Here is a 57,671-nt window from a genome sequence, read left to right on the forward strand (position 1 = left end):
CCCACCCAGTCCCGGCGGAGAGTTGCGTGCGGGTGGAGCAACTGGCGGGTGACGACTGGAGGAAGGTCTGCGCCTGGAAGTCGGGGCGCTGACCAGTGACCCAAGGCGGGCCCAGTCAGGGACCAGGCTTGTTGCAGGGTCAGAGTTGCGGCGGACCCTGGCTGTGCATGTGCCGGTCGAGCCGGTTCGGCCAGCGCAGCTTCCACTGCGCGCGAACGCCTCGTTGACGACGGATCGAAGGATGTCCGGCGTGGATTCACCAGGGCGGCAATGCCTGGCAGCATCCCAGGACCGCCTCGTCGAAGGCGGGGCGTCCGACGTCGGACATCGCCGGAACGGTTGTCAGTCGATGGATGGGCCAGGAAGCTCCCGCCATAGGGCGCGCCACTCGCGTGGCGTCGCCCCGTAGCGTTCGCGGAAGCGCCGGCTGAAGTGGGTGGCGTCGGCGAAGCCGTAGCGATGCGCGACCGACGTGATGGCCTCTCGGCCAACTGCCAGCTGGCGGCTGGCGCGTTCCAGACGTTGGCTCATGACCCACTCTGCGAGGCCCTGGTCGCTGTGGGCGGACCACAAGTAGTACAGCTGTCGCACGGAGATGTAGTGAGCGGCCGCGACCTGTGTGGCCGACAACGAAGGATCGCCGAGGTGCTCCAGCACGTATTGCTCGACGCGCATCGGAATAGAGCTGTGAAGTGTGTCGACGGCTTCCGGAGCCGTCCCTCCGGCCGTGGCGACCAGAGTCCGGGTCAGATCGACGGTGACCTCGCGGAGGGCCTGCGCTGCGGGCGTGTCCTCGAGTGACGGCAGGGCGGCACAGCAGCGGACGATGTGTCGGAGCAGGAGCTCGTAGATCGGGCTTGCCTGCGGATTTCGTACCGCTCGCCGGATCACCTTGCTCGGGAGGCCGAGGTCGCGCTGATCGATCATGAAGCCGAAGATGTTGTGGCCGTCAGGCTGGGCTTGGCTGTGCGGCTCGGTCGTGTCGTACAGCAGCAGGGCGCCCGGGTGACAACGAAACTCGTCTTCCCGGCGCGTGAACGTGGTGACGCCGTGGGCGGCGTAGGCAATCACAAGGTGGGCGTCGGGGGTGGCGTCGACTTCGTGCGCACCCCGGACGCCGCGTATCGCTGAGCCTTGCGCCTGCAGCACCTTGAGTCCGCCCAGCGACCAGGACGCCGTCCACGTCTGCATGTCTGCAACCGGACGGCTGAGATCGAACTTCATCGGCGTCGACACGCCCTCGAGGAACACCGACATCGCCTGGCAACGCTGGAGTGCGGTCATTCTCGTCGTGTCGAGGAGCACCGCCACAGTGGTCCCTCTCGGTTGTCGGTGCAGGGAGCACCGTTGTGGCCGTTGGGATGCACCACGAGGTCCGGCGTCCATGGGAGCCGGGCACCGCTGGATGGCGCGAGGGTAGTGAATTCGGCGTCCCGTGCGTACCGGATCGTTGCGCACGATGTCTTGCTCATCGTGCAGTTGTCGGGTCTGACGCAACGGCGCCGTGGCGAACGACCGCGGGCGGCGAGCACGTTGGCTCAGGCGACCGCCGGCGCAAACGTCGGTACGGGGGCGGAGGTGTCGTGCAGGGCCGCCTGCAGAACCGCATTGGCCTGAGCGACCGCGGCCCTGGCCGCATTGGTCTCGTGCAGGGCGTTGAGCATGACGAAGTCGTGAATGATCCCGGCGTAGCGGACTGCTGTTGTCGGCACCCCGGCGGCGCGCAACCTGGCCGCGTATGCCTCGCCCTCGTCGCGCAGAACGTCGGCCTCGGCGGTTATCACCAGCGCCGGGGGCAGCCCGGCCAGCTGCCCGAGGGTTGCCCGTAGCGGGGACGCAGTGATCTGGGCGCGCTCATCCGGGTCGGTCGTGTACTGATTCCAGAACCACTTCATGCCGTCACGGGCGAGGAAGTAGCCTTCGGCGAACTGCTCGTAGGAGCCGGTGTCGAACGCGGCGTCCGTCACCGGGTAGAAGAGCACCTGCTGCACGAAGGAGACGTCACCCCGTTCCTTGGCCAGCAGCGTCAGCGCAGCCGCCATGTTGCCGCCGACCGAGTCACCGGCGACCGCGATCCGGGCGGGGTCCAACGAGCGCTCCGCGCCCGCCTGTGCCAGCCATGCGGCGACGGCGTAGCACTGTTCGATGGCAACCGGGTACCGAGCCTCGGGTGAGCGGTCGTACTCCGGGAAGACGACGGCAGCGTGCGCGCCCAGGGCGAGATCGCGGACGAGCCGGTCGTGGGTGTGCGCGTCCCCGAAGACCCACCCGGCGCCGTGGACGTAGACGATGACCGGCAGCACATCATCGGTACCGGGCGGTCGGACGATGCGCGCCCGGACCGATCCGGTGGGCCCGCCCGCGACGGAGATCCACTCTTCGGCGACTGCCGGCTTGAAGATCTCGCTGCTCTGCACCCCGTCGACGGTCGTGCGGCCGTCTTCCGGAGCCAACTGGTAAAGGTACGGGGGAGCCGCCGTTGCCTCGACGAAAGCCTGGGCGGCGGGCTCGAGGGACAGTTGGTGCGGGTTGGCGGGCATGACGGACCTCTGTCGTGTCGGTGGACATGGCGATGCGGACCGGGCCGGTCGGCCGATGTGGCCGACCGTGCCTGCTTGGTCGGGCGCTGGCGGTCAGACGGCTTCCGGCATGCGGCTGTGCGCCTTCACGAAGTTCAGGGCGGTGTCGGCCACCTCGCGCCAGCCCGAGTCGATGGTCAGCGAGTGGCCGCGGTTGGGCAGCTCCACGAATTCGGTGATGGCGGTGTTGTGCTTCTGGTGCTTGTAGGCGCCATGGCTGAGGGCGCGGGGCACCTGGTGGTCCTTCTCGCCGGAGATGATCAGCAGCGGCCCGCGGTCGGCGGCGTGCGTGTTCACCTTGATCTCTGTGAACGGGTTCAGGTTCGCCGCGACCGCCTGGAAGATCGGGACGCCCGAACCGGCGACGTGGAACTCCTCGTAGAGCCGCCGTGCCTCCTCCTCCGACAGCGCGTTACCCCAGCCGTAGGTGAACTGTTCGAAGGTCAGCGCGATCGCGCGTCCGCGGTTGGCCGGGTTGCTGAGCACCGCGGCCGAGGCCTTGATGGTCGACGTCGGCACGGGCAGCACTCCGCGGAAGGGAGACGGGTCGATCGCCACCGTCGTCACCGAGAGTCCCTCGGCTGCGAGCATCTGCGCGAACAGGCCGCCGAAGGAGTGCCCGACGACGGCCGGCTTGCGGTCCAGGCGCCCGATGGCCTCGGCGTAGTGGTCCGTGACCTGATGCACCATCTTGCGCGCGAACACGTCCGGGTTCGCGCGGGCCTCCTGCACGGTCTCCGGGTCGTCCGGCCAGCCCGGCGCCACGGTTGTGAAGCCTGCCGACTCGAACACATGGCGCCAACGGTCCCAGCTGCTGGCCAGCAACCACAGGCCGTGTACGAACAACACCGGCCGTCTTCCGCTGGCGTTCGCGTCGTCGATCTCGTGCAGCTCCCTGCTGGTGAGGGTGTCCGGCATGTCTCCTCCTCCGGCGCGGACCCCGGCGGGGTCTGATGACGCCCGACGCTAGGAGGCACGTGTGGTGCGGTCTGGTACTTGAGCGCAGAGTTCCATGCTCAACCGGCAGACTCGTATCGCCTCAGAGCCCTCCGATTACGTGGCCGACGGCTACGAGGCGGGGCGCACGGAGAGCGGCCGGCGTCGCTTCTGGGGCCAGGCAACAGGACCCCGCGACGGCGGGATCGACGCGGGCCGGTCAGTCCGGCATGGAGGTCAGCGGTGCGACGGCTGCCAGCGCGGGGAGAATCTCGCGACCGAGCCGCCGGATGGTGGCGATCCCCTCGTCGGCGCTCATGGTGGGCCACTGCGGACGGAAGAGGAGAGGGTCGACCGGCAGCGTGGTGACGATGTCGGTCAGCGCGGCGATGACCTCGTCCGGAGTGCCGAGGACGGCGTGGTCGGACACCGCCTGCTCGAAGTCGCCCCGCAGGTCGGCGTCCTTCAGCACGTCCAGCCCGCGGTCCCGGTAGGTCAGGTACCGCGCCTGCGTCACCTTCGCGTAGCCCTCGACCGCCGCCTCGTGCGTGTCGGCGACGAAGATGTTGCGGCGCAGGGGCTGCGGACCGAAGGGCTTGCCACGGGCCGCGAAACCGGCTCGGACGATCTCGAAGCGTTCGCGCACCTGGGCGACGGTCGTCTCGGGAGGCACCGTGAAGGCGTCGCCGAACCGCCCGGCCCGGCGGGCACCCGCATCGCTGTGCGCGCCGATCCAGATCGGCGGGTGTGGCTGCTGCACCGGCAGGAGATGCGGCCGAACCCCCTCCAGGTTCCAGAACCGCCCGTGGTGGGTGACCTCCTCCTCCGTCCAGAGCCGGACCATGATGTCGAGGATCTCGTCGGTGCGCGGCGCACGTTCCCGGAACGGGATCTCGAAGTCGCGGAACTCGTCGGGCCGGTACCCGATGCCCGCCCCGACGACCAGTCGCCCCTCCGTCACGACGTCGAGGGTCGCCAGCTCCTCGGCGAGCATCACCGGGTGGTACAGCGGCGTGATGAGCACGCTGGTCACCAGGCGGACGTGCGGGTCCACGTGCGCCGCGAGCCGGGCGAGCAACGGCACCGGCTGCAGGTAGCTGAGGTCGCCGTAGAGGAAGTGCTGGCCGAAGGTGATGTGGGTGAAGCCGGCCTCCTGTGCCGCGTCGACGACGCGCAGCGTGTCCTCGAACTGCTGCCGCGGGCTGACGGTCTTGGGGATGTCGGTCATGAGGAGACCTACGTGCACCATGCTTGCCGCTCCCTGACGCTGGTCGTCTCGATGGCTGTCACGTGCGGGGGTTCGTGCTGGCGATGATCACGCTGCGGGTCGCGTCCCCGAGGAGAGTGGCCACCTCGGCGGCCGCTCGGGCTCGGAGGTCAGCCGACAGGACCTCGACGGAGATCGGTGCCTGCACGCCCATACCCCGGAGCAGGCGCAGGAAGGACGTCAGGTCGAAGTCGCCTTCGCCGGGTGGCAGCCGGTTCAGCACGGTGTCGGTGATGAAGTCGGGGTCCTGCGGGGAGCGGGGTCCGTCGTCAAGCTGGATCATGATCACCCGGTCGGGATCCATCGCGCGGAGCAGGTCGTCGTCCGCGCGGCCCCGGAAGTGGTGCCAGCTGTCGACGCACAACCCGCCGTTGGGGCGGCCGGCTGCCGCCACGACGCGTTGGGCGACGCCGGCGTCCGGGACGTTCGTGGTGGGAACGAACTCCAGGGCCACCAGCAGGCCGGATTCCGCTGCGCGATCACAGAGCCCCGCGAACCTCTCCGCCGCATCCTCCTCGAGAACGTCGGTGCCGAAGGTGCCGACGGCCTGCAGATGGCGGGCACCGAAAGCCTCGGCCATCTCGAAGAAGGTCGCTTCCGTCTGCCGGTCCGTATAGCGGAGGTGGGGGGTCGGCGCGGTCCCGACCAGCGCGTCGGGCGCCGAGAAGCCCGTGAAGACGGTCAGCTCGGCCAGGCGTAAGCCATGGCGGTCCAGCGCCTCGCGCATCTGGGAGACCGCGTACCCCTCATCGCGCAGGCGCAGGTACTCCGCCACCGACAGGCCGATCCCGTCGAAGCCTCCGGCCACTGCCGCACCTAGCCGCTCCTCGAACGGCACCGGGCCGAGCGAGCCGCCGGCCAGGATCAGGGCTCCTGCTCCCAACGGAGCCACGGAGGATGGGGCTGAGTTCATCGGCGCGCCGCCCTAGCTCGTCCACGTGGGGCTCGAGCATAGGTAGGGGCCTCGATCCAACGACAACGCGACGGATGCCCTCGGCGGCTTGTCGCGCGCCCACGCCGGGGATCTTCGAGTCGGCCGGCACGTGCGCCGTTGCCGCTCCTGCCCGAACGACGCCCGCGAGAACCACCGCTCGCGCTGACTCCGGGGGGAGCGGGGCCTAGCGTCCGAGGTGGACAGCGCCTGCCGACACCACAGCGAGGACGTCGATGGACTATTCAGTCAGCCGCATGCGTCGGGCTCCCGAGGGATACGCCTGGAGCCGCTTCGGTGAGCCCGAATACACCGATTGGCTGGACGAGAGCCTGTCGTGGAAGCAGACCTGCTACATCGGGGACTGGTCGTTCCTCTGGCAGCACCGCTTCACCGGGCCGGACGTCCTGGCGTTGCTGAGCGAGATCACGGTCAACAGCTTCGCGAGGTTCGACATCGGCCAGTCCAAGCACGCGATCCACACCAACCGGAACGGCAAGGTCATCCACGAAGGCGTTCTCACCCGGTTCGGGCCCGAGGAGTTCATGCTCCACGGACGCGGAGGGTTCTGGGCCAGCCACCACCTCGCCTCCACCGACTACGACGTGCAGGTGGAGAGGGACGACTGGTTCATCCTCCAGGTGTCCGGTCCGCAGTCGGTCAACGTGCTGGACAAGATCGCCGGAAGCGGGCTGCGCGACACCGGCTTCATGTACGTCAACACCATCACCGTCGCCGGCCACGAGGTCTACGCCCTCCGTCAGGGCATGGCGGGCGAGATCGGCTTCGAACTCCAGGGGCCTGTCGAGCACAAGCAGGAGGTGTACGACGCCGTCCTCGAGGCGGGCCAGGAGTTCGGAATCCGCAAGCTCGGCGGCCGGACGGCACCGATCAACCACCTCGAGGCGTGCTTCCCCACCATCGCGACGGACTACATCCCGGCGATCTTCGAGCCGGAGACCGCGGACTACCTGGAGCTGTTCACCGCGTCGATGCCCGCGTTCGCCCAGCCCGCCTACATCGCAGGCTCCTACGACGGGCAGGACATCTCCGAGTACTACCGCAGCCCGGTCGAGCTCGGCTGGGGCCGCAACATCAAGTTCGACCACGACTTCCTCGGTCGAGAGGCACTCGAGGCGGAGAAGGCCAATCCCCGTCGGACGATCCGCACCCTCGTGTGGAACGCCGACGACGTCCTCGACGTGCACGCGTCGCTCTTCCGGCCCGGGGAGAACTACCCGTTCATGGACATGCCGCGTGACCAGCGCGGGTTCATGTGGGCGGACAGGGTCACGCGGGACGGCGAGCACGTCGGGGTGGCGACCTCCCGCGGCTACAGCTACTACTTCCGGGAGATGCTCTCGCTCGGCACCCTCGACGTCGCCCACGCCGAGGTCGGGACGCCGGTGACGGTCCACTGGGGCAACCCCGGCGGCCCGCAGAAGGAGATCCGAGCCACCGTCGCCCCCGCGCCCTACAAGACCGACCGCAGACGAGAAGACCTGCACAGCGCCTGAGCCGCCGCGGTGACACGGCGGGCCCCGGTCGGAAGGGCAGGAGTTCCGAAGAGGTGGGCGAATGCATGGTCTGCGGGGCTCGATGTCCTCCCCGGTGTGGTGCTGCTCGGAGCCAGACCATAGGGACCCCCGGACGGGCGGCGACGCCACTTGGCCAGCTCACCCCGATCGAAAATGGAAACGTCACTCGCGCGGCCGCAGCGGGTCTCGCCTCTACCGGCACGAGTCAATCGGAGCGAGGTCAGTCCCTCCTTGTGGTGCCACGATGGTGGCCGAGGCGTGGCGTTCAGGGGGTCGTCGAGATCTCACTCTCCTCTGACTTGCGTGAGTACGTCGGCGAACGTTCTCGGACCCGCTCAAGCCGCCCTGGCAGTGTGCCGGTCAGGGGTTCGAGTCCCCTCAGCCCCACCCTTGTGAGCAGGTCCTCCTTCGTCGAACCCTGAGTCGACGTTTCCGGGGTTGCAGTTCGTCTCGTCTCACCTGTGTGCAGGAGGCGCCCACGCGGTCCGCCGCGTCGCGGGCCAGGACGGACAGGAGGTGCCTGTTCCTGTCCATCTCCGTGCGCACCTGGCTGTGGCCGAGCAGCTTCATGTCGACGCCCGGTTGCACGTTCTCGGTCAAGCCTGCAGTGGCTGAGATTCCCATCTCGCTGCACCGTACAAGCACCGCAGCTGCCGAGGCGTCGAAGGGCGTTTCCTTGAGGATCACGGCTCGTATTCCCTGCCCTCGGGGCACTCAGGCCGTCGAGGCTCACCGAGGTAGTGGCGGGTCGCGCTGACCGGGGTTACTCGTCCGCGTCGAGAGGGGCGCCCACGACGGTGCCCGCGGCCCTCTGGGGGAGGCCCCGGGCGCGCAACAGCGTCCCGATCCCGATGAGCGTCCACACGACGTTGAGACCGACCGACGGAAGCGCCGAGTGGTGCAGGCCGTTCACCAGGAGACAGCTCCCGGCGACGATGTTTGCGACCGCGTTCCGCCAGCCTGTCGCGGGCCACCGCCCTCGCGCGGCGAGCCCGTAGGCCGCGAGTCCCAACGCCGCTCCGAACCACCCCACCACCTCGTAGACCATGCCGGCTAGAGGTCGTCCCCGGTGATGGGCGTCGGGTCGTAGCCGCGCCAGCCGTCGTTGCGCCGCAGGAACAGTCCGGCGAGAAAGGTGAGCAGCGCGCCGGTCATCGTGCGGCCGGTCATCGTGGACACGTCCCGGGCGGGGTCGTGCTCCACGAAGTCGATCGCGGCCACCTTCGGGTTCTGGCCCAGCGCGAACAGTGCCTCGTACAGGTCCATCGGGTGCAGGCCCTCCGGAGTCGCGGCCCCGGTCCCGGTGCCGTAAGCGAGCTCCAGCACGTCGATGTCGACGGTGACGTACACGGCGTCGGTGCCCTCGCAGGCGATCTGCACCGCCTCCTCGATCACGGCGTCGATCCCGGCCCGGCGCACCTGACGCCCGGTGATGATCGTCCCGCCGTGTCCTTCCACCCACCGCTTGTAGTAGCTGGCATTCATGAACCCGTGGATGCCGACCTGCACCAGGTTCTCGCCGGAGAACGGCAGGCCCGACTCGAGGAGCTGGCGGATCGGCGTGCCGTTGGTCGGGCCGTGGTCCATCACGCGCACGTCGTTGTGCGCGTCGAAGTGGATCAGTCCCATCTTCTGCCCCGGGTGGGAGCGGGCGTACGCACGGGCGGCGGGCGCGGTCACCGCGTGGTCGCCGCCGATCAGCACGAGGAACGCGTCGCCGGACGCGCGCCACAGGGCCTCCATGGTGTCTTCGATCCGCTGCAGCGCCTCCCGCTGATCGAGAATCGGCATCCCGATGTCGCCCAGGTCGCGAGCGACCATCGTGGCGATGTCGACGTCGAAGTCCGGGCTGTACGTCGTGAACGACGGAGTGGACAGTCGCAGTGCGTCGGGCGCGGCGAAGCACGCGGTCGGGAGGATCGAGGTGGTCGAGAGCCCGGCGCCGATGATCCCGACGTCGAACGGCGAGGCGAAGTCCCAGGGCCGCAACCAGTTCCAGATCCGCGGCTCGTGGCGGTCCTCGAACTTGCCGTTCAGGACGAGTCCGGGCTCCTTGAGGTGCGCGACCCCGTGCCGGTCCAGCCACTCCTGGCGTGCTGTCACGACTGCTCCTTCCGGTGCACCCGACGCGGGCGCAGTTGAACGTGGTGGCGTGGAGGCCTAGAGCACGCGGCGAAGGAACGCCTTGGTGCGCTCGTGCGACGGCCGCCCCAGCACCTGCTCGGGCGGCCCCTGCTCGACCAGCTGGCCCTGATCCATGAAGACGACGCGGTCCGCGACCTCGCGCGCGAACGCCATCTCGTGGGTGACGACGATCATCGTCATACCGTCCCGAGCGAGATCGGTCATGACGGCGAGGACGTCGCCGACGAGCTCGGGATCGAGCGCGGAGGTCGGCTCGTCGAACAGCATCAGCTTGGGGCGCATCGCGAGCGCGCGGGCGATCGCGACGCGCTGCTGCTGTCCTCCGGACAGCTGCCACGGGTACGCCGACTCCTTCTCGGACAGCCCGACCTTGCCGAGCAGCTCGCGGCCCGCGGCTTCGCTGTCCCGCTGGCTCATTCGGCCGAGCCGCACCGGCGCTTCGACGATGTTGCGGAGCACGGTCATGTGCGGGAACAAGTTGAACTGCTGGAACACCATCCCGATCTGCTCACGCTTGCGGCAGATCTCGCGGTCCTTCAGCTCGTACACCTTGTGGCCTTTGCGGCGGTACCCGACCAGCTCGCCGTCGACCTCGATGTGCCCGGCGTCGACCTTCTCGAGGTGGTTGATGCACCGCAGCAACGTGGACTTGCCGGAGCCCGAGGGGCCGATGAGGCAGAGCACCTCTCCGGCGCCCACCTCGAGGTCCACCCCGGCGAGGACCTCGAGGCGTCCGAAGGACTTGCGGATCCCGTGCAGCTTGACCATCGTGTCGGCGGTCACGGGTGTCCACCCTCAGGCCGGGACAACGCGGTCACTGCCGCGTGCGGGCGAAGTTGGCGCCGGAAGGCCTGCGCAACCGTCCCGCCGCCGCGCCGGTCCCGGGAGAACCTCCGTTCGATGAAGGTCTGCCCGACCGTGAGGACGCTGGTGACGATCAGGTACCACAAGCTGGCGACGACGAGCAGCGGAATCGTCTCGAACGTCCGGGAGTAGATGATCTGCGCGGAGTAGAGCAGCTCGGGCAGCGCGATGACAGACACCAGCGAGGTGTACTTCAGCATCGAGATCGTCTCGTTGCCGGTCGGCGGGATGATCACCCGCATCGCCTGCGGCAGCACGATTCGCCGCATCACCGTCGACCGCGGGAGGCCCAGCGCCTGCGCCGCCTCCGTCTGCCCGCGGTCCACCGAGTTCACGCCGGCCCGAACGATCTCCGCCATGTAGGCGGACTCGTTCAGGGACAGACCGACGATCGCGACCACCGCCGGCGTGAGGATGTCGTTGACCGGGAGCTCTACCAGGGTCGGCCCGAAAGGCAGGCCCAGGCCGATCACCGGGTAGAGCGCGGAGATGTTGAAGAGGAAGATCAGCTGAACCAGCAGTGGCGTGCCGCGGAAGAACCAGGTGTAGAAGTTCGCCGCGGTTCTCAGGACCGGGTTCGGGGACAGCCGCATGAGCGCGACCAGCACGCCCAGCACGACGGCGATCGCCATCGAGACGGCGGTGAGCCACAGCGTCGTCCACAGGCCCTCGAGAATCGCGGAGGAGAACACGTACTCCGCGACGACGTCCCACATGAACCGCTCGTTGGTGACGAGGGACTCGACCAGGGCGGCGGCCACGAGGAGGACCAGGGCGGCGGCCACCCACCGGCCCGGATGCCGCAGCGGCACCGCCTTCACCTCGCCGGCGGGCGGGACTGTTGTCACGCCACCAGGGGGTGGCGCGGTCCTCACGTCCCCGGCGGGCGGCTCCGGAGAGCCGCCCGCCCCGGTGTTGCGACGCGCATCCATCGTCAGTTGCGGGCGTCGTTCACGGTCGCCGTCTCGAGCGCGCCGCCCTCGACGCCGTACTTCTTCAGGATCTCCAGGTAGACCCCGCTGTCGATGAGCTCCTGCAGCGCCTTCTGGAAGACCGGGACGAGCTCGCTGCCCTTCGGCAGCGCCATGCCGACCGGTGCTTCGTTGATGGCACCGCCGGCCTGCTTGACCTGCGCGCCCGGCTGCGACTCGAGATAGGCGTTCTGCAGCTTGTCACCGCAGAGGGCCTCGATCCGGCCGCTGGTGACGGCCAGCACGCCCTGCTGCAGCTGCTGGAAGACCTGCAGATCCACGGCGGGCTCGCCCTGGGCCTCGCACTTCCCGCTCTGCTCGGTCAGGTACATCTCCTCGGCGCTGCCGCGCACCACGCCGATCGTCCGGCCGCAGCTGGTCTCAAGCGTCAGGTCGGCCAGGTCGCTGTCGACGGGGACTATGAAACCCGATGCGTCGATGATGAAGTCGACGAAGTCGACCTGCTCCTGCCGCTTCTTGTTGTCCAGCATCGCGGAGATCGACACGTCGTACCGATTCGCCACGAGGCCGGGGATCAGGCTGTCGAAGCTGGTGTTCTGCAGGTCTATCTCCGCCCCCAGCACCTCGCCGAGAGCTGTCGCGAGGTCGATGTCCAGGCCGGTCTGCTCGCCGTCCTCCTCGACCGCCCACGGCAGTCCGATCGTGAGGTCCGTGGCGACGACGAGCGTGCCGTCGTTCCCGGCCGCCTCCAGCTCGGCGGCCAGGTCCGGGTCGGTCTCCGTCCACACCGGCGCCGAGGAGCTGCCGTCATCACCGTCCGGTGCATCTCCGGAGCCGCACGCGGTCAGCGCGAGGCACGCCGACATCGTCACGCCGACGAGCGTCAGCGGTCGCTGTGCCGAGGCGGACCTCAGGGCGCGCATGTGGGTCTCCTAGCTTGGTCGTTTCGTGGGTTGTCTCGACTGTCGGACCGGCTCACTGGCCGCCCGAGTTCGTGGAGTTTGGCACGGGGTATTGCCGCCGATCTGGCGACAGCTGTTGCACGTTCGACGGCGTGGTTCGACAACTGTCGAGCGGCTCGCCGTGGGCCGGCGCCGCCGGTCAGCGTGCGGCGGAGAAGGGGTCGTGGTCTTCGTGGGCGCCGCGCCGGACCCGCTGCAGGCGCGCGATCTTGAGCTCGAGATGCGCCACCAGCCGGTCCTGTCCGTTGCCGAGGTCCAGGCCGGTCTGCTCCTCGATCCGCCGGAGCCGCGCGTACAGAGAGGCTCGGTGCACGTGCAGCCGTTCCGCCGAGCGCACGGCGTCGCCTGCGTTGTCCAGGTAGACCTCCAGCGTCTCGGCGAGGTGGTCGCCGGCGCCCTCCCGGTCCAGTAGCAGCCGCACACCCGGATGCAGCCCCACGTCTGTGGCGCGATCCGACACGAGCTGCGCGATCCGGCGATACACGCCCAACTGGTCGTAGTGGACGGTCTTGCCAGGCGCCTTGAGCGCGGCCGAGACCTCCGCGGCCTGCAGCGCCTCGCGGTACGACCCGGCCAGATCGGCGAGACCGGCCCGGGTGACGCCGATGCCCGCCCACACCGGACGGGGCCGCCGCACGGTCAGTGCCTGCTCCAGCCGCGCCCGCGCGGTCTCGGCGAGCTCGGTGGCCGTGCCGTGCCGGTCGCGGGTCGCGTCGGGCCTGGCGACCACCAGTACGCCGTGCCCGGGCCGAACGAGACCCATGGTCTGCCGGGACGACAGCGCGAGGCGTGCGTCCTCGAGCACTGCGGCCATCGCGGCCCGGTCCCGATCGGACGGCACGGAACCGGAAGGCGCGGCCGCCAGCAGCACGATCGCGGCGACCGGGTCGTCATGCATGAAGTCATCGCCGTCGGCCATCCGGCCGGCGGCCCGGCTCCGCAGCGCGGGGTCGTCGGACAGGAGCTCGCTCAGGGACTCCTGTTCCCGGAGGCTGCGGAGCTCGTCGAAGCGCCGCTGGCGCGCGAAGACCTCGGCGACGCTCTCCGCGGCCGCGACGATGTGCCGTTGCCTGGCGGGGTCGAGCTCCTCGTCCGGCGTCGCCACCCATACGAAGGCGACGCCGCGATCGTCGACGCGGGCGACCGCACCCCACCGGGGGAGGCTGAGCCCGATGCTCGGGTTGGCCGGCAGCAGGAAGGCCCCGTGTCGCTCCGAGACCCTCTGTTCGCTGGTCCACCGGACGATCTCCGGACTGGCGTGGCGTTGGAGGATCGCCCGCTCGCGGGCCGCGTCGTTCCCGTCCGGGTGGTACGTGTAGACGAGCTGCCTGATCTTCATGTCGTCGATCGCGACCGGTCGGTCGAGGAGCGTTCCGAGTCGGTCGGCTATCCGCTGAAGGGCCGCGATCATGCGGTCATGCTAGGGCCCCCGACTGTCGTGAACGGGTGCGTTGTCGAACTCCTCCGGGGTGGGGTCGTTGTCGGTGAGGAACTCCGGCACCGTGAACCGGAACCGGCAGACATGGTCACCTCGGGACTTCACGGACGTCCACCGCACCTCGGTGCTCGGGTTGTAGCTCTGGAACAGTCCGCGGTGGTTGGAGGAGTCGAAGAGGTAGCCGAGCCGCAGCCCCTCAGGGCCTTCGGTGGCCCACACCTCGGCGAGCGGGCAGTACGTGCAGTCGAGGTAGTACGCACCGTCGCTGATGTGCTGCCGCTCCTTGAAGACGAACACCGCCTCACCGGGGTCGCGCTCCTGCAGCCCGTCCGTGCTGGCGAAGTTCGCCATCGTGAGCGGCTTGCCGAGCGCGAGGATGCGCTCGCGGATCACTGACCCCCGATCGGCGCCGAATCGGTAGGCCGCCCTCCGTACCGTCTCTTCGCCCGATGCGTCAAAGGTGTCGATCAGTGCTTTGGTGACGTACATCTGCATCGCCGCGAGCAGTCCTGTCGTCCGCCGGTTGACCTCGACCATCCGGATCGGGTCGGCCGTACGTGAGCCGAGCCGGGGCGCCTGCTCCACCCTGTCCGGTCCGGTGATCCGGAGCCCCCAGGGCCGCACCGTGGGGTCATCCACCTCGATGGCGACTCCGGAGCCGTAGCCCTCCGCCACCCCGTCGAGGAGCGGTGCCCAGTACGCCGCGAGGGCCGCGACCGCGTCGACGTCCCCGAGGAGGTCCGCGAGGTACGCGCGCCCGGGTGCTTCGGGGAGCGTCAGCGTCAGCGTGGGGCCCTCGGCAGTGACCCGGAGCGTGCCGTCCTCGGCCCCGAGCTGCCATTCTGCGGTGTCCCAGTGCTCGACCAGTTGCGCTGGTCCGCGGCCGGCCACGAACGACGCCGGCTGGTCTCGCATCGCGGTCCCCCGGAACACGCCGGCCTGCCGCATGCCCGCGGCCAGCTGGGCGAGACCTGCCGTGCCGTGCGCGTCCAGCACCGCGTCGTAGAACACCTTCAGCATCAGCCAGTGATAGTCCTGGAACGTCCGCAGCGACGCCATCATCGGCAACGCGCCGTCCGGGACGGCCTGGTCGGGAACGGTCATCGGGCCACCTCGTGGACGGGTCGTCGGTAGGTCCTGCATCCGGCCTGCCAGGTCTCCACGACGCGGCCGGCCAGCCCGGACAGGTCGGTCAGGTCGCCGTCCAGGATCACCAGGTCGGCGGTCAGACCCGGCTGGATGCTCCCGATCCGGTCTGCGAGGCGGAGCAGCACCGCGGCGCCCGACGTCGCGGCGGCCCACGCCTGGTACGGAGAGAGCCCGCAGTCGACCAGCAGTTGCAGCTCCCGGAGGTTGTCACCATGCGGGCCGATGCCGGTGTCGGTCCCCATCGCGATGGGCACCCCGGCCTCGACGGCCCGCGTCACCGCGTCACGGTGCACGGCGGCGACCTCCAGGGCCTTGTCCAGCACGGCCGGCTCGTGGACCTCGCCGCGCTCGGCCGCCTCGATCACCGACAGGGGCGCCAGCAGCGTCGGGACCAGCCAGGTGCCCTTCGCCAACATGAGCTCGATCGCCTCGTCGTCGAGGAAGATGCCGTGCTCGATCGAGCGCACCCCGGCGCGCACCGCGTTCTTGATCCCCTCGGCGCCCTGCGCGTGGGCCATGACGGGGACGTGGGCAGCGTCCGCCTCCGCGACCAGGGCCGCGAGCTCGTCCGGGCGCAGGTGTGCATGCTTCGGGTCGTCCGACGGGGACAGCACGCCGCCGGTCGTCGCGACCTTGATGACGTCCGCGCCGGCCCGGAGCATGGTCCGCGCGGTCCGGCGCATCTCGTCCGGGCCGTCGGCGACGCCGGACGGCACCCCGGGGTGGTGCGGGAACAGCTCGACCGCGAGACCACAGCTCAGGTGGCCGTCGTTGTGGCCCCCGGTCTGGCTGATCATGTTCACGGCGATGAGCGCTCGCGGCCCGCTGATCAGCCCGCGGGCGAGGGCCTGTTTCAGCCCCAGATCCGCGCCTGCGGCGTCCCGCACGGTGGTGATCCCGGTTGCGACGGTCCGCCGGCAGTTGACCACCGCCTGGAAGAAGTGGAAGGAGAACGGGTTCGCGAGCCTTTCCACCAGGTTCACGCCGGACAGCGTGAGGTGGACGTGAGCGTCGATGAGGCCGGGCAGGACGGTCCGACCGGTCGTGTCGACGACGGTGTCACCGTCGAGGGACGTGCCGACCGCCCGGATGACGCCGTCCTCGATGAGGACGTCGGCCCGCGACGGCGCCGAGCCGGTGCCGTCGAATACGTACCCGCCCGCGAAGAGTGTGCTCCGCATCACACGTGGAAGCCTCGACGGGGGCCCGTTTCCAGAGGGCGGCGCGGCGGCGTCGAGTACACCGGCTCCAGCGGCTCCCACGCCCACGTGCCGTCGCACGCGTCCAGCGTGTAGAACCAGTACATCCGCAGGTCATCGTCGTTCGTGTCGATGCCGTGCGGCGCCCATGCGGGGACGTACACGGTGTCGCCGGGACCTGCCCTGTAGGCATCGTCGCCCACGTAGATCGTCGCGGTGCCCTCGAGGACGTGGTAGATCTCGGCCGGCGCATGCCGGTGGATCGTGTAGTGCAGCTGCGGGTCGACCGCCGCCGTGCCGATGACGAATTCCTTCGTGCCGGTCGCCGGCTCGAGCAGATAGCGGCACCGCAGGCGCATCCCCTTGGTGGGTTCGACAGGGACCCAAGCGACCATGTCCTCGGCCACGGCCCAGCGGTCGAACAGGCCCGCCGACGGTGCCGTGCTCGGGTTCGTCGTCCCCTCGAGGGCGGTGTCGGGCAGCAGCTCCGAGGTCACCGTCTTCTGGTCCCCGCCGGTGGCGTACGCGACGAGCAGGCGCGCCGGCTGGCTGCCGAGGCACTGGAGCGAGTGTGCCTCACCCGGCGGGAAGTACGCCGCGCCGGGGGCGGACAGCTCGGCGGAGCCACCCGGGCGCCACAGTCGGACGGTGCCTTCGACGAGGAACACCGCCTCCGCCTGGGGATTGCGATGGGTCGGCACCCGCTGACCGGGCGCCAGCGTGACCTCGCCGAAGGTGATGTCCGCGGCGAGCCCTGCGGTGTCCGGGAGGAGTCCGAGCACCTCGAGGCCCGCGAACTCTGGGAGCTCGTGAAGGTTGTCGCCGGCGGTGGACGCGGCGGTGCGCGGGAAGTGCAGGGATGCCGTCAACGCTTCTCCTCGTGCGGGGCGCTCGCCGGCTCCGTCCCGGCCTTGCCGCGATGCTAAGGACGCGCCCACTCCCGGCGGACTGGTCGTCCGTCGCGTCTCCGGGTGACGGCACGCAACATCTGTCGAACCCAGTACATCGTCGGCGCCCGGCGCTTCACCGGCAGAACGGCCGGGGGAGCTCGCTCCTCATCGCGCGTGCCGGCGAGGTGGACACGCAGTGAGCCTCGGAGCCGGGAGTCGTCCACGAACTGCTGTCGCCGGTTGTCGCGGTCGACGTGATTCGCGGCCGCCTCCCCGACGGGGGACCCGCCGGGTCGACGGGCCGGCCGATTCGGCAGGGCTGCCGATACCGCCACCCCGCCCTCCGCGCGACGCTGGTCCCGACGGTGATCTGCCACGGCGACCACACCGAGTGCTTCCTGACCACTCGGGACGAGGAGGGGCCATGCTCGTGACGTCGGACCCGCACGTGGCGCACACCTGGCTTCGCGCGACGTATCCCGGCTACCTGCCGGAGGAGACCAACAGCCGCAGGAACTTCGTGTTCCAGGCGGTGCACGAGCAGGCCGGCCGCAGCGGGCTCTCGCGGCTGAGGTACTCGACGAGCGCGGACAACAACGTCGCCCCGGACGTGATGCTCGTCGTCCGACCGTCGGCCGGCGCCATGATGGTCCGGTCCGGCCGCGAGGAGGTCGCCGTCCCTCCGGGCACGCCGGTGCTCCTGCCGGCGCATCAGGCGGTGAGCGTCCTGTGGGCCGATGCCGAGGTCGACTGCGTCTGCCTGAATGCGGACGACGTCGAGCGGGTCGCGGTGGAGACCACCGGTCTCGACGACCTGGCCCTGCGATTCACCGGGCTACGGCCGATGCTCCCGGGCCTCGACCAGCGCTGGAACGACACCGTGCAGGACGTGACGCGTGAAGTACTGCGGAACCGCACCACGGCCGGCCCCGTGCTGACCGGGCAGCTGACCCAGCGGCTGGCCGAGGCTGTCCTGGGCACCTTCCCCAGCACCCGGCTGGCCACCCGTCGCCGTGTCCCGCCCGACCACGCGACGCCCGCCGTGGTGCGTCGTGCCGTCGACTTCATCGACGCCAACGCCGAGCGCGACCTGACGACGAGCGACATCGCCGCCGCCGCGGGGATCGGGCCGCGCGGGCTGCAGGCGGCCTTCGTGCGCCACCGGGACTCGACGCCGACCACCTACGTGAGGCGGGTGCGACTGGACCATGCGCACCGCGAGCTGGTGGACACCGATCCCGCCGACCACGACACCGTGCCCGCCGTCGCTGCTCGGTGGGGCTTCCCCCGGACGAGCGCGTTCGTCACCGCTCACCAGCAGGTCTACGGACGCCCACCCGGTCAGACCCGGCAGGGCTGAGGGGCGCACTGCTTCATCTCGACGCTCAGCCCGCGCCGGCCTGCCCCGCCCGACGGACAGGGACGGGTGTGGGAGGACCGGGCCGCTGAGCTCGCGTCTCGGGATCGACCAGGACACGAGACCTCACAGTGGTCATCGGAGTCCGATGTCGCAGGGGCCGCCACCGTGCAGGAATCCGTTCCGGAAGGCGCGGAGCAGTTCGAACCCGGACGCGTCGACGTCCGGGAACACTCGGTCCGACAGTCCGTAGGTCAGCAGGAACGTCACGGCCTCGTCGATGTCGCCGGGGCTGATGCGCACTCCCGCGGAGCCGGCGAAGGCGCCCTTGAAGACCTGGGCCGCGTACCAGCCCGTGAGGCAGACCGCCGAGCGGGTGGCCGCCTCGTCATCGATCGACAGGCCGAGGTCCGAGCGGGCGGCGAGCGAGTAGGGGAGGGATATCGCGGTGATCACCGCGAAGTCCCCCAGCTGCTGGTACGCGGGCCGGGCCAGCTCGGTCTCGTCGTAGTACACCGTCGAGTCGGCCTCGCAGAACGCGAGATCGAGGTCCTCGGTGCTCCGCTCAGCGCACGGCGGCGGCATCCGGTCGAGGGGGCGGATCGTCGGCTCGTCGAACTCCCGCTCGAACTCCTCCAGGAGCACGGCACGCCAGAACGGGGGGAGGGTGTTGTCGACGATCAGGAGCGTCTCGCCGTACGCGGCGTTGCCGCGGTTGGCCAGCTCGTCCTGGTCGAAGGTCTCCGCGGTGAAGAGCCGGTCGGGTCCGAAGTGGTCCCGGCAGGAGGCGACGCCGCCGTCGTGGCCTTCGGAGAACGCCGAGACCCGGTCGAAGTACGAGCCGTGGGCCTGGCTGTTGTCCGGGTCGCTGCCGACGGGGTCACGGAGCAGGAGGTAGCCGCGCAGGACGCCGTCGAGATCCCGCTCGTCGATCGCCAGGTGCCTCGCCTCACCGTCGTTGACCCAGGCCGTCCAGGCTCCGGCGAAGCAGTCGGCCTGCGTCTCGTCCTGGATGCTCCGGCCGCTCGCCGCGAAGCCGACACGTCCCTGGACGGCATGGCCGAACTCGTGGGCCAGCACGACGGCCGGCAGCGAGCGCCCGTAGGTGTCGGCGAGATCCTGCAACAGCGACCGGTCGTAGGCGATGGCGTCGCAGCGAGGGTTGTAGAGGGCGTTCCCGGCCACTGCCGCGGGATCCATCGGGTGTTCCGGGCAGCCGATGCCGCTGGGCGGGTACCTGGCCGCGTCCAGGGCGGAGCTGTCGACGGAGAAGTAGCCGCCGGCCAGGGGTGGGAACGCCACGCGGTAGAACCGTGGGAACGCGTCGGCCCAGAAGGTCTCGAGGTCGGCGAGGGCGTTGCGCGCCAGCCGGTCGATCGGGTTGTCGGTCGCGCCGGTGATGGTCACCTGCTCGGCGGGCACGTCGACGAGCTGCCGGGGACCGCCGGAGGAGGTGTCGGGCGCCGTGCCGGAGCACCCGGCCAGGAACACGACGGTCAAACCGGTGACGGCCAGCGCGCGAGGCGGGGACCGTCTCATCCGGTGGCTGTCCCCACCAGCCGGAGGGTCGGACTCTTCTGGACGGTCATCACGTCCCCACCCCGCCTCATCGGCCTGTGCAGCCCCGGTGGCATCGATCAACGGCTGCACGGCGACGGTCAGCCATCGGCGGCCCGCCAGGGCCTCATGGCACCCTGCCCGGCGTCGATCCGTCCATCGGCAGCACTGCCGATCCACGGGGTGGGGCGGCATGGGCAGAACGACCGATTGCCGCCGCGGGGGCCGACGGCGAGCGTGGATGAGCACGGTGCGGTGGGCCGCCACGTGGCCACCGCACAGTCGGCGGGCCTCCGTCGACCTCCAACCGGCGGGAGGAACAGTCCGTGCCTCTGATGCGGCGCTCCTCCTGTCCCTCCACCGTTGTCACCGGCTCCGTGCCGCGCCCGCGCCCCCCAGGACGCCGCAGCCGCGGCCACCCAGTCGGCCCCGTCTGATCTGGGAGTCACTCATGACCTCGCACGACGCGAACCCCACCGGATCGGGAGGGAGCACCGCGGTCCACCCCTGGTCCCCCGGTAGCCCTGACGCCTCCGCCCGGTCGGCCAGACGGACTGTCGCCTCCTACACCACCTACGCCGACGCCGAGCGAGCGGTCGACCGGCTCGCCGACCGTGACTTCCCCGTCGAGCGGGTCGCCATCATCGGCCAGGACCTGGAGACCGTCGAACAGGTGACCGGAAAGCTGGACTATCCCACCGTCGCCTGGCGGGGCGCGGTGAGCGGTGCCGTCCCCGGCGCGTTGCTCGGCTGGATCTTCGGACTCTTCGACTGGGCCGATCCGATCGTGAGCGCGCTTCTGCTCGCCCTCTACGGACTGCTCATCGGGGCGGTGATCGGAGCCATCATCGGGGTGATCGTGTACGCGCTCCAAGGGGGTCGCCGGGACTTCGCGTCGGTGACCGTCATGCGCCCGCGGCGCTACGAGCTGGTCGTCGACGACGAGGTGGCCGACCAGGCTGCCCGGCTGCTCACAGAGAGGATCTGAGATGGCGCGCGCGGTCGGTATCGACCTCGGGACGACGAACTCGGTCATCGCCGCCTGGGAGGGCGGCGAGGCCTCGGTCGTCCCGAACGCCGAGGGAGCTCGCACGACGCCGTCGGTGGTGGCGTTCACGGAGAACGGCGAGCGTCTGGTCGGGCAGTTGGCCCGCCGGCAGGCGATCCTCAACGCCAAGGGCACGATCTACTCGGTCAAGCGGTTCGTCGGCCGCAGGTTCGAGGAGGTCGAGGAGGAGGCCGGTCAGGTCACCTATGACGTGGTCCCCGATGCGAACGGGCTCGCGCGCATCAAGGTGCGGGACAAGATGTATGCGCCGGAGGAGATCTCCGCCCTGATCCTGCGCAAGCTCGCCGACGACGCCGGCCGGCACCTCGGCGAGCGTGTCACCGAGGCGGTCATCACCGTCCCGGCCTACTTCAACGACGCGCAGCGAACTGCTACCCGCGACGCGGGGAAGATCGCCGGCCTCGAGGTCCTGCGGATCATCAACGAGCCGACCGCCGCGGCGCTGGCCTACGGCATGGACAAGGGCCAGCACGAGACGGTGCTGGTGTTCGACCTCGGCGGTGGGACGTTCGACGTCAGCGTCCTCGACGTGGGGGACGGCGTGGTGGAGGTGCGGGCCACGGCGGGCGACACCCACCTGGGCGGGGACGACTTCGACCGGCGGATCGTCGACCACCTGGCCGAGGAGTTCCAGAAGGAGAACGGCATCGACCTGCGGAAGGACCCGCAGGCGCTGCAACGGCTCTACGAGGCGGCCGAGAAGGCGAAGGTCGAGTTGAGCTCGGTCACGCAGACCCAGGTCAACCTGCCCTTCGTCACCGCGGACGCGAACGGGCCGAAGCACCTCACGACGACGCTGATGCGCTCGCAGTTCGAGCACCTCACGGCGGACCTCGTGGAACGGACGATGGGGCCGGTCCGTCAGGCCATGTCCGACGCCAAGGTGGGGGCGGACGACGTCGACGAGGTCATCCTGGTCGGCGGGTCGACCCGGATCCCGGCAGTGCAGGCGCTCGTGCGCCGGCTCACCGGTGGCAAGGACCCGAACATGACGGTCAACCCCGACGAGGTCGTGGCGGTCGGCGCCGCGATCCAGGCGGGGGTGCTCAAGGGCGAGGTCTCCGACGTCCTCCTGCTCGATGTCACGCCCCTGTCGCTGGGGGTGGAGACCCAGGGCGGGCTGATGACCAAGATCGTCGAACGGAACACCACGATCCCGGTCCGGCGCAGCGAGGTCTTCTCCACGGCCACGGACAACCAGCCCGCCGTGGACGTCGTCGTGCTGCAGGGGGAGCGGGAACGCGCGGCGGACAACCGGGTCCTGGGTCGGTTCCAGCTCACCGGCATCCGGCCGGCGCTCCGCGGTGAGCCGCAGATCGAGGTCGTGTTCGACATCGACGCCAACGGCATCCTCAACGTCACCGCCCGCGACAAGGACACCGGTGCCGAGCAAGGGATCACGATCTCCGAGAGCACCAACCTGGACACCTCCGAGGTCGAGCGGATGGTCACGGAGGCCGAGCGGAACAGGGCCTCGGACCAGCAGCTCCGGCAGGAGGTGGACGCGCGCAACCAGCTGGACACCGTGGCCTACCAGGTGCAACGCCGACTCGACGAGCTCGGCGACGCCGCACCCCCGCACGAGCGGGCCCGGGCCGAGATGCTGGTGACCGAGGCCCGGCAGGCGGTGGCCGACCAGGCGCCGATGGATCGTGTCCGCGAGCTGACCGGCGAGCTGCAGCAGGTGCTCGCCGGGCTCCAGGCGGCCTCGACCAACTACGCCGCCGACGTCGGTGACGCGGCCGCCGGTGAGCCGGTGGCCGCGGACGACGACGTCATCGACGCCGAGTTCGACCGGAACTGAGCCTCCGGCGATGGCTGAGCCCGGACCGGAGACGCCGACCGCCCGGCCACCCGGTACACCGGATGCAGATCCGGGAGCCGCCGAGGCACGGGTCCAGCCGGAGGGCGGACCTCCGCAGGAGGCGGCGCCCACCGCGGCGGACGGCGCGGCGGCGGGCGCGACCCAGCGCGCGCTCGTCGCCGCCGAGGACCGCTGGCGGCGCGCCGCCGCCGACCTGGACAACCTGCGCAAGCGATACGCGCGGGAGGTCGCGCGCGAGCGGGAGAACGAGCGGGAGCTGGTCACGTCGGCGTTCCTCCCCGTGCTCGACACCATCGATCGCGCGCTCGAACACGCCGCGGCGGACCCGGGATCGATCGTCGAGGGCATCCGCACCCTCCGTGAGCAGGCCCTCGCCGTCGTCAGGGGACTCGGCTACGGACGGGAGGACGAGCCCGGAGTGCCCTTCGATCCGGCGCGGCACGAAGTGGTGGGGGTGGTGGACGCCGACGGGGCAGGGACTCCGCCCGGTTCGGTGGCCTCCGTCGTGCGGCCCGGCTACGGCGCCCCCGGCCGCCAGTTGCGTCCGGCCGCGGTGACCGTGGCCCAGCGCGCGGGGAGCTGACGGATGGCCCGCGACTACTACGACGTGCTCGGTGTGTCGCGGGACGCCGGCCCCGACGAGTTGCAGCAGGCCTTCCGGCGGCTGGCGAGGGCGAACCACCCCGACGTGAACAAGGACCCGGGTGCGGAGGAACGCTTCAAGGAGATCAACGAGGCCTACTCGGCCCTGTCCGACCCGGAGCTCCGCAAGCGCTACGACCGCTTCGGCGAGGACTTCCGGCGGGTTCCCGAGGACTGGGAGCAGCGCGTCGGTGCCGGGGCCGGCGGTGGGGGCCGGCCCGGTCGGGGTCCCCGCACGACCTGGACCACCGAGGGCGCGGACGTCGGTGGGGGATTCGGTGGCGGGGGCTTCGGTGGCGCGGACTTCGAGGGCATCGACCTCGAGGACCTCCTGGGCGGCATGTTCGGTGGGCGCGGGCGGCGTGTGGCCCGAACTGCGGGAGCCGATCAGGAGGCCGAGCTCCCGCTCACCGTGGAGGAGGCGTATCGCGGTGGGCGCAAGGAGGTCACGCTCAACGGCCCGGACGGCCCGCGCAGCTACTCGGTCACGATCCCTCCCGGCGTCAACGACGGGCGGCGGATCAGGCTGGCCGGCGAGGGCGGGCGGGGCCTCGGCGACGGCCCGGCCGGAGACCTCTACCTGGTGGTGCGGCTCCTGCCGCACCCGCTCTTCCGCGTGCAGGGCCGGAACATCCACGTCGACCTGAAGCTCGCCCCCTGGGAGGCGGCGCTCGGCGGGAGCGTCCCGGTCGCCACGCCCGGGGGCGAGACCACGGTGACCGTGCCCCCCGGCTCCTCGTCGGGACGACGGCTCAGGCTGCGGGGGCAGGGCATGCCGGATCCGGCCGGGCACCCGGGCGACCTGTTCGCCGAGATCAAGATCATGGTCCCGCCACGGCTCAGCGAGCGTGAGCGTGAGCTCTTCTCCGAACTCGCCGCGTCGTCGACGTTCGATCCGCGTCGCGCTCCGACCGACGACAGGGGAGGACGCCGATGAGCCCGCCGGGTCGTCCAGTTCGCTACCCGCTGGTCCCGAGACCGGCATCCGCCCTGCTGGACCACGAGGAGTTCGCCCGGCGCTGCGGCGTGCACCCCGAACTCGTGCGGCGGTTCTGGGCGCTCGGCCTCATCCCGGCCGCGCGACGGCCCGACGGGTCGCTGGGGTTCAGCCCGGCGCAGGTACCGGCCGTCGCGCGGTTCCAGCGGCTGCACGCCACCCTGCCGCTCAACTACGCCGCCCTCGGACTCGTGTGCGACCTCCTCGACCGGATCACCGATCTCGAGACCGCCCTGCGCGTTCGCGGGCGCACCGAACCCGTACGCCGACGCAGTCCCCAGGAGCCCGCCAACCAACCCGAGCGGAGTCAGCGATGGACCTGAACCGCCTGACCCAGAAGTCCCAGGAGGCGCTCGCCGCCGCCCAGTCCCTGGCGATCGAGCACGGTTCCACCGAGGTCGACGTCGAGCACCTGCTCACGGCGCTCCTCGACCAGCCGGAGGGCCTCGTCCCGCGGCTGATCTCGGCGATGGGCGCCGACCCAGCGGCCCTGCGCAAGGACATGGAAGCGGAGCTGTCCCGCAAGCCACGGACCACCGGCACGGCCCCTCAGCCGGGGCAGGTCTCGCTCACGCAGCGGGTGGCCCGGGTGCTCGAGACCGCCGACCGCGAGGCCAGGCGCATGAAGGACGAGTACGTCTCGGTCGAGCACCTGCTGGTCGCGCTGGCGGAGACGGGCTCGGCCACCGGGGCCGGGCGGGTGCTGGCACAGCACGGCGTCACCCGGGAGGCCTTCCTCTCCGCGCTGACGCAGGTGCGCGGGAACCAGCGCGTGACGTCCGCGACCCCGGAGGGCTCCTACGAGGCGCTCACCAAGTACGGGATCGATCTCGTGGAGTCCGCGCGTTCCGGCCGGCTCGACCCGGTGATCGGCCGCGACGCCGAGATCCGGCGCGTGATCCAGATCCTGTCCCGCAAGTCGAAGAACAACCCCGTGCTCCTCGGTGAGCCCGGGGTCGGCAAGACGGCCATCGTCGAGGGGCTGGCCCAGCGGATCCTCAACGGGGACGTCCCCGAAGGCCTGCGCGACCGCACGATCTTCTCCCTCGACATGGGCCTGCTGATCGCGGGGGCGAAGTACCGCGGCGAGTTCGAGGAACGGCTCCAGGCGGTACTGACCGAGGTGAAGGCCGCCGAGGGCCGGATCCTGCTGTTCATCGACGAGTTGCACAACGTGGTCGGGGCCGGTGCGTCCGAGGGCTCGATGGACGCCGGCAACATGCTCAAGCCGATGCTGGCGCGCGGCGAGCTGCACATGATCGGCGCGACCACGCTCGCCGAGTACCGGAAGTACATCGAGAAGGACGCCGCACTGGAGCGCCGCTTCCAGCCCGTCTTCGTCGACGAGCCGTCGGTCGAGGACGCGGTCTCGATCCTGCGCGGGCTGCGCGAGCGGTTCGAGGTGTTCCACGGCGTCCGGATCCTCGACGGCTCGCTGATCGCGGCGGCGACGCTGAGCCATCGGTACCTGACCGACCGGTTCCTGCCCGACAAGGCCATCGACCTCGTCGACGAGGCCTGCGCCCGGCTGCGCACCGAGATCGACTCCATGCCCGCCGAGCTCGACGAGATCACCCGCCGGGTGATGCGGCTGGAGATCGAGGAGGCGGCGCTGGAGCAGGAGGACGATCCCGCCTCGGTCGCCCGCGTGGACCAGCTCCGTCGGGAACTGGCCGACCTGCGCGGCGAGGCGGACGCCATGCGGGCGCAGTGGAACGCAGAGCGGCAGGCGATCAAGCGGGTCCAGGAACTGCGGGCGGAGCTGGAACAGGTCCGCCACGAGATCCAGGAGGCGGAGCGGGCCTACGACCTCAACCGCGCCGCCGAGCTCCGCTTCAGCCGGCTGGCCGACCTGGAACGCAAACTGGACGTGGAGGAGCGACGGCTCGCCGAGAAGCAGGGGGAGCACAGCCTGCTGCGCGAGGTGGTCACCGCCGAGGAGATCGCCGAGATCGTCTCGGTCTGGACCGGCATCCCGGTGTCCCGGCTCACCGAGGGCGAACGGGAGAAGCTGCTGCGCCTCGACGAGGTGCTGCACCGGCGCGTGGTCGGCCAGGACGAGGCGGTGCAGGCGGTCGCGGACGCGATCATCAGGGCCCGGTCCGGGGTCAAGGACCCGCGCCGGCCGAGCGGCTCGTTCATCTTCCTCGGCCCGACCGGCGTCGGGAAGACGGAGCTGGCCAAGGCGCTGGCCGAGGCGCTGTTCGACTCCGAGGACAACATCGTCAGGATCGACATGAGCGAGTACCAGGAGCGGCACACCGTGTCGCGGCTGGTCGGCGCCCCGCCCGGCTACGTCGGCTACGAGGAGGGCGGCCAGCTCACCGAGGCCGTGCGTCGGCGCCCCTACGCCGTCGTCCTCTTCGACGAGATCGAGAAGGCGCACCCGGACGTCTTCAACACGCTGCTGCAGGTGCTCGACGACGGCCGGCTCACCGACGCGCAGGGCCGCACCGTCGACTTCCGCAACACCGTCATCATCATGACGTCGAACATCGGATCGCAGTACCTGCTCGACGGCGTCACCGACGACGGCCAGCTCAAGCCCGAGGCTCGTGACCTGGTGATGGCCGAGCTGCGGGGCCACTTCCGGCCGGAGTTCCTCAACCGGGTCGACGACACCGTGCTCTTCACGCCGCTCAACCCGGGCGAGATCGAGAACATCGTCGAGCTGATGCTCGCCGACCTCCGCGTCCGCCTCTCCGAACGCAGCATCACGGTGGAGATCACCGAGGAGGCCAAGCGCTTCATCGCCCGGGAGGGCTACGACCCGGTCTACGGTGCGCGGCCGCTGCGGAGGTTCATCGCCAAGGAGGTGGAGACCCAGGTCGCCCGGGCGCTGCTGCGTGACGGGGCGATCGAGGGCTCGACCGTGCGGGTCGACGTGGACGGCGACCGGCTCGTCGTCACCCACGAGATGGTGGGAGCGCAGTCATGAGCGCTCCCGCGACCGCGCGGACGAGCATCGTCACCTGCTCGCACTGCTCGAAGAAGAACCGGGTGCCGGCCGCGGCAGACGGCATCCCGAAGTGCGGCAACTGCCACCAGCCCCTGCCCTGGATCGTCGACGCGGGTGACGACGACTTCGTCGAGGTCGCGGAGCGGGCCCCGGTCCCGGTGCTCGTGGATCTCTGGGCGACGTGGTGCGGGCCGTGCCGGATGGTCAGCCCGGCCCTGGAACGCATCGCCACCGACCGGGCCGGCGAGCTCAAGCTGGTCAAGGTCGACGTCGACGCCGCACCCCGGCTGTCCCAGCGGTTCGAGGTGCGCGCGGTGCCGACCCTGATGGTGCTGCGGGACGGCGAGGTGCTGGCCCGTCAGCCCGGCGCGGCCCCCGAGCCCGCGCTGCGCAGCTGGCTGGACGGCGCCCTGTCCGGAGGGGCTGCCCGATGACCATCCCGGTCGGCGTCGACCCGCACCTCGCCTTCGTTCGTGAGGACGTCGTCCCGCGCACCCCGCAGGGCTGCGAGGAGTGCCTTCGAATCGGTTCCCCGTGGGTGCACCTGCGGCTCTGCCTGACCTGCGGGCACGTCGGCTGTTGCGACCAGTCCCCGGGCAGGCACGCTCGGAGGCATGCCGGTCTGGTCGGCCACCCGGTCGTCCAGTCGTTCCAGCCGGGCGAGGACTGGCGGTGGTGCTTCGTCGACGAGGCATACGTGTGATGACCCGGTCCGTGGAGGAGGACCAGGGGCTGGAGGGCCTGCTGGCGGACCTGCCGCCGGGGGAGACCCCGGACCTGACCGGCGCGTTTCCCCGGCTGGAGGACTCGCAACTCCAGATGCTGCAGGCATGGGGGGAGCGACGACACGTCCCGCACGGCGAGGTGCTGATCGCGGAGGGCGAGCCGGAGGACACCTTCTACGTGCTGTTCTCCGGGCGGGTCGCCGTGGCGGAAGCGGTGGGGACGCCGGACCAGCGCGTCGTCCGCGTGCACGGGCCCGGCCGATTCCTCGGTGACCTGGGCATGCTCACCGGGCAGCCCGCCTACGCAACCACCATCGTTGCCGACCCGGGGGAGGTGCTGGCGATCCCCGCCGAGCGGCTGCGCGCCGGGGCGGCCGCGTCCCCGGCCTTCGGCGACCTGCTGCTGCGCGCCCTCCTGCTCCGGCGCTGGCTGGCGCTGGGGGAGGGGATGGGCTTCCGGATCATCGGCTCCCGGTTCTCCGCCGAGAGCCGGCAGCTGCGCGAGTTCGCCGCACGCAATCGGCTGCCGCACAAGTTCGTCGACCTGGAGACCGATCCGTCGGCCGAGCGGCTGCTCCGCGGCCTCGGACTGGCGCCCGACGACACGCCCGTGGTGCTGTTCCGACGGCAGGTACTGCGCAATCCGTCCCCGGCGGACCTGGCCGCGGCGTTCGGCCTGCGCGAGGTGGACCCCGCGGAGAAGGTCGTCGACCTGGTGGTCGTGGGCGCCGGACCGGCGGGCCTCGCGGCCGCGGTCTACGGCGCCTCGGAGGGCCTCGACACCGCTGTTCTCGACGGCGTCGCGCCGGGAGGGCAGGCGGCGCGGACGTCGTGCATCGAGAACTACCTCGGCTTCCCCTCCGGGATCTCCGGGGGCGAGCTGGCCGATCGCGCCGTGCTGCAGGTGGAGAAGTTCGGGGCGCGGCGGTCCGTCCCGGCGGAGGTGGTGGGGATGGAGGAGCGCGACGGGAACCACGTGCTCCGGTTCGCCGACGGCGGCGAGCTGGCCACCCGGACGGTGATCGTCGCGTCCGGCGTGCGGGTCCGCCGGCTCCCGGTCCCCGGACTGGAGCAGTTCGAGGACACGTGCGTGTACTACGCGGCCACGCCCATCGAGGCCCAGCAGTGCGCCGGCGACCCGGTGGTGGTCGTCGGTGGGGGCAACTCGGGCGGCCAGGCCGCGGTCTTCCTCACCGACCACGCCTCCCAGGTCCGCCTGGTGGTCAGAGAGGACAGGCTCGACGAGAACATGTCGCGCTACCTCGCGGACCGGATCACGCAGGACCCGCGCGTGGAGGTGCACCTCCACACCGAGGTGGAGGCCGCGGAGGGCGAGGGTGGCCGCCTCGAGGCCGTCGTCGTGAAGGACACGGTGACCGGGAAGCGGCAGCGCCTGCCCGCGCGCGACCTCATGGTGTTCATCGGGGGCGAGCCCAGCACGTCGTGGTTGCCGGACTCGGTCGCTCTGGACCCCGGTGGCTACGTGCTGACCGGGCCGCAGGCGCGCCGGGCGACGGAGCGAGGGGAGTCCGACGGACCCGACCCGCTGCTGCTCGAGACCAGCCTGCCCGGCGTCTTCGCAGCCGGCGACGTGCGCAGCGGCTCGGTGAAGCGGGTCGCCTCGGCGGCGGGGGAGGGCGCGATGGCGGTGCGCCTGGTGCACGAGCACCTGGCGACGACGCGGTGAGCGAGAAGCGCGAGGGGGGCGAGGGGGGCGTGCCGAGCCCGTCGATCGAACAGCCGGAGTGGGCGGCGCTCATCCGGCTGGTGCTGTAGATCGAGGCGGCGGGCGCCCGGGTGGCAGAGGTCCGGGTGGGGGTGGTCAACGCCCCCGCGATCTCCGACGAGCTGACCACCGGGCTCGTCGACGACATCCGAGGGGAGCTCGAAGCGCGCTTCCCGGAGGTGAGGTGGGCATTCCAGCTCCTCGACGACGGCCTGGTCGAGCCGCCGGCGGACGACAGCGAGATCGTCGGCGCAGCGCGGCAGCTCCTCCTGACGCGCGCGTGGGATCTCGTCGTCGTCCTGACCGACTTGCCCCTGATGGTGGTGAGACGACCGGTGGTGGCCCACGCGAGCCCCATGCACGGGGTCGCGGTGCTGTCGGTGCCCGCGCTCGGAACCCTCGCCGTGCGACGGCGTCTCCGGAACGCCGTACTGCGCCTGATCGGCGCACTCCTCGGCGAGGCCGAGGACGACGGGCTCGGTGAGGCCAGGGGCTGCAGCGCCGACGATCGCACGGACGCTGCGGGGAGGCGGCGGATCGACTCCCGGCTGCGCGAGCTGGGTTCCGTCGTCGAGGGGCAGGCGCCGTCCCTCCGGTTCACGACTCGTGTGTTCACCGGCCACCTCCGGCTGCTGTTCGGCATGGTGCGGGCCAATCGTCCGTGGCAGCTGGCCGCTCGCTTGTCCCGGGCGCTGGCTGCGGCCGCTGCTGCGGGTGTCTTCGCGCTCGTCACTCCGGACATCTGGACCCTGGCCAGTGCCCTCGGGTGGCAGCGGTTGACGGTGGTCAGCGTGGGCTCGGTCGTCGCGATCGGGCTGACCCTGATCGTCGGCGCGCGGCTGTGGGAGCGCGTTGCGAACCCGCGCACCAGGCAGCAGGTCGTGCTGTTCAACATCGCGACCACGGCGACGGTCGTGATCGGGGTGGCCGCCTTCTACGTCGCGCTCTTCGTGCTGAGCCTGCTCGCCGGCCTGCTGCTGATCGTCCCGTCCCTCCTCGCTGATGCGATCAGCCATCCGGTGACGTTCCGGGACTACGTCGAGGTCGCCTGGTTGACGTCCTCGCTGGCCACGGTCGGCGGTGCCCTCGGTGCGGGTCTCGAGTCGGACGAGGCGGTTCGTCGCGCTGCTTACACCTATCGCACGAGTCGCGCCACCGAACGCGGTGACGGCTGACCAGGGCGCAGGCGCCTGCAGGCCCCCGCTCTGCGGGGCAGAAGCCGGCGGAGCGTCGAGGGCCGGCTCAGCGCGGCACGGGGACCGACCGTGATGGTGGCGCACGGGTGACGTCGGCGCCCGACCCGATGCCCTCGGTGTCGGGCGTGAGCGCCGCGAGGACGTCCTCCTCGTCGTCGTAGGCGCGTCGGACGGCGGCGTCCAGGAGCCGCAGCTGGCGGTCCAGCGGTTCCTGTCGGTCGGCCGGCGCCACGCACTTGAGGTCGGCCAGCGCCGCGCACAGTTTCCGGGACACCTGTGGCTCCGACGCCCCGGCGAGGCGGATCTCGTCGAAGGCCAGGCGGACGTAGCCGTCCCAGCTGACGGTCCGCTCGATCAGCCGCACCACCCCGTCCTCGTCGCGGTGTTCACCGCAGGGCAGGGGACGAGCGGCGATCTGGCGCAGCAGGTCGTGCAGCCGGTGCAGCGCCTGGACCGCCGTCGTGGGGTCGTTGAACGGCTGCGCGATCGACCGCACGGCGATGTCGACGAGCTTCCGGAAGCCGTAGGCGAGATCCTCGGTGTGCACGCGCTCCTCGGCGAGCAGGACGTGGCGGGCGACGTCGGTCATCCGGAGCCGACCGGCCAGGTCCGCGTCCCCGCCCGCCGTCGACCGGGTGCCCGGAAGCACCCGGAACAGCGGCGCGCCGCCGACGACGAAGTCTCCGACGACGGGGACCAGCTCCAGCACGCAGTCCGCCCGTCGGGCCGCGGCAACCAGGGCGGGGCGATCGACGCGGATCACGTTGCCGGGTTCTGCGGCGACGATCGCGTCGGGGCCGCCGGTGACGACCGGCAGATCTCCGTGTTCCCGGACGATGAACTCGCGGCTGCGGTCGCCGACGAGGTCGATCAGCGCCGCGACCCGGAGGCCGTGGCCGGCATGGTGCACGAACAGGATGAGCACGATGATGCTGGCGAGCATGAGGACGTACGAGAGCAGCATCGACAGTCCGGGCACCGTGCCGGTGTCGGAGCCGCGGATCTCGCGCAGGGTCAGCACCGTGACGAGGAAGGTCGCGCCGAACAGCCCGATCGCCAGCTGGCTCCACCGGTCGGTGAGCAGCGCGCCCACGATGCGGGGCGAGAACTGGCCCATCGCCAGCTGGACCGCGACCAGGGTGACCGTCAGGACGAGGGTGGTCAGCGACACCATCGCGGTCGCGAAGGAGGACAGGATGAACTGCGCGTCGGACGGCGTCCCGGTCAGGCTCTGGGGGATGAGGCGGTAGTCCGTCGCCCGGTCCACGGCGAGCGTTCCGAGGGCCACGAGGGCGCCCGCGGCGAGGCAACCGATGGGCAGCAGCCACAGGCTGGCGCCGACGAACCGCTGGAGCCGCATCCTGTTCACGAACTGGAGGTGCTGATCGCGTCCCCGAGACGGGAGAGCAGTGGGGGCTCGGCGCGGGGCGGGCTGGAGGCCTGCCACTCCGCCGTCCCGATGAACGACTCGTCCCCGATCATGGTCTCCCCCGGGGTGGACGGACGTGCTCCTGCGGACGCACCCGATCCGGCGATCCGTCGGAACGCCAGGTCCCCTCATGAAACCGAAGCCGACGCGGCAGCTCCATCGGCAGAACTCCCCATTTCACGCCTCTCAGGGCGGTGGAGACAGGGGCACGTAGAGACCTTGGCGCTCGGCCCGCACCGCGGCGAGCGTCCTCGTGGGTGCACCGAGCTTGACGAGGATGTGCTCCAGGTGTGCTGCGACGGTTCGCGGTGCCACGACCAGCGAGTGGGCGATCTGCTGGTTGGAACACCCCTCGATCAGGAACCCGAGCACCTCCAGCTCGCGCGGGGTCAGCCCCTTGAGGTCGGTCACGCGGGAGAGGACGACCGTCCCGAGGAGGTTTGCCGACGGCTCCTCACCGCTGGCCAGGACGGTCACGCGGACGTGCCCGTCCGGGGCGTGGCGTCCTCCGCGCGGCCACAGGAACGACGTGAAGATCTGGCCGTCGTCGAGGCGGGAGCAGGCGAGATCCACGAGGGCCGATCCATCGACGAGGAGTGCGTCGCCGTCGAGGCCGGGCAGTGGTCGCGTGGTCCTGTCGCAGCGCAGTACCGCCCCGGCGGTCGCCCCCCGCACCAGCCGGGCCGCTGCCGCCAGTGATCGCAGCGGGTCGATCCCGCGTGCCAGAACAGGGGTGAGCTGGTGCAGCCGGCGCCGCATGACCAGGGGCGGTGGCTGGCTGCCGGTGTAGAACAGCGCGAGGAAGCCGACATGGCGCCGCCCGGCGTCGAACAGGGCGACCCCAAGAGCCTCGTGGATCCCGGCCGGGAGAAGGCACTCGGCCCACGTCGGCAGGTCTTCGGCCGGGTAGGGCAGGTCGGAGGGGCTCAGCGGAGGGCGGGCGCGGTCGGTCTGGGTCACCTCGATGTCGCGCGCCGTCTCGGGGCCACCCAGGTACTGCACGGTGCCTTCGTCGAGGTCGGTGCTGCCCAGGGAGGTGTAGCTGCCGCGCATCGGATCGGCGAGGGCCAGCCACGCGGCATCGAAGGGGACGACGCGGCGAAGCCTGTCCAGCATCCCCTCCGCGCGTTCGGAGAGGGGACGGGTCGAATCGGCGACCTCGGCCAGTCCAGGGCTTGCCGTCATCTCCATCGGTCTCCCGAGTGGCGGCGCCAGCAAGGCACGCTGTTTCTCTCAACGGCGCCGACGCCGCACTCCTGCTCGTGCATCATTACCGCGAAACGGACGGTGTAGTCCCCGTCACTGTGCAGAAAAAGTGGCCGTGGTCTGAGGATCTGGCTAACGACGCCACGGGTGCGGGTGCGGGTGGGCGGTGGAGCAGTAACGTGCTGCGTGGAGTTTCGCCAGCTCAGGTACTTCCTGGCGGTGGCCGAGGAAGGGCGCTTCAGCCGTGCAGCGCGCCGGCTGCACATCGCCGCGCCGTCCCTCTCCCAGCAGATCAAGGCCCTGGAACGAGAACTGCGGGAGCCGCTCTTCGAGCGCCGGCCGCAGCGCGTGGAGCTCACCGCGGCCGGGCAGGCACTCGTCGAGCGGGCCAGGGTGATCATCGCCGAGGTGGAGCGGGCACGTGCGGACGTACAGGCCGCCGGCACGGGTCGGGAGCGACTCACCCTCCGGGTCGCGAACATGGCCGACCTGGTCCTGGGCGCTCCGTTGAGGGGGCTGGCCCAGGGCATCGACGGGGTCGAGGTCTCCGTGAGCTCCAGCCGGGGGGACGACGCGCTGGAGGCCGTCCGTCAGGCCCGCGCCGACGCTGCTGTCGTCTGGAGCCGTCAACCGATCGACCGCGACCTCGACGGTGTCGTCCTCGGCTCGGTGCTCTTCGGCGTGGTCGTCCCGATGGGCCACCGGGCGGCCGACTCGGCGAGGGTGCCGGTCGCTGAGCTCGCCGGCGAGATCCTGGTCATGTTCCCGCGCGGACCGTTCGCCGGCGTCTGGGATCGCACGGTGGACCACTTCTTCCCCGGTGGTGCAGGGCCGGGGCAGGTGGTCGTCGAACCGAACCTGCTCAACAGTCCCGAGGCGGTGCTGCGCGCGGTCGCAGCCGGCGTCGGGATCGCCGCCGGCATCCTGGATGGCGCCGACCGTGCGCGGACCGGCGAGGTCGAGATCCGGCGTCTCGAGCCGGACCTGCGGCTCGACCTGGAGGCCGTCTGGCGGGCGCCGGCCGGGCGGTCGGTCCGCAGGCTCGTCGACTTCCTGGTGCGATCGGCGCAGAACCCCGGTACCGCCATCGAGGCAGCCGAGCACCCGGTCGGGGGCACCGGGACGTCGCTCAGGGTGTGAGGACCACCTTCTCCCAGCGCTCCTCCTTGTTCTTGAAGTGTCGTGCCGGTACGGGGTCTCCCGAGAGGCAGGCGGTCGGTGATCACCCGGGTCGGGTCGATCTCGCCGCTGCGGCAGGACAGGATCGCCTGGCGCAGGACGCGCGGCCGGTCGATTCGGAGCGGACCGCTGACGGCGGCCCGGGCCCCGGCCGTCGTGGTCGCGGCAGACGCTGTCGAGGCATCAGATCCCCGGCCTGCGGCCTGCGCCATCGGCAGAACGACCGATTGCCCGTATCCGGTGTCGGAACGAACGTGGGGCGGTCTGGCCCAGGGACGACCGAGGATGGTGACCATGGGCGCCCCTCTGGCGGAGAAGTGGAATCCGGAGAACGAGCCGGCCATCGTCGGCGCGGGCGCCGTGACCCTGGTCGAGGGCTCGTCCTTCTGCATCTGCACGCCCGCCGGGGACCTCGGCAGCGCGGGCCCGAACGGCCTCTTCTTCCGTGACACCCGGATCCTGTCCCGCTGGGACCTGCGGATCGACGGCGAACAGCCCGACCCGCTGACGGCGATGGTCCCCGACCCGTACCGGGGCACCTTCCTCGGCCGGCTGTCCCGCCGGTTCGGCCGCACCGACACCAACCTGCTGGTGCAGCGGGAGAGGCGGGTCGGCAACGGGCTCCGGGAGGACCTGGTGCTGCGCAACCCGGGTGCCGAGCCGACGACGTGCACGGTCACGATTGCCGTCGAGGCGGACTTCGCGGACCTGTTCGAGGTCAAGGAGGGGCGGGTCCAGCCCCGCGGCGAGCGGCGGGCGCAGTCACAGGACGACCGCCTCTTCCTGGACCTGCACTGGCTCGGTACTCATCGGGGGGCGGTCGTGGAGGCGCCCGGTGGCGCAGTCGCGGCGGCCGCTGTGCTGGGTTCGGGGGCGGGGAGCATCCGGTACGACGCTCTCGTCCCCGCGCACGGGCAGTGGTCGACCTCGCTGCTGGTGCGTCCGGTGGTGGAAGGCGAGGTGGTCGAACCCTCCTTCCCGTTGGACCGGCCGGAAGGGGAGGCCCTGCCTGCCAGGCGGTTGCAGCGATGGCGGGAGACGACCCCCATCGCCACGACCGGGGACGACAGCCTGCAGCGGACGCTCCAGCGCAGCCAGCAGGACGTCGGGGCGCTGCGCATCTTCGACCCCGAGGACCCCACGCTCGCCGCAGTCGCGGCGGGCGCCCCCTGGTTCATGGCGCTGTTCGGCCGGGACTCCCTGTTGACCGCCTACATGGTGCTGCCCGTCGACCGGAGCCTGGCCCTCGGCACGTTGCGGACGCTCGCGCGACACCAGGGCCGCACCACTGACCCGGTGACCGAGGAGGAGCCGGGCCGGATCCTGCACGAGGTACGACTAGGGGTGGACTCGGGCCTGTCCCTCGGCGGCGGCAGCATCTACTACGGGACGGTGGACGCCACCCCGCTGTTCGTGGTGCTGCTGGGGGAGTTCGCCCGATGGGGGGCCGAGCGGGGCTTGGTGGAGGAGTTGCTGCCACACGCCGACCGCGCTCTGGCGTGGATCGATCGCTACGGCGATCGCGACGGGGACGGGTTCGTCGAATACCGCCGTGCGACCGACCGCGGGCTGCAGAACCAGGGCTGGAAGGACTCGTGGGACGGGATCACGTACGCCGACGGCCGCCCGGCCGAGGCGCCGATCGCCCTCTGCGAGGTGCAGGGATACGCCTACCACGCCTTCCACGCCCGCGCCGAGCTGGCCCGTTGGCTGGACGACGACGCGGGGGCGCAGCGCTGGTCCGAGCGGGCGTCTGCACTCAAGGCGGCGTTCAACGAGCGGTTCTGGCTGCCGGAGCGGGGGTGGTACGCCCTGGCTCTGGACCGGGACAAGAACCCGGTCGACGCCTGCGCGTCCAACATGGGTCACTGTCTCTGGAGCGGCATCGTCGACTCCGACAAGGCGGCCCTGGTGGCGGAGCACCTGGTCTCGCCAGCGATGTTCACCGGCTGGGGCGTGCGCACCCTCAGCAGTGACATGGGCGCCTACGACCCGGTCAGCTACCACAACGGCTCGGTCTGGCCGCATGACAACGCATTCGTCGTCGCAGGGCTCATGCGCTACGGCTTCGTGGAACCGGCGCAGCGCATCGCGGAGGCACTCCTGGAGGCGGCGGAGCACTTCGGGGGCCGGCTGCCCGAACTCTTCTGCGGATTCGACCGTGCGGAGTTCCCGGAGCCGGTGCCCTATCCGACCTCGTGCTCACCGCAGGCGTGGGCCTCGGCGACCCCGGTCCAGCTCGTCCGGACGCTGCTCCGGTTCCACCCGGACCTTCCCCGGGAGCGACTGTGGGTCGACCCCGTACTGCCCCCGGCCTTCGCTCCGCTCCGGGTCGAGGGGGTTGCCCTGGGGGGCGGCCGGGTGAGCGTGGAGGTGACCGACGAGCAGACGCTGGTCGAGGGGCTGCCATCAGGCATCGAGCTGCGCCGCGAGCCCTGCCCGCTGGAGTACCCCTTCCCTGCGTGAGGCCGGGAGATCGACCACCCGCGGGCGTGGCCGTCCGCGAAGGGAGCCGATGAGATCGGTGTAGAGCTGCACGTGCTGGCGGACCATGCGTTCGGTGGCGAATCGCGATGCGGCCACTGCCCGGCAGGCGGCCCGATCGAGGTCCGCGGCGGCCAGGAGTGCGTCAGCGAGGCCGGCCCGTCCCTTCCGCAGGTAACCGGTCACCCCGTCGTCCACGATCTCCGGGGCCGAACCCGCCGGGGTGGCCACCACCGGCGTTCCCGCCGCCAGCGCCTCGATCATCACCAGGCCGAAGGGCTCCGGCCACTGGATCGGATTGAGCAGGGCGAAGGAACTCCCGACCAGCTCGAGCTTGTCCTTCTCGCCGAGTTCGCCGACGTACTCGACGTCCGAGCACAGGAGCGGCTTGACCTCGGCGTCGAAGTACTCCCGCTCGGCGGGCTCCCGGAGCTTCGCAGCCATCCTCAGGGGCACGCCGGCGGCGCGGGCGATCAACGCCGCTTCCCGCGGGCCCTTGTCCGGGTTCATCCGCCCGAGGAAGGCGGCGAACCCGCCCTGTCCCGTGCCCTCCGGCACGGCTCCGACGTCTATGCCGTGGGGGATCACGGCGGCCACGTTGACGCCGTCGGCGGTCGAGGCCTGGTGGTGGGAGATCGCGATCACCGGCACGTCAGGCACGGAACGGTAGATCGTCGTGAGCACACGGTCGAAGGGACCGTGGTTGGTGGTCACGAGAGGGACGCCCACGGGGCGGTGGCGGTACACGGGTCCGCACATCGTGTGGTCGTGCAGGACGTCCACCTCCCGCATGGCCGCGTAGCTGGTGACGACGTGACGCAGCTCCGTCACCACATCGCCGCTCACCGGTGCCCCGTCGCCGGCTTCATCCGTCCCGGCCACTCGCTCGACCGGACACGTGCTGTTGGCCGCCGCCGCCAGCAGCACCTCGTGACCGGCACGGACGAGGCCGCGGGCCAGCCGGTCGATCACCGACTCGGTGCCCCCATAGGCCGGGGGCGGTACGGGAATCCACGGAGGGGCGATGAGGCCGATGCGCATGGGACGTCCAGGGAGAGGGCTGCGCATCCCGCCGGGGCTGACAGGAGGGCCCTGAGCCGATCCGACGCCGGCTGCGAATCGGTCGCTCTGCCGATGGTTGGCGGCCGATCCGTCGGCTGTCATTGCAGACGGTCCCGTTCTTTCCCGCGACGCCCCTGCGCCGCCCTCTCCCTGGACGTCCCATGCGCATCGGCCTCATCGCCCCTCCGTGGATTCCCGTACCGCCCCCGGCCTATGGGGGCACCGAGTCGGTGATCGACCGGCTGGCCCGCGGCCTCGTCCGTGCCGGTCACGAGGTGCTGCTGGCGGCGGCGGCCAACAGCACGTGTCCGGTCGAGCGAGTGGCCGGGACGGATGAAGCCGGCGACGGGGCACCGGTGAGCGGCGATGTGGTGACGGAGCTGCGTCACGTCGTCACCAGCTACGCGGCCATGCGGGAGGTGGACGTCCTGCACGACCACACGATGTGCGGACCCGTGTACCGCCACCGCCCCGTGGGCGTCCCTCTCGTGACCACCAACCACGGTCCCTTCGACCGTGTGCTCACGACGATCTACCGTTCCGTGCCTGACGTGCCGGTGATCGCGATCTCCCACCACCAGGCCTCGACCGCCGACGGCGTCAACGTGGCCGCCGTGATCCCCCACGGCATAGACGTCGGAGCCGTGCCGGAGGGCACGGGACAGGGCGGGTTCGCCGCCTTCCTCGGGCGGATGAACCCGGACAAGGGCCCGCGGGAAGCGGCGTTGATCGCCCGCGCCGCCGGCGTGCCCCTGAGGATGGCTGCGAAGCTCCGGGAGCCCGCCGAGCGGGAGTACTTCGACGCCGAGGTCAAGCCGCTCCTGTGCTCGGACGTCGAGTACGTCGGCGAACTCGGCGAGAAGGACAAGCTCGAGCTGGTCGGGAGTTCCTTCGCCCTGCTCAATCCGATCCAGTGGCCGGAGCCCTTCGGCCTGGTGATGATCGAGGCGCTGGCGGCGGGAACGCCGGTGGTGGCCACCCCGGCGGGTTCGGCCCCGGAGATCGTGGACGACGGGGTGACCGGTTACCTGCGGAAGGGACGGGCCGGCCTCGCTGACGCACTCCTGGCCGCCGCGGACCTCGATCGGGCCGCCTGCCGGGCAGTGGCCGCATCGCGATTCGCCACCGAACGCATGGTCCGCCAGCACGTGCAGCTCTACACCGATCTCATCGGCTCCCTTCGCGGACGGCCACGCCCGCGGGTGGTCGATCTCCCGGCCTCACGCAGGGAAGGGGTACTCCAGCGGGCAGGGCTCGCGGCGCAGCTCGATGCCTGATGGCAGCCCCTCGACCAGCGTCTGCTCGTCGGTCACCTCCACGCTCACCCGGCCGCCCCCCAGGGCAACCCCCTCGACCCGGAGCGGAGCGAAGGCCGGGGGCAGTACGGGGTCGACCCACAGTCGCTCCCGGGGAAGGTCCGGGTGGAACCGGAGCAGCGTCCGGACGAGCTGGACCGGGGTCGCCGAGGCCCACGCCTGCGGTGAGCACGAGGTCGGATAGGGCACCGGCTCCGGGAACTCCGCACGGTCGAATCCGCAGAAGAGTTCGGGCAGCCGGCCCCCGAAGTGCTCCGCCGCCTCCAGGAGTGCCTCCGCGATGCGCTGCGCCGGTTCCACGAAGCCGTAGCGCATGAGCCCTGCGACGACGAATGCGTTGTCATGCGGCCAGACCGAGCCGTTGTGGTAGCTGACCGGGTCGTAGGCGCCCATGTCACTGCTGAGGGTGCGCACGCCCCAGCCGGTGAACATCGCTGGCGAGACCAGGTGCTCCGCCACCAGGGCCGCCTTGTCGGAGTCGACGATGCCGCTCCAGAGACAGTGACCCATGTTGGACGCGCAGGCGTCGACCGGGTTCTTGTCCCGGTCCAGAGCCAGGGCGTACCACCCCCGCTCCGGCAGCCAGAACCGCTCGTTGAACGCCGCCTTGAGTGCAGACGCCCGCTCGGACCAGCGCTGCGCCCCCGCGTCGTCGTCCAGCCAACGGGCCAGCTCGGCGCGGGCGTGGAAGGCGTGGTAGGCGTATCCCTGCACCTCGCAGAGGGCGATCGGCGCCTCGGCCGGGCGGCCGTCGGCGTACGTGATCCCGTCCCACGAGTCCTTCCAGCCCTGGTTCTGCAGCCCGCGGTCGGTCGCACGGCGGTATTCGACGAACCCGTCCCCGTCGCGATCGCCGTAGCGATCGATCCACGCCAGAGCGCGGTCGGCGTGTGGCAGCAACTCCTCCACCAAGCCCCGCTCGGCCCCCCATCGGGCGAACTCCCCCAGCAGCACCACGAACAGCGGGGTGGCGTCCACCGTCCCGTAGTAGATGCTGCCGCCGCCGAGGGACAGGCCCGAGTCCACCCCTAGTCGTACCTCGTGCAGGATCCGGCCCGGCTCCTCCTCGGTCACCGGGTCAGTGGTGCGGCCCTGGTGTCGCGCGAGCGTCCGCAACGTGCCGAGGGCCAGGCTCCGGTCGACGGGCAGCACCATGTAGGCGGTCAACAGGGAGTCCCGGCCGAACAGCGCCATGAACCAGGGGGCGCCCGCCGCGACTGCGGCGAGCGTGGGGTCCTCGGGGTCGAAGATGCGCAGCGCCCCGACGTCCTGCTGGCTGCGCTGGAGCGTCCGCTGCAGGCTGTCGTCCCCGGTCGTGGCGATGGGGGTCGTCTCCCGCCATCGCTGCAACCGCCTGGCAGGCAGGGCCTCCCCTTCCGGCCGGTCCAACGGGAAGGAGGGTTCGACCACCTCGCCTTCCACCACCGGACGCACCAGCAGCGAGGTCGACCACTGCCCGTGCGCGGGGACGAGAGCGTCGTACCGGATGCTCCCCGCCCCCGAACCCAGCACAGCGGCCGCCGCGACTGCGCCACCGGGCGCCTCCACGACCGCCCCCCGATGAGTACCGAGCCAGTGCAGGTCCAGGAAGAGGCGGTCGTCCTGTGACTGCGCCCGCCGCTCGCCGCGGGGCTGGACCCGCCCCTCCTTGACCTCGAACAGGTCCGCGAAGTCCGCCTCGACGGCAATCGTGACCGTGCACGTCGTCGGCTCGGCACCCGGGTTGCGCAGCACCAGGTCCTCCCGGAGCCCGTTGCCGACCCGCCTCTCCCGCTGCACCAGCAGGTTGGTGTCGGTGCGGCCGAACCGGCGGGACAGCCGGCCGAGGAAGGTGCCCCGGTACGGGTCGGGGACCATCGCCGTCAGCGGGTCGGGCTGTTCGCCGTCGATCCGCAGGTCCCAGCGGGACAGGATCCGGGTGTCACGGAAGAAGAGGCCGTTCGGGCCCGCGCTGCCGAGGTCCCCGGCGGGCGTGCAGATGCAGAAGGACGAGCCCTCGACCAGGGTCACGGCGCCCGCGCCGACGATGGCCGGCTCGTTCTCCGGATTCCACTTCTCCGCCAGAGGGGCGCCCATGGTCACCATCCTCGGTCGTCCCTGGGCCAGACCGCCCCACGTTCGTTCCGACACCGGATACGGGCAATCGGTCGTTCTGCCGATGGCGCAGGCCGCAGGCCGGGGATCTGATGCCTCGACAGCGTCTGCCGCGACCACGACGGCCGGGGCCCGGGCCGCCGTCAGCGGTCCGCTCCGAATCGACCGGCCGCGCGTCCTGCGCCAGGCGATCCTGTCCTGCCGCAGCGGCGAGATCGACCCGACCCGGGTGATCACCGACCGCCTGCCTCTCGGGAGACCCCGTACCGGCACGACACTTCAAGAACAAGGAGGAGCGCTGGGAGAAGGTGGTCCTCACACCCTGAGCGACGTCCCGGTGCCCCCGACCGGGTGCTCGGCTGCCTCGATGGCGGTACCGGGGTTCTGCGCCGATCGCACCAGGAAGTCGACGAGCCTGCGGACCGACCGCCCGGCCGGCGCCCGCCAGACGGCCTCCAGGTCGAGCCGCAGGTCCGGCTCGAGACGCCGGATCTCGACCTCGCCGGTCCGCGCACGGTCGGCGCCATCCAGGATGCCGGCGGCGATCCCGACGCCGGCTGCGACCGCGCGCAGCACCGCCTCGGGACTGTTGAGCAGGTTCGGTTCGACGACCACCTGCCCCGGCCCTGCACCACCGGGGAAGAAGTGGTCCACCGTGCGATCCCAGACGCCGGCGAACGGTCCGCGCGGGAACATGACCAGGATCTCGCCGGCGAGCTCAGCGACCGGCACCCTCGCCGAGTCGGCCGCCCGGTGGCCCATCGGGACGACCACGCCGAAGAGCACCGAGCCGAGGACGACACCGTCGAGGTCGCGGTCGATCGGTTGACGGCTCCAGACGACAGCAGCGTCGGCGCGGGCCTGACGGACGGCCTCCAGCGCGTCGTCCCCCCGGCTGGAGCTCACGGAGACCTCGACCCCGTCGATGCCCTGGGCCAGCCCCCTCAACGGAGCGCCCAGGACCAGGTCGGCCATGTTCGCGACCCGGAGGGTGAGTCGCTCCCGACCCGTGCCGGCGGCCTGTACGTCCGCACGTGCCCGCTCCACCTCGGCGATGATCACCCTGGCCCGCTCGACGAGTGCCTGCCCGGCCGCGGTGAGCTCCACGCGCTGCGGCCGGCGCTCGAAGAGCGGCTCCCGCAGTTCTCGTTCCAGGGCCTTGATCTGCTGGGAGAGGGACGGCGCGGCGATGTGCAGCCGGCGCGCTGCACGGCTGAAGCGCCCTTCCTCGGCCACCGCCAGGAAGTACCTGAGCTGGCGAAACTCCACGCAGCACGTTACTGCTCCACCGCCCACCCGCACCCGCACCCGTGGCGTCGTTAGCCAGATCCTCAGACCACGGCCACTTTTTCTGCACAGTGACGGGGACTACACCGTCCGTTTCGCGGTAATGATGCACGAGCAGGAGTGCGGCGTCGGCGCCGTTGAGAGAAACAGCGTGCCTTGCTGGCGCCGCCACTCGGGAGACCGATGGAGATGACGGCAAGCCCTGGACTGGCCGAGGTCGCCGATTCGACCCGTCCCCTCTCCGAACGCGCGGAGGGGATGCTGGACAGGCTTCGCCGCGTCGTCCCCTTCGATGCCGCGTGGCTGGCCCTCGCCGATCCGATGCGCGGCAGCTACACCTCCCTGGGCAGCACCGACCTCGACGAAGGCACCGTGCAGTACCTGGGTGGCCCCGAGACGGCGCGCGACATCGAGGTGACCCAGACCGACCGCGCCCGCCCTCCGCTGAGCCCCTCCGACCTGCCCTACCCGGCCGAAGACCTGCCGACGTGGGCCGAGTGCCTTCTCCCGGCCGGGATCCACGAGGCTCTTGGGGTCGCCCTGTTCGACGCCGGGCGGCGCCATGTCGGCTTCCTCGCGCTGTTCTACACCGGCAGCCAGCCACCGCCCCTGGTCATGCGGCGCCGGCTGCACCAGCTCACCCCTGTTCTGGCACGCGGGATCGACCCGCTGCGATCACTGGCGGCAGCGGCCCGGCTGGTGCGGGGGGCGACCGCCGGGGCGGTACTGCGCTGCGACAGGACCACGCGACCACTGCCCGGCCTCGACGGCGACGCACTCCTCGTCGATGGATCGGCCCTCGTGGATCTCGCCTGCTCCCGCCTCGACGACGGCCAGATCTTCACGTCGTTCCTGTGGCCGCGCGGAGGACGCCACGCCCCGGACGGGCACGTCCGCGTGACCGTCCTGGCCAGCGGTGAGGAGCCGTCGGCAAACCTCCTCGGGACGGTCGTCCTCTCCCGCGTGACCGACCTCAAGGGGCTGACCCCGCGCGAGCTGGAGGTGCTCGGGTTCCTGATCGAGGGGTGTTCCAACCAGCAGATCGCCCACTCGCTGGTCGTGGCACCGCGAACCGTCGCAGCACACCTGGAGCACATCCTCGTCAAGCTCGGTGCACCCACGAGGACGCTCGCCGCGGTGCGGGCCGAGCGCCAAGGTCTCTACGTGCCCCTGTCTCCACCGCCCTGAGAGGCGTGAAATGGGGAGTTCTGCCGATGGAGCTGCCGCGTCGGCTTCGGTTTCATGAGGGGACCTGGCGTTCCGACGGATCGCCGGATCGGGTGCGTCCGCAGGAGCACGTCCGTCCACCCCGGGGGAGACCATGATCGGGGACGAGTCGTTCATCGGGACGGCGGAGTGGCAGGCCTCCAGCCCGCCCCGCGCCGAGCCCCCACTGCTCTCCCGTCTCGGGGACGCGATCAGCACCTCCAGTTCGTGAACAGGATGCGGCTCCAGCGGTTCGTCGGCGCCAGCCTGTGGCTGCTGCCCATCGGTTGCCTCGCCGCGGGCGCCCTCGTGGCCCTCGGAACGCTCGCCGTGGACCGGGCGACGGACTACCGCCTCATCCCCCAGAGCCTGACCGGGACGCCGTCCGACGCGCAGTTCATCCTGTCCTCCTTCGCGACCGCGATGGTGTCGCTGACCACCCTCGTCCTGACGGTCACCCTGGTCGCGGTCCAGCTGGCGATGGGCCAGTTCTCGCCCCGCATCGTGGGCGCGCTGCTCACCGACCGGTGGAGCCAGCTGGCGATCGGGCTGTTCGGCGCGACCTTCCTCGTCACGGTGCTGACCCTGCGCGAGATCCGCGGCTCCGACACCGGCACGGTGCCCGGACTGTCGATGCTGCTCTCGTACGTCCTCATGCTCGCCAGCATCATCGTGCTCATCCTGTTCGTGCACCATGCCGGCCACGGCCTCCGGGTCGCGGCGCTGATCGACCTCGTCGGCGACCGCAGCCGCGAGTTCATCGTCCGGGAACACGGAGATCTGCCGGTCGTCACCGGCGGCCCCGACGCGATCGTCGCCGCAGAACCCGGCAACGTGATCCGCGTCGATCGCCCCGCCCTGGTTGCCGCGGCCCGACGGGCGGACTGCGTGCTGGAGCTGGTCCCCGTCGTCGGAGACTTCGTCGTCGGCGGCGCGCCGCTGTTCCGGGTGCTTCCGGGCACCCGGTCGACGGCGGGCGGGGACGCGGACCTGGCCGGTCGGCTCCGGATGACCGACGTCGCCCGCCACGTCCTGCTCGCCGAGGAGCGCGTGCACACCGAGGATCTCGCCTACGGCTTCCGGAAGCTCGTCGACATCGCCGTGCGGTCGATCGCGCAGCCGTTCAACGACCCCACGACGGCGGTCCAGGCGCTGCACCGGCTGCACGACCTGCTGCGCCAGATCGCCGCTCGTCCCCTGCCCTGCGGTGAACACCGCGACGAGGACGGGGTGGTGCGGCTGATCGAGCGGACCGTCAGCTGGGACGGCTACGTCCGCCTGGCCTTCGACGAGATCCGCCTCGCCGGGGCGTCGGAGCCACAGGTGTCCCGGAAACTGTGCGCGGCGCTGGCCGACCTCAAGTGCGTGGCGCCGGCCGACCGACAGGAACCGCTGGACCGCCAGCTGCGGCTCCTGGACGCCGCCGTCCGACGCGCCTACGACGACGAGGAGGACGTCCTCGCGGCGCTCACGCCCGACACCGAGGGCATCGGGTCGGGCGCCGACGTCACCCGTGCGCCACCATCACGGTCGGTCCCCGTGCCGCGCTGAGCCGGCCCTCGACGCTCCGCCGGCTTCTGCCCCGCAGAGCGGGGGCCTGCAGGCGCCTGCGCCCTGGTCAGCCGTCACCGCGTTCGGTGGCGCGACTCGTGCGATAGGTGTAAGCAGCGCGACGAACCGCCTCGTCCGACTCGAGACCCGCACCGAGGGCACCGCCGACCGTGGCCAGCGAGGACGTCAACCAGGCGACCTCGACGTAGTCCCGGAACGTCACCGGATGGCTGATCGCATCAGCGAGGAGGGACGGGACGATCAGCAGCAGGCCGGCGAGCAGGCTCAGCACGAAGAGCGCGACGTAGAAGGCGGCCACCCCGATCACGACCGTCGCCGTGGTCGCGATGTTGAACAGCACGACCTGCTGCCTGGTGCGCGGGTTCGCAACGCGCTCCCACAGCCGCGCGCCGACGATCAGGGTCAGCCCGATCGCGACGACCGAGCCCACGCTGACCACCGTCAACCGCTGCCACCCGAGGGCACTGGCCAGGGTCCAGATGTCCGGAGTGACGAGCGCGAAGACACCCGCAGCAGCGGCCGCAGCCAGCGCCCGGGACAAGCGAGCGGCCAGCTGCCACGGACGATTGGCCCGCACCATGCCGAACAGCAGCCGGAGGTGGCCGGTGAACACACGAGTCGTGAACCGGAGGGACGGCGCCTGCCCCTCGACGACGGAACCCAGCTCGCGCAGCCGGGAGTCGATCCGCCGCCTCCCCGCAGCGTCCGTGCGATCGTCGGCGCTGCAGCCCCTGGCCTCACCGAGCCCGTCGTCCTCGGCCTCGCCGAGGAGTGCGCCGATCAGGCGCAGTACGGCGTTCCGGAGACGCCGTCGCACGGCGAGGGTTCCGAGCGCGGGCACCGACAGCACCGCGACCCCGTGCATGGGGCTCGCGTGGGCCACCACCGGTCGTCTCACCACCATCAGGGGCAAGTCGGTCAGGACGACGACGAGATCCCACGCGCGCGTCAGGAGGAGCTGCCGCGCTGCGCCGACGATCTCGCTGTCGTCCGCCGGCGGCTCGACCAGGCCGTCGTCGAGGAGCTGGAATGCCCACCTCACCTCCGGGAAGCGCGCTTCGAGCTCCCCTCGGATGTCGTCGACGAGCCCGGTGGTCAGCTCGTCGGAGATCGCGGGGGCGTTGACCACCCCCACCCGGACCTCTGCCACCCGGGCGCCCGCCGCCTCGATCTACAGCACCAGCCGGATGAGCGCCGCCCACTCCGGCTGTTCGATCGACGGGCTCGGCACGCCCCCCTCGCCCCCCTCGCGCTTCTCGCTCACCGCGTCGTCGCCAGGTGCTCGTGCACCAGGCGCACCGCCATCGCGCCCTCCCCCGCCGCCGAGGCGACCCGCTTCACCGAGCCGCTGCGCACGTCGCCGGCTGCGAAGACGCCGGGCAGGCTGGTCTCGAGCAGCAGCGGGTCGGGTCCGTCGGACTCCCCTCGCTCCGTCGCCCGGCGCGCCTGCGGCCCGGTCAGCACGTAGCCACCGGGGTCCAGAGCGACCGAGTCCGGCAACCACGACGTGCTGGGCTCGCCCCCGATGAACACCATGAGGTCGCGCGCGGGCAGGCGCTGCCGCTTCCCGGTCACCGTGTCCTTCACGACGACGGCCTCGAGGCGGCCACCCTCGCCCTCCGCGGCCTCCACCTCGGTGTGGAGGTGCACCTCCACGCGCGGGTCCTGCGTGATCCGGTCCGCGAGGTAGCGCGACATGTTCTCGTCGAGCCTGTCCTCTCTGACCACCAGGCGGACCTGGGAGGCGTGGTCGGTGAGGAAGACCGCGGCCTGGCCGCCCGAGTTGCCCCCACCGACGACCACCACCGGGTCGCCGGCGCACTGCTGGGCCTCGATGGGCGTGGCCGCGTAGTACACGCACGTGTCCTCGAACTGCTCCAGTCCGGGGACCGGGAGCCGGCGGACCCGCACGCCGGACGCGACGATCACCGTCCGGGTGGCCAGCTCGCCGCCGTCGGCGAACCGGAGCACGTGGTTCCCGTCGCGCTCCTCCATCCCCACCACCTCCGCCGGGACGGACCGCCGCGCCCCGAACTTCTCCACCTGCAGCACGGCGCGATCGGCCAGCTCGCCCCCGGAGATCCCGGAGGGGAAGCCGAGGTAGTTCTCGATGCACGACGTCCGCGCCGCCTGCCCTCCCGGCGCGACGCCGTCGAGAACAGCGGTGTCGAGGCCCTCCGAGGCGCCGTAGACCGCGGCCGCGAGGCCCGCCGGTCCGGCGCCCACGACCACCAGGTCGACGACCTTCTCCGCGGGGTCCACCTCGCGCAGGCCGAACGCCGCGGCCAGGTCCGCCGGGGACGGATTGCGCAGTACCTGCCGTCGGAACAGCACCACGGGCGTGTCGTCGGGCGCCAGTCCGAGGCCGCGGAGCAGCCGCTCGGCCGACGGATCGGTCTCCAGGTCGACGAACTTGTGCGGCAGCCGATTGCGTGCGGCGAACTCGCGCAGCTGCCGGCTCTCGGCGGAGAACCGGGAGCCGATGATCCGGAAGCCCATCCCCTCCCCCAGCGCCAGCCAGCGCCGGAGCAGGAGGGCGCGCAGCAGCAGGTCGCCGAAGGCCGGGGACGCGGCCGCCCCGGCGCGCAGCCGCTCGGCGGGGATCGCCAGCACCTCCCCCGGGTCGGCAACGATGGTGGTTGCGTAGGCGGGCTGCCCGGTGAGCATGCCCAGGTCACCGAGGAATCGGCCGGGCCCGTGCACGCGGACGACGCGCTGGTCCGGCGTCCCCACCGCTTCCGCCACGGCGACCCGCCCGGAGAACAGCACGTAGAAGGTGTCCTCCGGCTCGCCCTCCGCGATCAGCACCTCGCCGTGCGGGACGTGTCGTCGCTCCCCCCATGCCTGCAGCATCTGGAGTTGCGAGTCCTCCAGCCGGGGAAACGCGCCGGTCAGGTCCGGGGTCTCCCCCGGCGGCAGGTCCGCCAGCAGGCCCTCCAGCCCCTGGTCCTCCTCCACGGACCGGGTCATCACACGTATGCCTCGTCGACGAAGCACCACCGCCAGTCCTCGCCCGGCTGGAACGACTGGACGACCGGGTGGCCGACCAGACCGGCATGCCTCCGAGCGTGCCTGCCCGGGGACTGGTCGCAACAGCCGACGTGCCCGCAGGTCAGGCAGAGCCGCAGGTGCACCCACGGGGAACCGATTCGAAGGCACTCCTCGCAGCCCTGCGGGGTGCGCGGGACGACGTCCTCACGAACGAAGGCGAGGTGCGGGTCGACGCCGACCGGGATGGTCATCGGGCAGCCCCTCCGGACAGGGCGCCGTCCAGCCAGCTGCGCAGCGCGGGCTCGGGGGCCGCGCCGGGCTGACGGGCCAGCACCTCGCCGTCCCGCAGCACCATCAGGGTCGGCACCGCGCGCACCTCGAACCGCTGGGACAGCCGGGGTGCGGCGTCGACGTCGACCTTGACCAGCTTGAGCTCGCCGGCCCGGTCGGTGGCGATGCGTTCCAGGGCCGGGCTGACCATCCGGCACGGCCCGCACCACGTCGCCCAGAGATCCACGAGCACCGGGACCGGGGCCCGCTCCGCGACCTCGACGAAGTCGTCGTCACCCGCGTCGACGATCCAGGGCAGGGGCTGGTGGCAGTTGCCGCACTTCGGGATGCCGTCTGCCGCGGCCGGCACCCGGTTCTTCTTCGAGCAGTGCGAGCAGGTGACGATGCTCGTCCGCGCGGTCGCGGGAGCGCTCATGACTGCGCTCCCACCATCTCGTGGGTGACGACGAGCCGGTCGCCGTCCACGTCGACCCGCACGGTCGAGCCCTCGATCGCCCCGTCACGCAGCAGCGCCCGGGCGACCTGGGTCTCCACCTCCTTGGCGATGAACCTCCGCAGCGGCCGCGCACCGTAGACCGGGTCGTAGCCCTCCCGGGCGATGAAGCGCTTGGCCTCCTCGGTGATCTCCACCGTGATGCTGCGTTCGGAGAGGCGGACGCGGAGGTCGGCGAGCATCAGCTCGACGATGTTCTCGATCTCGCCCGGGTTGAGCGGCGTGAAGAGCACGGTGTCGTCGACCCGGTTGAGGAACTCCGGCCGGAAGTGGCCCCGCAGCTCGGCCATCACCAGGTCACGAGCCTCGGGCTTGAGCTGGCCGTCGTCGGTGACGCCGTCGAGCAGGTACTGCGATCCGATGTTCGACGTCATGATGATGACGGTGTTGCGGAAGTCGACGGTGCGGCCCTGCGCGTCGGTGAGCCGGCCGTCGTCGAGCACCTGCAGCAGCGTGTTGAAGACGTCCGGGTGCGCCTTCTCGATCTCGTCGAAGAGGACGACGGCGTAGGGGCGCCGACGCACGGCCTCGGTGAGCTGGCCGCCCTCCTCGTAGCCGACGTAGCCGGGCGGGGCGCCGACCAGCCGCGACACGGTGTGCCGCTCCTGGTACTCGCTCATGTCGATCCTGACGATGTTGTCCTCGGAGTCGAACAGCGCCTCGGCCAGCGCCTTGGCCAGCTCCGTCTTCCCGACGCCGGTCGGGCCGAGGAAGATGAACGAGCCGCTCGGCCGGCGCGGGTCCTTGACCCCGGACCGGGCCCTGATGATCGCGTCCGCGACCGCCTGCACCGCCTCGTCCTGGCCGACCACGCGCCGGTGCAGCACCTCGTCGAGGCGCAGCAGCTTCTCCCGTTCGCCCTCGGTGAGCCGGGACACCGGGATGCCGGTCCAGACCGAGACGATCTCGGCGATCTCCTCGGCGGTGACCACCTCGCGCAGCAGGCTGTGCTCCCCCTGCTTCTCGGCGAGCCGTCGCTCCTCCACGTCCAGTTTGCGTTCCAGGTCGGCCAGCCGGCTGAAGCGGAGCTCGGCGGCGCGGTTGAGGTCGTAGGCCCGCTCCGCCTCCTGGATCTCGTGGCGGACCTGTTCCAGCTCCGCCCGCAGTTCCTGGACCCGCTTGATCGCCTGCCGCTCTGCGTTCCACTGCGCCCGCATGGCGTCCGCCTCGCCGCGCAGGTCGGCCAGTTCCCGACGGAGCTGGTCCACGCGGGCGACCGAGGCGGGATCGTCCTCCTGCTCCAGCGCCGCCTCCTCGATCTCCAGCCGCATCACCCGGCGGGTGATCTCGTCGAGCTCGGCGGGCATGGAGTCGATCTCGGTGCGCAGCCGGGCGCAGGCCTCGTCGACGAGGTCGATGGCCTTGTCGGGCAGGAACCGGTCGGTCAGGTACCGATGGCTCAGCGTCGCCGCCGCGATCAGCGAGCCGTCGAGGATCCGGACGCCGTGGAACACCTCGAACCGCTCGCGCAGCCCGCGCAGGATCGAGACCGCGTCCTCGACCGACGGCTCGTCGACGAAGACGGGCTGGAAGCGGCGCTCCAGTGCGGCGTCCTTCTCGATGTACTTCCGGTACTCGGCGAGCGTGGTCGCGCCGATCATGTGCAGCTCGCCGCGCGCCAGCATCGGCTTGAGCATGTTGCCGGCGTCCATCGAGCCCTCGGACGCACCGGCCCCGACCACGTTGTGCAACTCGTCGATGAACAGCAGGATCCGGCCCTCGGCGGCCTTCACCTCGGTCAGTACCGCCTGGAGCCGTTCCTCGAACTCGCCGCGGTACTTCGCCCCCGCGATCAGCAGGCCCATGTCGAGGGAGAAGATCGTGCGGTCGCGCAGGCCTTCGGGGACGTCCCCGTTGAGGATCCGCTGGGCCAGCCCCTCGACGATGGCCGTCTTGCCGACCCCGGGCTCACCGAGGAGCACGGGGTTGTTCTTCGACTTGCGGGACAGGATCTGGATCACGCGCCGGATCTCGGCGTCGCGGCCGATCACCGGGTCGAGCCGGCCGGAACGCGCGGACTCCACGAGATCGATCCCGTACTTGGTGAGCGCCTCGTAGGAGCCCTCCGGGGTCGCGGACGTCACGCGCTGGTTCCCGCGCACCTGCGTCAGCGCGGAGAGGAAGGCCTCCCGGGTGACGCCGTGCTGTGCCAGCACCCGCCCGGCCCCGGTGGCCGAGCCCGTCTCCGCCAGCGCGACCAGCAGGTGCTCGACCGAGACGTACTCGTCCTTCATGCGCCTGGCCTCGCGGTCGGCGGTCTCGAGCACCCGGGCCACCCGCTGCGTGAGCGAGACCTGCCCCGGCTGAGGGGCCGTGCCGGTGGTCCGTGGCTTGCGGGACAGCTCCGCTTCCATGTCCTTGCGCAGGGCCGCTGGGTCGGCGCCCATCGCCGAGATCAGCCGCGGGACGAGGCCCTCCGGCTGGTCGAGGAGCGCCGTGAGCAGGTGCTCGACGTCGACCTCGGTGGAACCGTGCTCGATCGCCAGGGACTGGGCGGCGGCGAGCGCCTCCTGGGACTTCTGGGTCAGGCGGTTCAGGTCCATCGCTGACTCCGCTCGGGTTGGTTGGCGGGCTCCTGGGGACTGCGTCGGCGTACGGGTTCGGTGCGCCCGCGAACGCGCAGGGCGGTCTCGAGATCGGTGATCCGGTCGAGGAGGTCGCACACGAGTCCGAGGGCGGCGTAGTTGAGCGGCAGGGTGGCGTGCAGCCGCTGGAACCGCGCGACGGCCGGTACCTGCGCCGGGCTGAACCCCAGCGACCCGTCGGGCCGTCGCGCGGCCGGGATGAGGCCGAGCGCCCAGAACCGCCGCACGAGTTCGGGGTGCACGCCGCAGCGCCGGGCGAACTCCTCGTGGTCCAGCAGGGCGGATGCCGGTCTCGGGACCAGCGGGTAGCGAACTGGACGACCCGGCGGGCTCATCGGCGTCCTCCCCTGTCGTCGGTCGGAGCGCGACGCGGATCGAACGTCGACGACGCGGCGAGTTCGGAGAAGAGCTCACGCTCACGCTCGCTGAGCCGTGGCGGGACCATGATCTTGATCTCGGCGAACAGGTCGCCCGGGTGCCCGGCCGGATCCGGCATGCCCTGCCCCCGCAGCCTGAGCCGTCGTCCCGACGAGGAGCCGGGGGGCACGGTCACCGTGGTCTCGCCCCCGGGCGTGGCGACCGGGACGCTCCCGCCGAGCGCCGCCTCCCAGGGGGCGAGCTTCAGGTCGACGTGGATGTTCCGGCCCTGCACGCGGAAGAGCGGGTGCGGCAGGAGCCGCACCACCAGGTAGAGGTCTCCGGCCGGGCCGTCGCCGAGGCCCCGCCCGCCCTCGCCGGCCAGCCTGATCCGCCGCCCGTCGTTGACGCCGGGAGGGATCGTGACCGAGTAGCTGCGCGGGCCGTCCGGGCCGTTGAGCGTGACCTCCTTGCGCCCACCGCGATACGCCTCCTCCACGGTGAGCGGGAGCTCGGCCTCCTGATCGGCTCCCGCAGTTCGGGCCACACGCCGCCCGCGCCCACCGAACATGCCGCCCAGGAGGTCCTCGAGGTCGATGCCCTCGAAGTCCGCGCCACCGAAGCCCCCGCCACCGAATCCCCCACCGACGTCCGCGCCCTCGGTGGTCCAGGTCGTGCGGGGACCCCGACCGGGCCGGCCCCCACCGCCGGCCCCGGCACCGACGCGCTGCTCCCAGTCCTCGGGAACCCGCCGGAAGTCCTCGCCGAAGCGGTCGTAGCGCTTGCGGAGCTCCGGGTCGGACAGGGCCGAGTAGGCCTCGTTGATCTCCTTGAAGCGTTCCTCCGCACCCGGGTCCTTGTTCACGTCGGGGTGGTTCGCCCTCGCCAGCCGCCGGAAGGCCTGCTGCAACTCGTCGGGGCCGGCGTCCCGCGACACACCGAGCACGTCGTAGTAGTCGCGGGCCATCCGTCAGCTCCCCGCGCGCTGGGCCACGGTCACCGCGGCCGGACGCAACTGGCGGCCGGGGGCGCCGTAGCCGGGCCGCACGACGGAGGCCACCGAACCGGGCGGAGTCCCTGCCCCGTCGGCGTCCACCACCCCCACCACTTCGTGCCGCGCCGGATCGAAGGGCACTCCGGGCTCGTCCTCCCGTCCGTAGCCGAGTCCCCTGACGACGGCGAGGGCCTGCTCACGGAGGGTGCGGATGCCCTCGACGATCGATCCCGGGTCCGCCGCGGCGTGTTCGAGCGCGCGATCGATGGTGTCGAGCACGGGGAGGAACGCCGACGTGACCAGCTCCCGCTCGTTCTCCCGCTCGCGCGCGACCTCCCGCGCGTATCGCTTGCGCAGGTTGTCCAGGTCGGCGGCGGCGCGCCGCCAGCGGTCCTCGGCGGCGACGAGCGCGCGCTGGGTCGCGCCCGCCGCCGCGCCGTCCGCCGCGGTGGGCGCCGCCTCCTGCGGAGGTCCGCCCTCCGGCTGGACCCGTGCCTCGGCGGCTCCCGGATCTGCATCCGGTGTACCGGGTGGCCGGGCGGTCGGCGTCTCCGGTCCGGGCTCAGCCATCGCCGGAGGCTCAGTTCCGGTCGAACTCGGCGTCGATGACGTCGTCGTCCGCGGCCACCGGCTCACCGGCGGCCGCGTCACCGACGTCGGCGGCGTAGTTGGTCGAGGCCGCCTGGAGCCCGGCGAGCACCTGCTGCAGCTCGCCGGTCAGCTCGCGGACACGATCCATCGGCGCCTGGTCGGCCACCGCCTGCCGGGCCTCGGTCACCAGCATCTCGGCCCGGGCCCGCTCGTGCGGGGGTGCGGCGTCGCCGAGCTCGTCGAGTCGGCGTTGCACCTGGTAGGCCACGGTGTCCAGCTGGTTGCGCGCGTCCACCTCCTGCCGGAGCTGCTGGTCCGAGGCCCTGTTCCGCTCGGCCTCCGTGACCATCCGCTCGACCTCGGAGGTGTCCAGGTTGGTGCTCTCGGAGATCGTGATCCCTTGCTCGGCACCGGTGTCCTTGTCGCGGGCGGTGACGTTGAGGATGCCGTTGGCGTCGATGTCGAACACGACCTCGATCTGCGGCTCACCGCGGAGCGCCGGCCGGATGCCGGTGAGCTGGAACCGACCCAGGACCCGGTTGTCCGCCGCGCGTTCCCGCTCCCCCTGCAGCACGACGACGTCCACGGCGGGCTGGTTGTCCGTGGCCGTGGAGAAGACCTCGCTGCGCCGGACCGGGATCGTGGTGTTCCGTTCGACGATCTTGGTCATCAGCCCGCCCTGGGTCTCCACCCCCAGCGACAGGGGCGTGACATCGAGCAGGAGGACGTCGGAGACCTCGCCCTTGAGCACCCCCGCCTGGATCGCGGCGCCGACCGCCACGACCTCGTCGGGGTTGACCGTCATGTTCGGGTCCTTGCCACCGGTGAGCCGGCGCACGAGCGCCTGCACTGCCGGGATCCGGGTCGACCCGCCGACCAGGATGACCTCGTCGACGTCGTCCGCCCCCACCTTGGCGTCGGACATGGCCTGACGGACCGGCCCCATCGTCCGTTCCACGAGGTCCGCCGTGAGGTGCTCGAACTGCGAGCGCATCAGCGTCGTCGTGAGGTGCTTCGGCCCGTTCGCGTCCGCGGTGACGAAGGGCAGGTTGACCTGGGTCTGCGTGACCGAGCTCAACTCGACCTTCGCCTTCTCGGCCGCCTCGTAGAGCCGTTGCAGCGCCTGCGGGTCCTTCCGCAGGTCGATGCCGTTCTCCTTCTGGAACTCCTCGGCCAGGTGGTCGACGATCCGCCGGTCGAAGTCGTCCCCGCCCAGGTGGGTGTCGCCCGCCGTGGCCCGCACCTCCACCACGCCGTCCCCCACGTCGAGGACGCTGACGTCGAACGTCCCACCGCCGAGGTCGAACACCAGCACCGTCTCGTGCTGGCCCTTGTCCATGCCGTAGGCCAGCGCCGCGGCGGTCGGCTCGTTGATGATCCGCAGGACCTCGAGGCCGGCGATCTTCCCCGCGTCGCGGGTAGCAGTTCGCTGCGCGTCGTTGAAGTAGGCCGGGACGGTGATGACCGCCTCGGTGACACGCTCGCCGAGGTGCCGGCCGGCGTCGTCGGCGAGCTTGCGCAGGATCAGGGCGGAGATCTCCTCCGGCGCATACATCTTGTCCCGCACCTTGATGCGCGCGAGCCCGTTCGCATCGGGGACCACGTCATAGGTGACCTGACCGGCCTCCTCCTCGACCTCCTCGAACCTGCGGCCGACGAACCGCTTGACCGAGTAGATCGTGCCCTTGGCGTTGAGGATCGCCTGCCGGCGGGCCAACTGCCCGACCAGACGCTCGCCGTTCTCCGTGAACGCCACCACCGACGGCGTCGTGCGAGCTCCCTCGGCGTTCGGGACGACCGAGGCCTCGCCGCCCTCCCAGGCGGCGATGACCGAGTTCGTCGTCCCGAGGTCGATACCGACCGCGCGCGCCATCTCAGATCCTCTCTGTGAGCAGCCGGGCAGCCTGGTCGGCCACCTCGTCGTCGACGACCAGCTCGTAGCGCCGCGGGCGCATGACGGTCACCGACGCGAAGTCCCGGCGACCCCCTTGGAGCGCGTACACGATCACCCCGATGATGGCTCCGATCACCGCCCCGATGAGCAGTCCGTAGAGGGCGAGCAGAAGCGCGCTCACGATCGGATCGGCCCAGTCGAAGAGTCCGAAGATCCAGCCGAGCAACGCGCCGGGGACGGCACCGCTCACCGCGCCCCGCCAGGCGACGGTGGGATAGTCCAGCTTTCCGGTCACCTGTTCGACGGTCTCCAGGTCCTGGCCGATGATGGCGACCCGCTCGACGGGGAAGTCACGGTCGGCGAGCCGGTCGACCGCTCGCTCGGCGTCGGCGTAGGTGGTGTAGGAGGCGACAGTCCGTCTGGCCGACCGGGCGGAGGCGTCAGGGCTACCGGGGGACCAGGGGTGGACCGCGGTGCTCCCTCCCGATCCGGTGGGGTTCGCGTCGTGCGAGGTCATGAGTGACTCCCAGATCAGACGGGGCCGACTGGGTGGCCGCGGCTGCGGCGTCCTGGGGGGCGCGGGCGCGGCACGGAGCCGGTGACAACGGTGGAGGGACAGGAGGAGCGCCGCATCAGAGGCACGGACTGTTCCTCCCGCCGGTTGGAGGTCGACGGAGGCCCGCCGACTGTGCGGTGGCCACGTGGCGGCCCACCGCACCGTGCTCATCCACGCTCGCCGTCGGCCCCCGCGGCGGCAATCGGTCGTTCTGCCCATGCCGCCCCACCCCGTGGATCGGCAGTGCTGCCGATGGACGGATCGACGCCGGGCAGGGTGCCATGAGGCCCTGGCGGGCCGCCGATGGCTGACCGTCGCCGTGCAGCCGTTGATCGATGCCACCGGGGCTGCACAGGCCGATGAGGCGGGGTGGGGACGTGATGACCGTCCAGAAGAGTCCGACCCTCCGGCTGGTGGGGACAGCCACCGGATGAGACGGTCCCCGCCTCGCGCGCTGGCCGTCACCGGTTTGACCGTCGTGTTCCTGGCCGGGTGCTCCGGCACGGCGCCCGACACCTCCTCCGGCGGTCCCCGGCAGCTCGTCGACGTGCCCGCCGAGCAGGTGACCATCACCGGCGCGACCGACAACCCGATCGACCGGCTGGCGCGCAACGCCCTCGCCGACCTCGAGACCTTCTGGGCCGACGCGTTCCCACGGTTCTACCGCGTGGCGTTCCCACCCCTGGCCGGCGGCTACTTCTCCGTCGACAGCTCCGCCCTGGACGCGGCCAGGTACCCGCCCAGCGGCATCGGCTGCCCGGAACACCCGATGGATCCCGCGGCAGTGGCCGGGAACGCCCTCTACAACCCTCGCTGCGACGCCATCGCCTACGACCGGTCGCTGTTGCAGGATCTCGCCGACACCTACGGGCGCTCGCTGCCGGCCGTCGTGCTGGCCCACGAGTTCGGCCATGCCGTCCAGGGACGTGTCGGCTTCGCGGCGAGCGGCCGGAGCATCCAGGACGAGACGCAGGCCGACTGCTTCGCCGGAGCCTGGACGGCCTGGGTCAACGACGGTGAGGCGAGGCACCTGGCGATCGACGAGCGGGATCTCGACGGCGTCCTGCGCGGCTACCTCCTGCTCCGTGACCCCGTCGGCAGCGACCCGGACAACAGCCAGGCCCACGGCTCGTACTTCGACCGGGTCTCGGCGTTCTCCGAAGGCCACGACGGCGGCGTCGCCTCCTGCCGGGACCACTTC

The 57,671-nt window shown here is 71.3% G+C and carries 48 protein-coding genes (1 of these 48 running past the window's edge); 18 read left to right on the plus strand and 30 right to left on the minus strand.

Going from position 1 to position 57,671, the window contains the following annotated elements; translation table 11 throughout:
• Positions 1-342 precede the first annotated feature (342 nt).
• The 5 genes from E4P40_RS04375 to E4P40_RS04395 all read right to left on the minus strand — a co-directional run bounded on the left by E4P40_RS04375 (position 343) and on the right by E4P40_RS04395 (position 5,665).
• On the minus strand, positions 343-1,311 hold the full coding sequence (locus tag E4P40_RS04375; protein ID WP_167762103.1) for a helix-turn-helix domain-containing protein: 969 nt from the start codon (positions 1,309-1,311) through the stop codon (positions 343-345).
• A gap of 227 nt (positions 1,312-1,538) precedes the next feature.
• Positions 1,539-2,540 carry an alpha/beta hydrolase gene (locus E4P40_RS04380; RefSeq protein ID WP_135157638.1) on the minus strand — a complete coding sequence of 334 codons (1,002 nt, stop codon included), beginning with the start codon at positions 2,538-2,540 and terminating at the stop codon, positions 1,539-1,541.
• Positions 2,541-2,633: 93 nt separating this feature from the next.
• Positions 2,634-3,497: an alpha/beta hydrolase gene (locus E4P40_RS04385; protein WP_135157640.1), complete on the minus strand. Its 864-nt coding sequence runs from the start codon at positions 3,495-3,497 to the stop codon at positions 2,634-2,636.
• 238 nt (positions 3,498-3,735) lie between these two features.
• The gene (locus E4P40_RS04390) at positions 3,736-4,743 is read right to left on the minus strand and encodes an LLM class flavin-dependent oxidoreductase (protein WP_209305189.1); all 1,008 of its coding nucleotides are present in this window, start codon (positions 4,741-4,743) and stop codon (positions 3,736-3,738) included.
• A 58-nt stretch (positions 4,744-4,801) separates the two neighbouring features.
• Positions 4,802-5,665: a sugar phosphate isomerase/epimerase family protein gene (locus tag E4P40_RS04395; RefSeq protein ID WP_167762104.1), complete on the minus strand. Its 864-nt coding sequence runs from the start codon at positions 5,663-5,665 to the stop codon at positions 4,802-4,804.
• A 284-nt stretch (positions 5,666-5,949) separates the two neighbouring features.
• Between E4P40_RS04395 and E4P40_RS04400 the strand changes: the two genes are divergently transcribed.
• The gene (locus E4P40_RS04400) at positions 5,950-7,230 is read left to right on the plus strand and encodes an aminomethyltransferase family protein (protein WP_209305190.1); all 1,281 of its coding nucleotides are present in this window, start codon (positions 5,950-5,952) and stop codon (positions 7,228-7,230) included.
• A gap of 784 nt (positions 7,231-8,014) precedes the next feature.
• Here the strand turns inward: E4P40_RS04400 and E4P40_RS04405 are convergent.
• From E4P40_RS04405 to E4P40_RS04445, 9 genes are all read right to left on the minus strand, one after another.
• Entirely contained in the window at positions 8,015-8,299 is a 285-nt protein-coding gene (locus E4P40_RS04405; protein ID WP_135157647.1) for a hypothetical protein, read from the minus strand.
• Between the two features lie 5 nt (positions 8,300-8,304).
• Positions 8,305-9,354, minus strand: coding sequence for an agmatinase family protein (locus E4P40_RS04410; RefSeq protein ID WP_135157649.1), 1,050 nt, complete (start codon positions 9,352-9,354; stop codon positions 8,305-8,307).
• A 57-nt stretch (positions 9,355-9,411) separates the two neighbouring features.
• Positions 9,412-10,164 (minus strand): amino acid ABC transporter ATP-binding protein, encoded by a 753-nt coding sequence (locus E4P40_RS04415; RefSeq protein ID WP_135157699.1) that lies wholly within the window; start codon positions 10,162-10,164, stop codon positions 9,412-9,414.
• 11 nt (positions 10,165-10,175) lie between these two features.
• Positions 10,176-11,108: an amino acid ABC transporter permease gene (locus E4P40_RS04420; protein ID WP_245160133.1), complete on the minus strand. Its 933-nt coding sequence runs from the start codon at positions 11,106-11,108 to the stop codon at positions 10,176-10,178.
• Positions 11,109-11,194: 86 nt separating this feature from the next.
• Complete coding sequence (locus E4P40_RS04425; protein WP_135157653.1) at positions 11,195-12,115, minus strand: ABC transporter substrate-binding protein; 921 nt, start codon at positions 12,113-12,115, stop codon at positions 11,195-11,197.
• A gap of 178 nt (positions 12,116-12,293) precedes the next feature.
• Positions 12,294-13,565: a helix-turn-helix domain-containing protein gene (locus E4P40_RS04430; RefSeq protein WP_135157655.1), complete on the minus strand. Its 1,272-nt coding sequence runs from the start codon at positions 13,563-13,565 to the stop codon at positions 12,294-12,296.
• Between the two features lie 9 nt (positions 13,566-13,574).
• A complete protein-coding gene (locus E4P40_RS04435; RefSeq protein WP_167762105.1) occupies positions 13,575-14,696 on the minus strand; it encodes an L-2-amino-thiazoline-4-carboxylic acid hydrolase in 1,122 nt (373 codons plus the stop codon).
• Positions 14,693-15,922 carry an amidohydrolase family protein gene (locus tag E4P40_RS04440; RefSeq protein WP_135157659.1) on the minus strand — a complete coding sequence of 410 codons (1,230 nt, stop codon included), beginning with the start codon at positions 15,920-15,922 and terminating at the stop codon, positions 14,693-14,695. Before E4P40_RS04440 ends, E4P40_RS04435 begins: the two co-directional genes overlap by 4 nt.
• A complete protein-coding gene (locus E4P40_RS04445; protein WP_135157661.1) occupies positions 15,922-16,809 on the minus strand; it encodes a cupin domain-containing protein in 888 nt (295 codons plus the stop codon). Before E4P40_RS04445 ends, E4P40_RS04440 begins: the two co-directional genes overlap by 1 nt.
• A 445-nt stretch (positions 16,810-17,254) precedes the next feature.
• Between E4P40_RS04445 and E4P40_RS04450 the strand changes: the two genes are divergently transcribed.
• Positions 17,255-18,190: an AraC family transcriptional regulator gene (locus E4P40_RS04450; protein WP_135157663.1), complete on the plus strand. Its 936-nt coding sequence runs from the start codon at positions 17,255-17,257 to the stop codon at positions 18,188-18,190.
• A 132-nt stretch (positions 18,191-18,322) separates the two neighbouring features.
• Here the strand turns inward: E4P40_RS04450 and E4P40_RS04455 are convergent, their stop codons facing one another.
• On the minus strand, positions 18,323-19,939 hold the full coding sequence (locus E4P40_RS04455) for a neutral zinc metallopeptidase (RefSeq protein ID WP_135157665.1): 1,617 nt from the start codon (positions 19,937-19,939) through the stop codon (positions 18,323-18,325).
• A 256-nt stretch (positions 19,940-20,195) separates the two neighbouring features.
• Here E4P40_RS04455 and E4P40_RS04460 point away from each other — a divergent pair, with 256 nt between their 5' ends.
• From E4P40_RS04460 to E4P40_RS04505, 10 genes are all read left to right on the plus strand, one after another.
• Complete coding sequence (locus E4P40_RS04460; RefSeq protein ID WP_135157667.1) at positions 20,196-20,732, plus strand: general stress protein; 537 nt, start codon at positions 20,196-20,198, stop codon at positions 20,730-20,732.
• Between the two features lies 1 nt (position 20,733).
• Positions 20,734-22,617 carry a molecular chaperone DnaK gene (dnaK, locus tag E4P40_RS04465; protein ID WP_135157668.1) on the plus strand — a complete coding sequence of 628 codons (1,884 nt, stop codon included), beginning with the start codon at positions 20,734-20,736 and terminating at the stop codon, positions 22,615-22,617.
• Between the two features lie 10 nt (positions 22,618-22,627).
• On the plus strand, positions 22,628-23,221 hold the full coding sequence (locus E4P40_RS04470; RefSeq protein ID WP_135157669.1) for a nucleotide exchange factor GrpE: 594 nt from the start codon (positions 22,628-22,630) through the stop codon (positions 23,219-23,221).
• Positions 23,222-23,224: 3 nt separating this feature from the next.
• Complete coding sequence (locus tag E4P40_RS04475; RefSeq protein WP_135157670.1) at positions 23,225-24,217, plus strand: DnaJ C-terminal domain-containing protein; 993 nt, start codon at positions 23,225-23,227, stop codon at positions 24,215-24,217.
• On the plus strand, positions 24,214-24,600 hold the full coding sequence (locus E4P40_RS04480) for a chaperone modulator CbpM (RefSeq protein WP_135157671.1): 387 nt from the start codon (positions 24,214-24,216) through the stop codon (positions 24,598-24,600). Before E4P40_RS04475 ends, E4P40_RS04480 begins: the two co-directional genes overlap by 4 nt.
• Entirely contained in the window at positions 24,591-27,215 is a 2,625-nt protein-coding gene (gene clpB, locus E4P40_RS04485; RefSeq protein WP_135157673.1) for an ATP-dependent chaperone ClpB, read from the plus strand. Before E4P40_RS04480 ends, clpB (E4P40_RS04485) begins: the two co-directional genes overlap by 10 nt.
• Positions 27,212-27,670, plus strand: a complete 459-nt coding sequence (gene trxA, locus E4P40_RS04490; protein WP_135157675.1) for a thioredoxin — start codon at positions 27,212-27,214, stop codon at positions 27,668-27,670. The genes clpB (E4P40_RS04485) and trxA (E4P40_RS04490) overlap by 4 nt, the downstream gene beginning before the upstream one ends.
• The gene (locus tag E4P40_RS04495) at positions 27,667-27,939 is read left to right on the plus strand and encodes a UBP-type zinc finger domain-containing protein (protein WP_135157677.1); all 273 of its coding nucleotides are present in this window, start codon (positions 27,667-27,669) and stop codon (positions 27,937-27,939) included. The genes trxA (E4P40_RS04490) and E4P40_RS04495 overlap by 4 nt, the downstream gene beginning before the upstream one ends.
• The gene (locus tag E4P40_RS04500; protein ID WP_135157679.1) at positions 27,939-29,648 is read left to right on the plus strand and encodes a cyclic nucleotide-binding domain-containing thioredoxin-disulfide reductase; all 1,710 of its coding nucleotides are present in this window, start codon (positions 27,939-27,941) and stop codon (positions 29,646-29,648) included. The genes E4P40_RS04495 and E4P40_RS04500 overlap by 1 nt, the downstream gene beginning before the upstream one ends.
• 110 nt (positions 29,649-29,758) lie before the next feature.
• Positions 29,759-30,862: a hypothetical protein gene (locus tag E4P40_RS04505; RefSeq protein ID WP_209305191.1), complete on the plus strand. Its 1,104-nt coding sequence runs from the start codon at positions 29,759-29,761 to the stop codon at positions 30,860-30,862.
• Between the two features lie 67 nt (positions 30,863-30,929).
• On the opposite strand, the gene E4P40_RS04510 is transcribed toward E4P40_RS04505, so the two are convergent.
• Together E4P40_RS04510 and E4P40_RS04515 are read right to left on the minus strand one after the other, a co-directional pair.
• Positions 30,930-32,243 (minus strand): DUF2254 domain-containing protein, encoded by a 1,314-nt coding sequence (locus E4P40_RS04510; protein ID WP_135157702.1) that lies wholly within the window; start codon positions 32,241-32,243, stop codon positions 30,930-30,932.
• A 255-nt stretch (positions 32,244-32,498) separates the two neighbouring features.
• Entirely contained in the window at positions 32,499-33,497 is a 999-nt protein-coding gene (locus tag E4P40_RS04515; RefSeq protein ID WP_245160135.1) for a helix-turn-helix transcriptional regulator, read from the minus strand.
• 207 nt (positions 33,498-33,704) lie between these two features.
• On the opposite strand from E4P40_RS04515, the gene E4P40_RS04520 reads away from it, so the two are divergent.
• Together E4P40_RS04520 and E4P40_RS04525 are read left to right on the plus strand one after the other, a co-directional pair.
• Positions 33,705-34,658 carry a LysR family transcriptional regulator gene (locus tag E4P40_RS04520; protein WP_135157688.1) on the plus strand — a complete coding sequence of 318 codons (954 nt, stop codon included), beginning with the start codon at positions 33,705-33,707 and terminating at the stop codon, positions 34,656-34,658.
• Between the two features lie 333 nt (positions 34,659-34,991).
• Complete coding sequence (locus E4P40_RS04525; RefSeq protein WP_135157691.1) at positions 34,992-37,163, plus strand: glycogen debranching N-terminal domain-containing protein; 2,172 nt, start codon at positions 34,992-34,994, stop codon at positions 37,161-37,163.
• Here the strand turns inward: E4P40_RS04525 and E4P40_RS04530 are convergent.
• Positions 37,107-38,222: a glycosyltransferase gene (locus tag E4P40_RS04530; RefSeq protein WP_135157693.1), complete on the minus strand. Its 1,116-nt coding sequence runs from the start codon at positions 38,220-38,222 to the stop codon at positions 37,107-37,109. The genes E4P40_RS04525 and E4P40_RS04530 overlap by 57 nt on opposite strands.
• A gap of 182 nt (positions 38,223-38,404) precedes the next feature.
• Here E4P40_RS04530 and E4P40_RS04535 point away from each other — a divergent pair, with 182 nt between their 5' ends.
• Positions 38,405-39,520 (plus strand): glycosyltransferase, encoded by a 1,116-nt coding sequence (locus E4P40_RS04535; protein ID WP_135157693.1) that lies wholly within the window; start codon positions 38,405-38,407, stop codon positions 39,518-39,520.
• On the opposite strand, the gene E4P40_RS04540 is transcribed toward E4P40_RS04535, so the two are convergent.
• Complete coding sequence (locus tag E4P40_RS04540; RefSeq protein ID WP_135157691.1) at positions 39,464-41,635, minus strand: glycogen debranching N-terminal domain-containing protein; 2,172 nt, start codon at positions 41,633-41,635, stop codon at positions 39,464-39,466. The two genes, E4P40_RS04535 and E4P40_RS04540, sit on opposite strands and share 57 nt — an antisense overlap.
• 333 nt (positions 41,636-41,968) lie before the next feature.
• Complete coding sequence (locus E4P40_RS04545) at positions 41,969-42,922, minus strand: LysR family transcriptional regulator (RefSeq protein WP_135157688.1); 954 nt, start codon at positions 42,920-42,922, stop codon at positions 41,969-41,971.
• Between the two features lie 207 nt (positions 42,923-43,129).
• Here E4P40_RS04545 and E4P40_RS04550 point away from each other — a divergent pair, with 207 nt between their 5' ends.
• Entirely contained in the window at positions 43,130-44,128 is a 999-nt protein-coding gene (locus E4P40_RS04550) for a helix-turn-helix transcriptional regulator (RefSeq protein ID WP_245160135.1), read from the plus strand.
• 255 nt (positions 44,129-44,383) lie between these two features.
• Positions 44,384-45,697, plus strand: a complete 1,314-nt coding sequence (locus tag E4P40_RS04555; protein WP_135157702.1) for a DUF2254 domain-containing protein — start codon at positions 44,384-44,386, stop codon at positions 45,695-45,697.
• A gap of 67 nt (positions 45,698-45,764) precedes the next feature.
• Here E4P40_RS04555 and E4P40_RS04560 read toward each other — a convergent pair whose 3' ends face one another.
• From E4P40_RS04560 to E4P40_RS04605, 10 genes are all read right to left on the minus strand, one after another.
• Positions 45,765-46,868 carry a hypothetical protein gene (locus E4P40_RS04560; protein ID WP_209305191.1) on the minus strand — a complete coding sequence of 368 codons (1,104 nt, stop codon included), beginning with the start codon at positions 46,866-46,868 and terminating at the stop codon, positions 45,765-45,767.
• 110 nt (positions 46,869-46,978) lie between these two features.
• The gene (locus E4P40_RS04565) at positions 46,979-48,688 is read right to left on the minus strand and encodes a cyclic nucleotide-binding domain-containing thioredoxin-disulfide reductase (protein WP_135157679.1); all 1,710 of its coding nucleotides are present in this window, start codon (positions 48,686-48,688) and stop codon (positions 46,979-46,981) included.
• Positions 48,688-48,960 carry a UBP-type zinc finger domain-containing protein gene (locus E4P40_RS04570; protein WP_135157677.1) on the minus strand — a complete coding sequence of 91 codons (273 nt, stop codon included), beginning with the start codon at positions 48,958-48,960 and terminating at the stop codon, positions 48,688-48,690. Before E4P40_RS04570 ends, E4P40_RS04565 begins: the two co-directional genes overlap by 1 nt.
• Positions 48,957-49,415: a thioredoxin gene (gene trxA, locus E4P40_RS04575; protein WP_135157675.1), complete on the minus strand. Its 459-nt coding sequence runs from the start codon at positions 49,413-49,415 to the stop codon at positions 48,957-48,959. Before trxA (E4P40_RS04575) ends, E4P40_RS04570 begins: the two co-directional genes overlap by 4 nt.
• Positions 49,412-52,036, minus strand: a complete 2,625-nt coding sequence (gene clpB, locus E4P40_RS04580) for an ATP-dependent chaperone ClpB (RefSeq protein WP_135157673.1) — start codon at positions 52,034-52,036, stop codon at positions 49,412-49,414. Before clpB (E4P40_RS04580) ends, trxA (E4P40_RS04575) begins: the two co-directional genes overlap by 4 nt.
• Positions 52,027-52,413, minus strand: coding sequence for a chaperone modulator CbpM (locus tag E4P40_RS04585; protein WP_135157671.1), 387 nt, complete (start codon positions 52,411-52,413; stop codon positions 52,027-52,029). Before E4P40_RS04585 ends, clpB (E4P40_RS04580) begins: the two co-directional genes overlap by 10 nt.
• On the minus strand, positions 52,410-53,402 hold the full coding sequence (locus E4P40_RS04590; RefSeq protein ID WP_135157670.1) for a DnaJ C-terminal domain-containing protein: 993 nt from the start codon (positions 53,400-53,402) through the stop codon (positions 52,410-52,412). The genes E4P40_RS04585 and E4P40_RS04590 overlap by 4 nt, the downstream gene beginning before the upstream one ends.
• A gap of 3 nt (positions 53,403-53,405) precedes the next feature.
• Complete coding sequence (locus E4P40_RS04595) at positions 53,406-53,999, minus strand: nucleotide exchange factor GrpE (protein WP_135157669.1); 594 nt, start codon at positions 53,997-53,999, stop codon at positions 53,406-53,408.
• Between the two features lie 10 nt (positions 54,000-54,009).
• Positions 54,010-55,893: a molecular chaperone DnaK gene (dnaK, locus tag E4P40_RS04600; RefSeq protein WP_135157668.1), complete on the minus strand. Its 1,884-nt coding sequence runs from the start codon at positions 55,891-55,893 to the stop codon at positions 54,010-54,012.
• A 1-nt stretch (position 55,894) separates the two neighbouring features.
• Positions 55,895-56,431 (minus strand): general stress protein, encoded by a 537-nt coding sequence (locus E4P40_RS04605; RefSeq protein WP_135157667.1) that lies wholly within the window; start codon positions 56,429-56,431, stop codon positions 55,895-55,897.
• A 256-nt stretch (positions 56,432-56,687) separates the two neighbouring features.
• Here E4P40_RS04605 and E4P40_RS04610 point away from each other — a divergent pair, with 256 nt between their 5' ends.
• Positions 56,688-57,671, plus strand: the 5' portion of a protein-coding gene (locus E4P40_RS04610; RefSeq protein WP_135157665.1) for a neutral zinc metallopeptidase. 633 nt of this gene lie beyond the right edge of the window; 984 of the gene's 1,617 nt are visible here — the first part of the coding sequence; it begins with the start codon at positions 56,688-56,690; the stop codon falls past the right edge of the window.

This window comes from Blastococcus sp. CT_GayMR20 (genome assembly GCF_004570345.1).

Bases quoted from the DNA above. Each gene is read 5' to 3' on its own strand.
- E4P40_RS04380 (WP_135157638.1), bottom strand. From the start codon at position 2,540: ATGCCCGCCAACCCGCACCAACTGTCCCTCGAGCCCGCCGCCCAGGCT.
- E4P40_RS04385 (WP_135157640.1), bottom strand. From the start codon at position 3,497: ATGCCGGACACCCTCACCAGCAGGGAGCTGCACGAGATCGACGACGCG.
- E4P40_RS04390 (WP_209305189.1), bottom strand. From the start codon at position 4,743: ATGACCGACATCCCCAAGACCGTCAGCCCGCGGCAGCAGTTCGAGGAC.
- E4P40_RS04400 (WP_209305190.1), top strand. From the start codon at position 5,950: ATGGACTATTCAGTCAGCCGCATGCGTCGGGCTCCCGAGGGATACGCC.
- E4P40_RS04405 (WP_135157647.1), bottom strand. From the start codon at position 8,299: ATGGTCTACGAGGTGGTGGGGTGGTTCGGAGCGGCGTTGGGACTCGCG.
- E4P40_RS04415 (WP_135157699.1), bottom strand. From the start codon at position 10,164: ATGGTCAAGCTGCACGGGATCCGCAAGTCCTTCGGACGCCTCGAGGTC.
- E4P40_RS04425 (WP_135157653.1), bottom strand. From the start codon at position 12,115: ATGCGCGCCCTGAGGTCCGCCTCGGCACAGCGACCGCTGACGCTCGTC.
- E4P40_RS04430 (WP_135157655.1), bottom strand. From the start codon at position 13,565: ATGATCGCGGCCCTTCAGCGGATAGCCGACCGACTCGGAACGCTCCTC.
- E4P40_RS04435 (WP_167762105.1), bottom strand. From the start codon at position 14,696: ATGACCGTTCCCGACCAGGCCGTCCCGGACGGCGCGTTGCCGATGATG.
- E4P40_RS04440 (WP_135157659.1), bottom strand. From the start codon at position 15,922: ATGCGGAGCACACTCTTCGCGGGCGGGTACGTATTCGACGGCACCGGC.
- E4P40_RS04450 (WP_135157663.1), top strand. From the start codon at position 17,255: ATGCTCGTGACGTCGGACCCGCACGTGGCGCACACCTGGCTTCGCGCG.
- E4P40_RS04455 (WP_135157665.1), bottom strand. From the start codon at position 19,939: ATGCCGCCCCACCCCGTGGATCGGCAGTGCTGCCGATGGACGGATCGA.
- E4P40_RS04460 (WP_135157667.1), top strand. From the start codon at position 20,196: ATGACCTCGCACGACGCGAACCCCACCGGATCGGGAGGGAGCACCGCG.
- dnaK (WP_135157668.1), top strand. From the start codon at position 20,734: ATGGCGCGCGCGGTCGGTATCGACCTCGGGACGACGAACTCGGTCATC.
- E4P40_RS04470 (WP_135157669.1), top strand. From the start codon at position 22,628: ATGGCTGAGCCCGGACCGGAGACGCCGACCGCCCGGCCACCCGGTACA.
- E4P40_RS04475 (WP_135157670.1), top strand. From the start codon at position 23,225: ATGGCCCGCGACTACTACGACGTGCTCGGTGTGTCGCGGGACGCCGGC.
- E4P40_RS04480 (WP_135157671.1), top strand. From the start codon at position 24,214: ATGAGCCCGCCGGGTCGTCCAGTTCGCTACCCGCTGGTCCCGAGACCG.
- clpB (WP_135157673.1), top strand. From the start codon at position 24,591: ATGGACCTGAACCGCCTGACCCAGAAGTCCCAGGAGGCGCTCGCCGCC.
- trxA (WP_135157675.1), top strand. From the start codon at position 27,212: ATGAGCGCTCCCGCGACCGCGCGGACGAGCATCGTCACCTGCTCGCAC.
- E4P40_RS04495 (WP_135157677.1), top strand. From the start codon at position 27,667: ATGACCATCCCGGTCGGCGTCGACCCGCACCTCGCCTTCGTTCGTGAG.
- E4P40_RS04500 (WP_135157679.1), top strand. From the start codon at position 27,939: ATGACCCGGTCCGTGGAGGAGGACCAGGGGCTGGAGGGCCTGCTGGCG.
- E4P40_RS04510 (WP_135157702.1), bottom strand. From the start codon at position 32,243: ATGCGGCTCCAGCGGTTCGTCGGCGCCAGCCTGTGGCTGCTGCCCATC.
- E4P40_RS04515 (WP_245160135.1), bottom strand. From the start codon at position 33,497: ATGACGGCAAGCCCTGGACTGGCCGAGGTCGCCGATTCGACCCGTCCC.
- E4P40_RS04525 (WP_135157691.1), top strand. From the start codon at position 34,992: ATGGGCGCCCCTCTGGCGGAGAAGTGGAATCCGGAGAACGAGCCGGCC.
- E4P40_RS04530 (WP_135157693.1), bottom strand. From the start codon at position 38,222: ATGCGCATCGGCCTCATCGCCCCTCCGTGGATTCCCGTACCGCCCCCG.
- E4P40_RS04535 (WP_135157693.1), top strand. From the start codon at position 38,405: ATGCGCATCGGCCTCATCGCCCCTCCGTGGATTCCCGTACCGCCCCCG.
- E4P40_RS04540 (WP_135157691.1), bottom strand. From the start codon at position 41,635: ATGGGCGCCCCTCTGGCGGAGAAGTGGAATCCGGAGAACGAGCCGGCC.
- E4P40_RS04550 (WP_245160135.1), top strand. From the start codon at position 43,130: ATGACGGCAAGCCCTGGACTGGCCGAGGTCGCCGATTCGACCCGTCCC.
- E4P40_RS04555 (WP_135157702.1), top strand. From the start codon at position 44,384: ATGCGGCTCCAGCGGTTCGTCGGCGCCAGCCTGTGGCTGCTGCCCATC.
- E4P40_RS04565 (WP_135157679.1), bottom strand. From the start codon at position 48,688: ATGACCCGGTCCGTGGAGGAGGACCAGGGGCTGGAGGGCCTGCTGGCG.
- E4P40_RS04570 (WP_135157677.1), bottom strand. From the start codon at position 48,960: ATGACCATCCCGGTCGGCGTCGACCCGCACCTCGCCTTCGTTCGTGAG.
- trxA (WP_135157675.1), bottom strand. From the start codon at position 49,415: ATGAGCGCTCCCGCGACCGCGCGGACGAGCATCGTCACCTGCTCGCAC.
- clpB (WP_135157673.1), bottom strand. From the start codon at position 52,036: ATGGACCTGAACCGCCTGACCCAGAAGTCCCAGGAGGCGCTCGCCGCC.
- E4P40_RS04585 (WP_135157671.1), bottom strand. From the start codon at position 52,413: ATGAGCCCGCCGGGTCGTCCAGTTCGCTACCCGCTGGTCCCGAGACCG.
- E4P40_RS04590 (WP_135157670.1), bottom strand. From the start codon at position 53,402: ATGGCCCGCGACTACTACGACGTGCTCGGTGTGTCGCGGGACGCCGGC.
- E4P40_RS04595 (WP_135157669.1), bottom strand. From the start codon at position 53,999: ATGGCTGAGCCCGGACCGGAGACGCCGACCGCCCGGCCACCCGGTACA.
- dnaK (WP_135157668.1), bottom strand. From the start codon at position 55,893: ATGGCGCGCGCGGTCGGTATCGACCTCGGGACGACGAACTCGGTCATC.
- E4P40_RS04605 (WP_135157667.1), bottom strand. From the start codon at position 56,431: ATGACCTCGCACGACGCGAACCCCACCGGATCGGGAGGGAGCACCGCG.